Origin of the sequence: Acidovorax sp. M14, from assembly GCF_049331375.1 — a bacterium.
Lineage (GTDB): Bacteria > Pseudomonadota > Gammaproteobacteria > Burkholderiales > Burkholderiaceae_C > Acidovorax.
The window spans coordinates 448,110-504,986 of record NZ_CP186263.1 but is presented as its reverse complement, the minus strand read 5'-3'; the positions used below and the strand labels follow the sequence as shown (position 1 = coordinate 504,986).

Sequence of the window (56,877 nt, the reverse complement as noted above, 5' to 3'; positions counted from 1 at the left end):
CACGCCGCTCAAGCGCATCGGCCCCAAAGGCAGCGGCCAGTTTGCCCCCGTGACCTGGGACGAAGCCCTGGCTGACATTGCCCAGCGCCTGCAATCCATCGCTGCGCGCGCGCCCGAGGCTGTCCTGCCCTACAGCTACGCGGGCACCATGGGCATGGTGCAGGGCGAGAGCATGGACCGGCGCTTCTTCCACAAGCTGGGCGCCTCGCAGCTCGACCGCACCATCTGCGCATCCGCCGGTGCCGAGGCACTGACGCAGACCCTCGGCGGCAAGGTGGGCATGAAGGTGGAGTTTTTTGCCGAATCGCAGCTCATCCTGATCTGGGGCAGCAACTCCATCGGCAGCAACCTGCACTTCTGGCGCTATGCGCAGCAGGCCAAGCGCAGTGGCGCCAAGCTGGTGTGCATCGACCCGCGCAAGAGCGAGACGGCTGACAAATGCCACGAGCACATTCAGCTACGCCCCGGCACCGACGCCGCGCTGGCCCTGGCGCTGATGCACGAGCTGATCCAGAACGACTGGCTGGACCACGACTACATCGCCCGCCACACGCTGGGCTGGGACCAGCTGCGCGAACGCGCTCTGCAATGGCCGCCCGAGCGCGCGGCCGAGGTCTGCGGCATTCCGGTGGAGCAGATCCGCCAGCTGGCCAAGGACTACGGCACGACGAAGCCCGCCGCCATCCGCCTGAACTACGGCATGCAGCGCGTGCGCGGCGGCGGCAATGCGGTGCGCGCCGTGGCCTGCCTGCCTGCGCTCACAGGCGCCTGGCGCCACCGCGCGGGCGGCGTGCTGCTGTCCAGCTCGGGACAGTTCCCGGCGCAGCGCGCCGTGCTGCAGCGGCCCGACCTGATGCCCGCCAAGACGCCGCGCACCATCAACATGTCCACCATTGGCGACGACCTGCTGCGCGAGGCCTCGCCCACGTTCGGCCCGAAGGTCGAGGCCATCGTGGTCTACAACAGCAACCCCGTGGCCGTGGCGCCGGACTCCAGCAAGGTGGTGCAGGGCTTTGCGCGCGAGGATTTGTTCACCGTGGTGCTGGAGCATTTCAAAACCGACACGGCCGACTACGCAGACTACATCCTGCCCGCCACCACGCAGCTGGAGCATTGGGACATCCACCTGAGCTACGGCCACACCGACGTGCTGCTCAACCGCCCCGCCATTGCACCGCAGGGCCAGGCGCGCAGCAATGCGCAGATCTTCCGCGACCTGGCGACGCGCATGGGCTTTGCCGAGCCCTGTTTTGCCGACAGCGACGAGACCCTGTGCCGCCAGGCCTTTGGCGACGCCGTGGACTACGCACTGCTCGAAAGCCAAGGCTTTGCCACGCTGGCGCTGCCCGACGCGCCGTTCGCCGAAGGCAACTTCCCATCACCCTCTGGAAAGTGCGAGTTCTACAGCACCCGCCTGGCCGCGCAGGGCCTGGACGGCCTGCCCGACCACCTGCCCAACTACGAGCTGCAGGGCACCAACACCCGCTACCCGCTGGCGATGATCTCGCCGCCCGCGCGCAACTTTTTGAACTCCACCTTCGTCAACGTGACAAGCTTGCGCAATATTGAGGGTCGGCCCATCCTGGAAATCCACCCCGACGACGCCGAAGCACGTGGCATTGCCAACGACACGGTGGTGCGCGTGTTCAACGACCGGGGCAGCTACCTGTGCCACGCCACCGTGTCGCGCCGCGCGCGGCCTGGCGTGGTCAACGGCCTGGGCATCTGGTGGCGCAAGCTGGGGCTGAACGGCACCAACGTGAACGAGGTGACCAGCCAGGCCCTCACCGACCTGGGGCGGGCGCCCACGTTTTATGACTGCCTGGTGGAGGTGGAGGCCGCAGGCGCCGCCGCTGCCGGCATGGATGCCGGGGCCCGCGCCAGCACCACGGCCTGAGGGTGGCTTGAGATGCTCGGTTTGCTATCCATTCAATAGCTACTTGCGCAATATCCACTAGCGCTTGCAGCCATTTTGACCCTTATCCTGCGCAAACACCCGTTCTGAGCAGGATCTGCGGAGGTGCAGGGTTCCTTCTCGGCCCCTTACCCCAACAGCTTCAGCAACGCGTGTGCGCCCTGCTCGGAGGATGCCGGGTTCTGCCCCGTGATCAGCGTGCCGTCGGTCAGCACATAGGGCGCCCAGTCGGGCCCTTTGGAATACACGCCGCCATTGGCCTTGAGGATGTCTTCCACCAGGAAGGGCACGATCTGGGTCAACTGCACCGCGTCCTCTTCGCTGTTGGTAAACCCCGTGACCTTCTTGCCCTTGACCAGCGGCGAGCCGTCGGGCGCCTTGGTGTGGCGCAGCACGCCCGGTGCGTGGCACACCAGCGCCAGCGGCTTGCCTGCGGCAAAGGTCTTTTCGATGAGGGCGATGGACTGCGCATCTTCCGCCAGGTCCCACAGCGGGCCGTGGCCGCCGGGATAGAACACGGCATCAAAGTCCCCGGCCTTCACGCTGGACAAAGGCACGGTGCTGGCCAGTTGCTTTTGCGCTTCGGCATCGGCCTTGAAGCGGCGCGTGGCGTCGGTCTGGGCGTTTTCGTCGTTGCTCTTGGGGTCCAGCGGCGGCTGGCCGCCGTGGGGCGATGCGAGCGTGATCTGCGCGCCGGCGTCCTTGAACACGTAGTACGGGGCCGCAAACTCTTCCAGCCAGAAGCCCGTCTTTTTGCCGGTATCGCCCAGTTGGTCGTGGGACGTGAGAACCATGAGGATGTGTGCCATGGAGGTCGCTTTCTGTAGGGGGTGGATCAGAAAAACCAAACCACCACCGTAGCAGCCATCGGGCATCTTGTCCCGCGATACGGGCAGGTTTGCGGTATTGGCTTACAGCACGGCGCGGCCGTGCATGCTACGCCTTCGCCCTTCAACGCAGCTGCCGGTCCAGAAACTCCGCCACCTCGTTCTCCAGCGTGGCGTGGTAGGCCACGCGGTCAAAGCCCTCGGGGTTGGCTGCAGCGTCTCCCGCCTCGGACGCCAGCGGCCAGACGGACTGGGCCATGAAGGCAAAGTGGCCTGCGCCCGGCACCGTGCTGGCCTGTGCAGCAGGCAAATTCGCCGCCACGTAGCCGCCGTGGTACTTGCCGGTGAGCACGGCATCGCGCTCGGCCACCATGAGCCGCACGGGCACGCTGATGGCCTTCAGGCTGCCCGGCGTGAACACCACGGCCATGGGTGCCATGGCCACCACGGCACGGATGCGGGGGTCTGCCACGGAGACCAGCGGACCATCCTGCGCGGCGGCGGGGACCTGCGCGGACGCTGCAGCAGCCGGTGCGGCCTGAACAGACTGGGCACGGCTCGGGAGCTTGCCCAGGCTGCAAAAGCCGGGGTCGTCCGACACGCTGCGGCAGTGCTGCGCCGCACGGGCGGGCTCGGCCTGGGCACCGGCCAGTGCCAGCACGGTGTAGCCACCCGCCGAGTGGCCCACGGCGCCAATGCGCCCGGCCGGTATACGGGGGCCCCATTCAGGGCTGGCCAGCAGGGCATCCAACACGCGGCTCGCCTGGCGGGGGCGTTCGCTGAAGTACCGGCCGGAGGTGATCATCGACCGGTCTTCCCAGTTGTCGCCCGGGTGGCGCAGCGCCGCCACCAGATAGCCGTCGGCCGCTAGGCGCGTGGCCAGGTTGTGGTGGCCCAGCTCATGGCCGCCGGTGCCGTGCGAGATGAGGATCAGGCCCTTGAGGGGCGTGGTTGCCACCGGCGCCCCCGGCGTAACCACGGGCCGCCATGGGCCCATGGGCTGGGTGCGCGCCACGGCAGGCGTGGGGTAGAACAGGGCCACGGTCACCGGCTCGGCGCCCGGGACCACCAGGGTGCGCAGCCCGGCGTACTGGGCCGATGCCGGCGTGGCCCAGGCCAGCAGCGTCATGAAAGCCGCCAACAGCGGGGCACGGGCGTTGCGCCATGCAGAGCGGAGTGCCAGGAGGAGGATGAGGGTCACGGTGCGCCTTTCGTCAAATGCCACCCTGAGGGGCGGCTTGACGGCACTTTAGGTGGCGCCACCGGCGGGCTCCAGCGCCCTGCGACGAAACGCGGCTGTGTGGCGCGAAATGCGCTGTGGAAGGGGCGAGCGCATGTGCGCCCCGCCCCTCGCCCCGACAGCCCGCAGCCGATTACAGAGCGGCTTCGAGGATGCGGCGGCTCACGGCGGGTGTGATCTCGCGCTGTTCGCCCAGGGTCACCATGCCATGCGCTTCGAGCTGCGCCACCACGGCGGTCACCGTGTCGCCGCCCAGGCCGTAGCCCGACAGGCGCGTGGCGATGCCCATGCTTTCAAAGAAATCGCGCGTGCGCTCGATGGCGGCGGTGATGCGCTCGTCGTCGGTACCGGTGGTGATGCCCCACACGCGCTCGCCGTACTGCAGCAGCTTGGCGCGCTTGGCCACCCGGCGCTCGTTCAGCAGCGCGGGCAGCACGATGGCCAGGGTGCGCGCGTGGTCGATGCCGTGCAGGGCCGTCAGCTCGTGGCCGATCATGTGCGTGGCCCAGTCCTGCGGCACGCCCGCGCCAATCAGGCCGTTGAGCGCCATGGTGGCGGCCCACATGAGGTTGGCACGGTCGTCATACACGGGCTCTTGCGCTGTCAGCAGGCGCGGGCCCACCTCGATCAGCGTCTGCAGGATGCCTTCGGCAAAGCGGTCCTGCACGGGCGCGTTGACCGGGTAGGTGAGGTACTGCTCCACCGTGTGCACAAACGCATCCACCACGCCGTTAGCCAGTTGCTGGGGCGGCAGGGTGTAGGTCTTGGTGGGGTCGAGCACCGAGAACACCGGGTAGGTGTGCACGCTGCCAAACGACAGCTTGGCGCCCTTGCCGCGGTGGGTGATGACGCCGCCGTTGTTCATCTCCGAGCCCGTGGCGGGCAGCGTGAGCACCGAGCCAAACGGCATGGCGCCCTGGATGTTGCGGCCGTGCTTTTCAAGGATGGCCCAGGGGTCGGCGCCCTCAAAGCGGACGGCGGCGGCGATGAACTTGGTGGCGTCGATCACCGAGCCGCCGCCCACGGCCAGCAAAAAGTCAAAACCGCCTTCGCGGATCTGCGCCACGGCCTTCATGGAGGTTTCGTAGCTGGGGTTCGGCTCGATGCCGCTGAAGGTGGCGTGCTGGCGATCACCCAGCGCGGCGCGCACCTCGGCCAGCGTGCCGGTCTTTTCGGCGCTGGCGCCACCCACCAGGATCAGCACCTTGGCGGCAGCGGGCACCAGCTTGGCCAGGTCGGCAATCCGCCCCTGGCCGAAGGCGATGTGGGTGGGGTTGTGGAAGTCGAAATTCAGCATGGGTGTCTTTCTCCGTCAATGGCGTTGCCGCAGCACCGGGCACTTGGCTGCGCAGAGGGTGCGCCGCGCTCGGTGGCGGCAGCAAGGGCGCGATTGTGCGGCGCACGGGTGGGCGGCGCCGGTCGCGTGTGCGATAGCCCTGCTGCTGGCAGAGCCTCGTGCGGCAGGTCGGCGCAGCGCATGCGGTTGCTGCTAGCGCTCAGCGTGGCGCCCGATCCATGAGCGCCTTCAGGCGCCCGGCCACGAAGTCGCGCAGCGCCCGCACCAGCGGCGTGAACTGGCGGCGGCTGGGGGCAACCAGAAAGAGCGGCACGGCCTCGGTGGTCCAGCCAGGGCACAGCGCCACCAGCCGCCCGGCGGCCAGATCATCAGCCACATCAAAGTACGACTTGTACGCAATGCCCCGGCCCAGCACGGCCCAGCGGCGCACGACATCGCCATCGTTGGCCACGTTACGGCTGCGCACGCGCACCACCACCTCCTGGCCTGCGGCATCCCAGAAGCGCCAGCGGTCGTGCACGTCCTCGCCCAGCATGAAGCACAGGCCCTCGTGTGCGGCCAGTGCGTGGGGCGTGTCGGGCATGCCGTGCGCTGCCAGGTAGGCGGGCGCCGCGCAGAGCACACGCCGGTGGTCGGCGGCCAGCGGCAGTGCGACCAGGCTCGAATCCTGCGGCTTGCCGTAGCGGAAGGCGGCGTCCACCGGCTCGCTGTAGACGTTGGCCACGCGGTCGGCCAGCTGCAGGCGGATGTCGATGCCCGGGTGCTCGGCCTGGAAGGCATCGAGCCAGGGCAGCAGCACATTGCGCCCCAGGTCCGACGGCGCGGCCAGCTGCAGCGTGCCGCGCAAGCCACCGGCGCGCCCGCCCGCCAGCTGGCCTTGCACCTGCTGCAGCGCCGCCAGCGCGGGGCGGCAATGCTCCAGGAACAGCGCGCCCTCCTGCGTAAGCCGCAGGCTGCGCGTGGATCGCACGAACAGCGCCACGCCCAGCTCGGCCTCCAGCCGCTTGAGCGCGGCGCTCGCAGCGGCGGGTGTGAGGTCCAGCGCACGCGCCGTGGCAGAGAGGCTGCCGCTGTCCACGGTGCGCACAAAGATGTCGAGGTCTTGCAGGCTTTTCATGGCGTGCCTTGGGTGCGGAGGGGTTTATTTACAAACAACGATTGAAGATGGATTCAATCAGCACCCCATTTAAAAACAATTTCGCAAAACCCATCATCGGGGCACCCTTTGTTCACCTCCAGGACCTCCCCATGAAAGCCGTTGGCTACCAAACCGCTCACCCCATCGACCACCCCGAGTCGCTGCTCGACATCACCCTGCCCGACCCGGTGGCCACGGGCCACGATCTGTTGGTGGAAGTGCATGCCGTCTCAGTGAACCCCGTAGACACCAAGGTGCGAAAAAGCAGTTCGCGCACCGGCGACGACCCCGACTACAAGGTGCTGGGCTGGGACGCGAGCGGCATCGTGCGCGCCGTGGGGCTCGAGGTGACGCTGTTCCAGCCCGGCGACCGCGTCTGGTACGCAGGCTCCATCGCCCGCCCCGGCACCAACAGCGAACTGCACTTGGTGGACGAGCGCATCGTGGGCCACGCGCCGAAGTCGCTGGACTTTGCCGAGGCCGCCGCGTTGCCGCTGACCACCATCACCGCATGGGAGCTGCTGTTTGACCGCCTGGGCGTGGCCCCCGGCAAGCGGCCCACCCACAAGACCCTGCTCATCATCGGCGCGAGCGGCGGTGTGGGCTCCATCCTCACGCAGCTGGCAGCGCGGCTGACCAGCCTCACGATCATCGGCACCGCATCGCGCCCCGAAACGCAGCAATGGGTGCGCGACCTGGGCGCTCACCACGTCATCGACCACAGCAAGCCACTGACCGAGGAGCTGGCGCGCATCGGTCACCCCACGGTGGACATCGTCGTGAGCCTCACGCAGACCGAAGCGCACTTCGACCAGATCGTGGAGGCCATCGCGCCCCAGGGCCAGTTCGCACTGATCGACGACCCGGTGTCGCTCGACGTGACGAAATTCAAACGCAAGTCGGTGTCGGTGCACTGGGAGCTGATGTTCACGCGTGCGCTGTTCGGCACCGCCGACATGATCGGCCAGCACCGCCTGCTGACCGAGGTGGCAAAACTGGTGGACGCCGGGCTGATCCGCACCACGCTGGACCAGCGCTTTGGCACCATCAATGCCGAGAACCTGAAGCGCGCACATGCGCTCATCGAGAGCGGCAAGGCGCGGGGCAAGCTGGTGCTGGAGGGGTGGGCCTGAAGCATTGCGGGCCCCGCAGGGTGCGCCGCATGATCAGCGCGATGGGTTGTGTATCGGGTTGAAAAATACTGTATTTATAAACAGTTATTAAGGTATAAAACTGGGCTCACAACCCGAGGAGACCTCCCATGCTGGACCACATGACCTTCCGCGTCACCGACATCGCCCGGACCAAGGCGTTCTACACCGCCGCCCTTGCGCCTTTGGGCTACAGCCTGTGTTTTGAGGGCAACTACGGCTCGAACATGCTGGGCTTTGCCTACCCGGCGCCGTCCGAGCCCGACGGTAAGAAGGCGGATGTGTGGTTCATTGACGGCCCCTCGCCCTACGGCGGCCCGCCCGCCACCACGGGCTGCCACCTGGCGTGGCGGACCACCACGCGGGCCCAGGTCGATGCCTTCTACCGCGCCGCCATGGAAGCCGGGGGCAAAGACAACGGAGCCCCCGGCCTGCGGCCCGACTACCACGCGCACTACTACGGCGCGTTTGTCATCGACCCCGAGGGCAACAACATCGAAGCGGTGTGCCACCTGCCAGAGTAAGAAACACCGCTGCACCCTCCGCAGAGGGCGCGTCGCCAGGCGAGTGCACCCTTGGAACTGGCTTTGCCAGGCCGCCGGGTGCGTCCCCCTGGGGGGAAGCGGCGCAGCCGCTCAGGGGGGGTCAGTCGAGTTTCACGCCCGCCGCCTTGATGATCTCGCCCCAGCGCTTGGACTCGGCGCGTGCCATGGCGCGGAACTGCTCGGGCGTGCCGGGCAGGGCTTCCATGCCAAAGTCGGCCATGCGCTTGACCACGGCGGGGTTGAGCAGCGCCTTGTTCAGGTCGGTGTTCAAACGCGTGGTGATGGCAGCGGGCAGACCGGCGGGCGCCAGGATGCCCTGGAACGCGAACACCTCGGTGTTCGGCACACCGGCTTCGGCCAGCGTGGGCACGTCGGGCAACGCGGCCACGCGTTTGGCCGAGCCGATGGCCAGCGCGCGCACCTTGCCCGAGGTGATCACGGGCAGGCCAGCGGCCAAGTCGAGGAACATGCAGGGCACCTGGCCGCCCATCACATCCTGCAGCGCAGGCGCGGCGCCGCGGTAGGGGATGTGGGTGAGGAAGGTCTTGGTGCGGTTCTTGAACATCTCCATCGCCAGATGGTGTGGCGAACCATTACCGGGCGAGGCGTAGTTGAGCTTGCCGGGGTTGGCGCGCGCGTAGGCCAGAAACTCTTTCACCGTCTTGACTTCGAATGCCGGGTGCACCACCAGCGCCAGCGGAAAGCGGCTGATGCCGCCCACGTAGGTGAAGTCCTTTTCGGGGTTGAACGGCAGCTTGGTGAACAGGTGTTCGTTGTAGGCCAGGATGGCGTTGTCGGCCGACATGAAGGTGTTGCCGTCGGGCTTGGCGGTGGCCACCATCTGGCCGCCGATGTTGGTGGACGCGCCGGGGCGGTTGTCCACCACGATCTGCTGACCCAGCGTCTGGCGCATGGCCTCGGCCACGGTGCGGGCCAGCACGTCGGTGCCGCCACCGGCGGGGTACGGCACCACCCAGCGCAGAGGCTGGTCGGGCCAGGCGGATTGGGCGGCGGCCCAGGGCGCGGCGGTGGTGGCGCCTGCGGCGGCCAGGGCGGACAAGAGGGTACGGCGTTGCATGGGGTTGTCTCCTTGATACTATGAATTTGATAGCTACTAGCGCATATTCAACTAGCGCATGCAGCCGGTTTTATTCAAATTTTGCGCGGCAGGGCCTCAGGCGGCCGGTGCGGCAATCGTCTGGTCGATGGCACCGAAGATGCTGGCGCCGTCCTTGCCCTTCACCTCGATGCGAATGGTGTCGCCGAACTTCATGAACTCGGTGCTGGGCTTGCCGTCCTGGATGGTTTCGATGCAGCGTTTTTCGGCGATGCAGCTGTAGCCCTTGGGCCATTCCATGCGGCCGTTCTGCTCCACGCCCTTGTTGCTGACGGTGCCGCTGCCCACGATGGAGCCGGCGCGCACGTTGCGTGTCTTGGCGATGTGGGCAATCAGCTGACCGAAGTGGAAGGTCATTTCGGGGCCCGCATCGCACATGCCGACCTTGCGGCCGTTCCAGGTGGACTGCACCGTCAGGTTCACGCGGCCGTGGTCCCAGGCGTCGCCCAGTTCGTCCAGCGTCACAGCCACAGGGCCGAAGGCGGTGGCGGGCTTGCTCTGGAAGAAACCAAAGCCCTTCGCCAACTCGGCCGGGATCAGGTTGCGCAGGCTCACGTCGTTGGCAATCATCACCAGGCGGATGCCGTCCAGCGCCTGGTCGGCATTGGTGCCCATCTTCACGTCGCCGGTGATGACGGCAATCTCGGCCTCGAAATCGATGCCCATCGCCTCGCTGGGCACTACCACGTCGTCGCAGGGGCCGATGAAGTCGTCGCTGCCGCCCTGGTACATCAGCGGGTCGGTATAGAAGCTTTCGGGCACTTCGGAGTTGCGCGCTTTTCGCACCAGTTCGACGTGGTTGATGTACGCAGACCCGTCAGCCCACTGGTAGGCGCGGGGCAGCGGGGCCATGCACTGGGCCGGGTCGAAGGGGAAGGCGTGGCGTGCGCGGCCGCTGTTGAGCTGGTCGTACAGGTCCTGCAGTTGGGGCGACAGGAAGCCCCAGTCGTCCAGCACCTGCTGCATCTTGCTGGCAATGCCGGTCGCATAATGGGCCGTGCCCAGGTCGCGGGAGACGACAACCAGTTGGCCGTCGCGCGAGCCGTCTTTGTAGGTAGCGAGTTTCATGGTGGCAGGACCTTTGTCTCAGAAGGGTTGATGGGCACCCTATGGGTGGCCTGCGTAACTCCCTGCGGTCGGTGATAGCGAGGCTCGGGCGGTCCGCTGCGTTGCTTTTCTTGCAAATAGCCGGGCTATTGGCTGCAAAAAGACGCCTTGCGGCCCATCCCGATCCACACTACCACCAACCCGCGAGGGTTATGCAGGCCACCCCTAGCGATAATTACGCTTGGGTAAATTGATTTAACTAAACAAAACTCGCAAATTTTAGTGCACATGGACAAAGAACGTGCAGGAATTCAATCGGTCGAGGTGGGTTTTGCCCTGCTGGAGGGGCTGACACGCTCGCGCGGACCGCTAATGCTCAAGGACGTGGCCGCCTCGGCGGGCATGAGCGCGGCCAAGGCGCACCGGTATCTGGTGAGCTTTCAGCGTCTGGGCCTGGTCACGCAAGACCCGCGCACCGCGCGCTATGACCTGGGCCCGGCCGCTCTCAAGCTGGGGCTGGCCTCGCTGACGCGGCTCGATGGCGTGCGCCTGGCCCGCGAACGCATGCCCGCGCTCATGGAAACCATCGGCCACACGCTGGCGCTGGCCGTGTGGGGCAACCACGGCCCCACCATCGTGCATTGGGAGGAATCGCCCCAGGCCGTCACCGCCAACCTGCGCCTGGGCGACGTGATGCCGCTGCTGTCGTCGGCCACGGGCCGGTGTTTTGCGGCCTTCATGTCGCCCGAGGTGGTGGCGCCGCTGCTCAAAGAGGAGCTGGCCCGCGCCGTGAAGATGCGCCGCACCGACCTGCCTGCGACCATGGCCGAAGTGAACGCACTGCTGGCCGAGGTGCGCGAGCGCGGCGCCGCCCGCGTGGTGGACACGCTGCTGCCGGGCATCGTCGCCTTCTGCGCGCCGGTGTTCGATGCCGACGGTCACCTGGAGCTGGGCATCACCACGCTGGGATCCATCGCCACCTTCGACCCCGAGTGGGGCGGCGCCATTGATGCACCGCTGCGCGCGGCGGCGGCCCAGCTGTCCAGCGACCTGGGCGCAGGCAGCGCCTGACGGCCCCGCCACACACGGACAAGATGCCACGGCGCGCGCTGGTTTTCATCACAGCCCTGGTGCTGGCCCTGCACTGGCTGGTGCTCAGCGGCGTGCCCCTGGCCTGGGACAGCCCCGCGCAGCCGTCCCGCCAAGTGTTCAGCACACGCAGCATCGCCCCCGCGCCGCCCCCACCAACCGTTGCACCTCCCGGCGTGACTGCCGTGCCGGTTGCCGCACCGCAACCTCCGCCCCGCAAAAAGGCGCCCGCCCCCAAGCGCCCCCCAGCCCCTGCGGCCCTGGACCGTCCCGAACCCGCACCGACAGCGGCTCCCGTCGCGGAGGCCGAGGCGCCTTCAGACACTGGTGCCGCAACCACCGTGGCCAGCGCAACCCCTGAGGCGCCTGCCAACGACACCGCTCCGGCGCCCGCACCTGCAGCCTCGGCTCCAGCCGCCCCTGCAGAGCCCGCCACCGAAGACGCCCAAACCGGCACGGGCGTGGACATCCGCCCGCCCGGAGGCACCGGTCGCAGTGCCGGCGCCCCACCGCCGCCCGTACGCATGCCCGCCCCCACGCGGCTCGCGTTTGATGTGAACGGCCAGGCCAAAAAATTCGCCTACAGTGCCCGGGCCGAGCTGCTGTGGCAGCACGACGGCAACCGCTACGAGGCGCGCCAGGAGATCAGCGCCTTTCTGGTCGGCACCCGCACGCAGCGCAGCGTCGGCACGGTCACGGAGCAAGGACTGCTGCCCGAGAAGTTCTCCGACAAATCCCGCAGCGAGCAGGCCGCGCATTTTGACTACGCCAAGGGCCGCGTCACCTTCAGCGCCAACACGCCCGACGCGGCGGCAGGCCCCGGCGTGCAGGACCGGCTGAGCCTGTTCATCCAGTTGGGCGCGATGCTGGCCGCAGACCCGGGCCGATTTGTGCCCGGCACCCAGATCACGCTGACCACGGTGAGCGCCCGCAGTGCCGACCGCTGGACCTTCACCGTGGAAGGCCCCGAAACCCTGGACCTGCCCGCCGGGCCCACGCCCGCCCTCAAGCTGCTGCGCCTGCCCCGCAAGGACTACGACCAGAAGGCCGAACTCTGGGTGGCCCCGGGGCTGGGCTACCTGCCCGTGCGCATCAAGCTCACCCAGGCCAACGGCGATTTCGCCGACCTGCTGCTGCGTGCCAGCGGCCCGCCCTGAGCATTGCCTGCGATCGCTTGCGCTGCACGGAGTGTTGCGCCCAAGCGCCATCCGGGCAAAAAAGCCCCACGAACCCGGCGTGCTCCGTTTTTCATGAAATACTGCAACGCAGCAGGGGACAAAAGCCGTGGCTTACCTAAGAACCTGTTCAAAGCCCTTGAACTCTGCGCACCCGCTGTCATCTGACATCTATATCGACAAGGGGAACACGATGCACATGCTCTACGACTCAGAATCCTTCGTGGTGGTCCATATGCTGCCCGACGCCGTGGAGAAAAAGAGCACCCAGGTGCTCAACGACACTGCCCCTGCCGTTCCCCAGCTTGCACGCCACGGCTTCGAGATCGTGGACAAGCGCTCCGGCAAGGAGGTGTACCTGGACGGCTCCTGGGCCGAGATGTTCCAGGAACAGATTCTGGCCTGGCAGCGCGAAACCCCGACCCAAGAAGAAGTGGAAGACGCGCTGGACCGTTACGCGGGCCTGGCACAACACCCGGTGGTGGTGCACTGACGCCACGACCGAGACCCGTGCCTTAGGTCAGCCCACCGCGCCTTCGGGCGCGCTGGGCGGATAGATTCGCCGGTACAGCGGGTCCACCAGCATCAGCACCGCAATCAGCCGGCACACCTGGAACGCCGTAACTACCGGTACGCCCAGTTGAAGCACCTTGGCCGTGATGGCCATCTCGGTGATGCCGCCGGGCGAGGTGCCCAGCAGCAAGGTGACCCAGGGCAGCCCCGTGGCCCAGGCCAGGGCACCGGCGAACAGGGCGCACACGCCCATCAGCCCCACAGTGCCCAGCGCCACCGACGCCAGCCAACGCGGCGCAGTGTGCAAGAACTCCGCGCGAAACCGCACACCCAGGCTCACTCCGATCACGAGCTGCGCGGCGTTGACCATGCCCTGGGGCACGGCTGACAGGCTCTGGCCGGCCATGGTCAGGCCCATGGACACGAGCATCGCCCCCATGAACCACGGGTTGGCGCGGCCCAGCCGGTCCATCAGCAGCGCCCCGGCCCCGGTCAGCAGCGCCATCAGCGCCAGCCCCGGCCAGTTCACCACCCGCAGCGTGGGCGGCAGGATATCGAGGCCGTGCAGGCCGCTGAACTGCAGCGCAAACGGAATGGTCACCGTGACGATGAGCAGCCGCAGGCTGTGGCTGGCGGCCACCAGGTCGGTGCGCGCGTTTTCGCGCTCGGACAACAAGGTCATCTCGGACGCCGCACCAATCGCGCCGGCAAAGTAGCTGGTGGCGCGCAGCATCGGTGCCGGAACACCGTGCATGCGGGGCGCGTGCACACGGTAGAGCCAGGCGCCAAACAGCCAGCCCAGGAACAGCGCCCACACAATGCCCAGCACGATGGCCCACCACAGCCCCCCGATGAGCGCCACCACCTGGGGCGTGAAATACAGGCCCAGGGCAGCACCAATGGTCCATTGCCCGGCGTTGCGCAGCGGGCCCCAGCTTTCGGTGGGGCCGCCGGCCATCGACACGACGGAGGTGGCCAACAGCGGGCCGATCATCCAGGGCAGCGGGGTGTGCAGGGCCACACAGGCAGCAGCAGCGGCCCATGCCAGGGCCAGGGTGGCCACGGTGCGAACAATGAAAAGGGGGCGCATACGGAGAACGACAGGCAGGCAGGCGGACAGACGGGCGCGGCGGGAGGCGCGCCCAACCCCGCAGTATCGCGCGACCTACCGTCCTGGCCGCCGTGCAGGCGCTGCCCAGACGGAACGGCTGGCATCGCCACCGGGCAACGGCCAGCTTGCACCGGGTGCTCAGGCGCCCTGACGGGTGGCAAACAGCAAAATTTCAGCCCCAGCGGCCTGATGCGCTAGTCGAATATGCCCAAGCAGCTATATTTTTGATAGCAATCAGGCAGCGCCCCGCCGCGCTGCCATCTCACGCCCCATCACCTCCAGGGCGGCAGGCGGCAGCAAAGCGGCAGCGGCGGGGTAGGCCACGCCTTCTTCGGCCGCGATGTGGGCGCCATACCGCCTGGCAAAACGGTCCAGCGCAGCCTCGTCCAGGGGCGTGAAGCCGGTCGCGTTTTCGTGCAGCAAGGCTTGCAGCCCGGCGCGGGCCGCCGCCCAGTCGGCGGTCATGGCCACGTGGTCCTGCTGAAGGCGGGTGACCAGCGCCTGGACCTCGGGCGTGGCCTGGGCCAACAACAGGGGGAACACATGCAGCTCTTCGTCCTGGTGGTGCAGCGGCGCCGCGATATCGAAGTAGCGGAGCACATCGCGCGCGGCCTGGCGGGCGTCGTGGTCCACGCCCTGCTGCCGCACATGCTCCCGCAAGCGGCCCAGCAACCCCAGCGTGCGCTGCACGCGCTCGTGGCAAGCCTCCAACATGGCAAAGGGCTGCTCAAAGCCCACGGCGGGCGCGCTGAAGCCGGGCAGATGCCGTGGCGCTGCAGCAGATGCAGGTGCGGGCGCCGGGACGGAAGCCGGTGTCATGGCGCGTTTCATGGCCCGATTCAGCCAAACCGCACAGGGTGGCCCTGGCGGTCGAACGGAATGAACGCCCCATGCGCACCACCCTTGATGGCATCCACCATGCGCTGCAAGGGCGCCTCGGCTTCGGCACTGGTGGGCGGCTTGTTCAGCGTGCCGGACATCGCCGCCGCAAACACGATGGCCCAGTCGTGGCCTGGGGCGGTGAACTGGCGGGCCTCGGCCACCAGCGCGTCAAACGATGCCAGCTCCTGCGGCGTCTTGTCCACGCACATCAGCGGCACCAGGGCACCGCCCTGCCCGGCCTCGTAGCGCGCACGCTGCGCCGGGGTGGCGTCGTCGGGGAGCTCCACCGCCGCGAAGACGAATAGCAGGCGCTGTGGCTCGGGCTGCATGCGTGCAGCCTGCAGCAGGTCGTCAAAACTGGAAATATCCATGCAAAGGTCTCGCAATCAATGAAAGGTTGGGGCCCACCAGCGCGCCTCAAAAACCGGGCACCACGCCCCGCTCAGCGTCCAGCGTGCTCACATAGGCACCGGCCGCCGGGCGTGAACGCACCGCCTTGCGCGACAGCACGGTGCCAATGCTGATGAAGCACAGGGCCTGCTCGGAGGCCGCCAGCTGGAACAAGGCCCGCAAGCTGGGCGCCTTCAGCGCCTTGCCGCTGGTCAGTGCGGAGCCGTAGCCCTGCGCTGTCGCCATCAGCAGCATGTTCTGCACAGCGCAGCCCGCAGAGACGGTGCGCTCGGCCAGGTCGATCTCGGCGTCGCCTCGCTCCGCATCCACCACGGCCAGCAGTAACACCGGAGAGCGGTAGGCCTTTTCGCGCGCCTGCTCGGCCTGCTCGGCGGTCGCAGCAGGGTCGCGCTCCAGCAGGGCTTGCGCAAACACATCGGCCAATGGCGCACGTGCGGTCTGCGGCACGAGGATGAAGCGCCAGGGCAACAGCTGTCCATGGTCTGGCGCATGGGCTGCGGCCTGGAGGATCTGCGCCAGCTCGGACGCGCTGGGGCCAGGGCCGCCCAGGCGCTTGGGCAGGATGGTCTGGCGCGACTGGATCAGCGCTGCCGCCAGCCCGGCCACATCGTCCGGCGCACTGGCCCGCGCCGCAGCAGGCTGCGCACGGGACGAAGGGTTCAACGGCCAGGGGATCACAGACATGGGGAATCCTCGGAATGCTTACCGCGTCAACAAGAAGGCCAAGAAGGCGCACCGGGACAGGCCGCGTGGGGCGCCCGGTTCATCCGCAGCTCCCCAGGTGACCACACTGCGTGCAGTAATCGCAGCCGTCCTTGCGGATGACCGCATGGGCACCGCACTCGCTGCACTTCTTGCCCGCCATGGCCTGGGGCACGGCCACGGGCGGCGGGGTGGGCTCGTCCAGCGGCAATTGCTGCTGCACCGGGTCGGCCACGCGGCGCGCCAGGATGTTCTGGATGGCGTAGGCCATGGCCGCCACCTCGGAGTCGTGCCACATGGGCACCAGCGTGCCGTCGTCCTTGCGGTGGGTGCCTAGGCGCACGGGCCCCCGGTCCCAGGCGACCTTGCGCATGTCGCTCAAGGCCCGCTCCAAAAAGCCGCCCCGCGCGGCCAGCGACAGCAAGCGCATGCTGGACGTGATCCACTGCTGCGACTCGCCGCTCTGCCCCACGGGCATGAAGAACTCGATGGCACGGTCCACGGTGCGGTTGCCCACACCCGTGGGTACGGGCAGAAAGGACACGATGAGGTACAGCGTCTTGTGGCCTTCCTGCGTCCAGTATTCGAGCTTTTCGGCCACAGCCGAGAGACCGCCTTGCGGGCGGCTCTCGATCACGGTGCGCATCGGGTCCACGGGCGGCGCGGCGGGCGCAGGCGCTGCCACGGCGGCAGGCGCTGGTGCAGGTTCTGCATGCGTTTCGAGCACCGAGCCCAGGATGCTGTTGGGCCGGTAGGTGGCCAAGCCCTTGAGCCGCGCACGCCAGGCCTGCAGGTACAGGTCCTTGAAGTCCTCGTACGGGTAGTCGGCCGGGATGTTCACGGTCTTGGAGATGGCCGTGTCCACAAAGGGCTGCACGGCCTCCATCATGGCGATGTGGTCCTGCGCGGACATGGCCAGGGCCGAGACAAAGTAGTCGGGCAGCGCGTTCACATCGCCGCCCAGCTCGCGGTACAGGCGCCAGGCGTGGTCTTCCACCGCGTATTCGGTGGTGCTGCCGTCCGACTCGCGCTTCTTGCGCTTGTACATCCAAGAGAACGGTGGCTCGATGCCGTTGGAGGCGTTGTCGGCAAAGGCCAGGCTCACCGTGCCCGTGGGGGCAATCGACAGCAGGTGGCTGTTGCGGATGCCGTGCGCGCGGATAGCCGACTGCAGCGACTCTGGCAAGCGGCTGGCGAAGGTGCCCTCTGCCAGATAGCCGGTGGCGTCGAACTTGGGGAACACGCCCTTCTCGCGCGCCAGGTCCACCGACGCAGCGTAGGCAGCATCGCGCATGCACTCGGCAATGCGCGCGGCCATGGTGCGGCCCTCGGGCAGGTCGTAGCGCAGGCACAACATGGCCAGCGTGTTGCCCATGCCGGTAAAGCCCACGCCAATGCGGCGTTTGGCCATGGCCTCGTCGCGCTGCTGCGGCAGCGGCCAGTAGGTCACATCCAGCACGTTGTCGAGTGCCCGCACCTGCAGCGCCACGGCCTGGGTGAAGGCGTCAAAATCAAACGCGGCCACGCCGCCAAACCCGAAGGGGTGGCGCACAAAGCGGGTAAGGATGATGGGTCCCAGGTCACAGCAGCCATACGACGGCAGCGGCTGTTCGCCGCACGGGTTGGTCGCAGCAATGTCTTCGCAGTAATGCAGGTTGTTGTCTTCGTTGATGCGGCCCAGGAACAGGATGCCCGGCTCGGCAAAGTCGTAGGCCGACTTCATGATCGTGTCCCACAACTCGCGCGCCTGCACGGTGGCATAGACCCACAGGCCATCGGCGCGCTGGTGGGCGCCCTGGGCCAGCAGGGCGGCGCCGGGGCGGGCCTTGTGCACCAGCTCCCACGGTGCGTTGTTCTGCACGGCCTGGATGAACGCGTCCGACACGCCGACCGACACGTTGAAGTTGTTCCAGCGGCCCGGCGTGCGTTTGGCGGTGATGAACTCGTGCACATCCGGGTGGTCGATGCGCAGCACGCCCATCTGCGCGCCCCGGCGTGCGCCCGCGCTCTCCACCGTGGAGCAGGACTGGTCGAACACGTTCATGTAGCTGCACGGCCCCGACGCCATGGAGGCCGTGGCCTTGACCTGCGCGCCCTTGGGGCGGATGCGCGAGAAGTCGTAGCCCACGCCACCGCCGCGCCGCATGGTCTCGGCCGCCTCGCGCAGGGCTTCGTAGATGCCCGGAAAGCCTTCGTCGTCCACGCCCTGGATGCAGTCACCCACGGGCTGCACAAAGCAGTTGATGAGGGTGGCCTGGATGTCGGTACCCGCCGCGCTCATGATGCGGCCCGCGCCGATGGCGCCCGCCTTCAGGTTGGCGAGGAATAAGGACTCGTACTTTGCGCGCAGCTCCGGCTTTTCGACCGAAGCCAGGGCCCGCGCCACGCGCTGGTACAGCTCGTCGGCCGTGGTTTCGCCGGGTTTGAGGTATTTCTCGCTCAGCACATCCAGGCTGATGGGCTGCAGGGAAGCGGTGGGGTGGAGAGGGGGCTGGGGTTCGCGTTTCATGGGGGCCGATGATTTGGGTTGCGGGCTGAAACGGGGTTGCGTTCGGTCAAGGAGCGCTCATTCCACTCCGAATGCCGGCTCCTGGCAAGCAGGGACCGATCACTCGTCCACCAGCACTTGGCCGTCATGCTCCACATAGGGCTGGTAGGGGCCGGTACCGCTGTGGTCCGACTGCGAGGCGGGCACGAACCCGCCGGTCTGCACATCAAACACATGCACCTCGCCATCCTCGATCACATAGTGCCATCCGTGCAGGCTGATCTGGCCCGACTGCACCCGGCTGCGCACCATGGGGTACTCCATGAGGCGCTCCAGCTGCAGCACCACCGCGCGCTGCTCGGTGCGGCGCAACACCTCGGGGCCCGGCTGCATGGGCAGCAGGGCCTCGCGCCCCAGGTCCAGCCAGCGGTTGAGGTTGGGGGCCTCGGGCGAGACCTCACCATACATCGCCTTGATAGCCCCACAGTGACTGTGGCCGCACACCACGATGCGGCGCACCTTCAGGTTGAGCACCGCGAACTCGATGGCCGCCGTGGTGCCATGGTGGCCGTGCGATCCGTCGTAGGGCGGGATGAAGGCCCCCACATTGCGCACCAGAAACAGCTCGCCCGGCCCCGCGCCGGTCAGCAGGTAGGGCACCAGGCGGGAGTCGGAGCACCCGATGAACAGCGTCGTGGGATGCTGCCCCTCGTCCACCAGCGCCTGGAACTGCTGGCGGTACTGGGGAAAGGCGTCGTCATGGAAGCGGCGCAAACGGTCCAGCAACTCGTCGGGCATGGGCGGGCAATGAGGGGATGAGGCAACAGGGTTCAACAGGTGTGCTGCGCAGTTACTGCACCAGCGGCGATTCGGCTGCGTCCAGCGCCACCCCTTCGACCACCGCAGCACCTGCCAGCAGTTGCAGATACTGGCGCAGCGCGTTCACCCAGGCCTGCTGGCGCAGGGTAAGCGCGATGGCCTGGCGCACGTCCTCGAACGCGGGCTGTTGTCCCGCTTCACGCGCTACCACTTCCACCACATGCAGGCCAAAGCGGCTGTGCACCAGGCGGGCCAGCACACCGATCTCGGCACTGCCAAACACATCGCGGGCGAACTCGGGCGCACAGTCGGCGCGGGTGAGCCATCCCAGCTCACCGCCTTGCTGGCCGCTGGGGCAGTTGGACCACTGGGCCGCGGCCTCGGAAAACTTTGCACCACCGTCATCGGCGCAGCGCAAGTCGATCAACAGCGCCTCGGCGCGCAGGCGCAACTGCTTCACATCCACACCCGGTGTAACGGCAAAGAGCACGTGGCGCAATTGCGCGCGCTCGCCCTGGGCGTGCGCTGCAGGGTGCGCCTCGTGGTAGCGGCGGCAGGCTTCTTCCGACGGATCGGGGATCGGCAGCTCCCGGTCCAGCAGCTGCTCGATGGCGTCGGAGGCCTCGGTGCTGATAGCACCCAGGGCGCCCGGCACATCGTCGGCCGATAGCAACCCCGCCTGCTGGGCCGCCTGGCGCAGCAGCTCGGTGCAGGCGCGTTGGCGCAGGGCCTCTTTGTCCAGCAACTCGTGTGGTGCGTTGAGGGCCACGCCGTTGATGCGTGCGATGCCAGCCACTGCGCCTGGCCCGCTTGCTGCGGGCGCGGACATCGCCTGCACGGGTGCATCGGCCATCGTCGCCACCAGGGCCTCGTAGGCCGCAGTCTGCGTGGGGGTCAGCGTGCTGGCAGGGGCTGCTGCCGCGCTGCTGTCGGTGGAGCCGCATCCGCAGCTCCCGGTTCCACATCCGCTCATGGTGTGCTCCTGGATGGTCGGTGGGTTTCAGGCGCGGCGGTCTTGCGACTGCAGGTGGCCAGCGGGCAGGTTCAGGCGGCGCGCACGCACCACCTGGTAAGGGCGCAGCACATAGGCCAGCGTGCCAAAGCCGCTCCACACATGCACCAGGCGGGTGAACGGGAAGATCAGGAAGATGCTCATGCCCAGGAACATGTGGGCCTTGAAGATCCAGCCCGCCTCAGCCAGCAGCTCCACACCGCCGCTGCGGAAGGTGACCACGCGCTGGCCCCACTCGGCCAGCTTCATCATCATGGAGCCGTCCAGGTGCTGGGCCGACAGCGGAATGGTGGCCAGGCCCAGTGCCAGCTGCAGCCAGAGCAGGATCAGCAGCACGATGTCGCTGGTCTTGGACGTGGCGCGGATGCGCGCGTCCGACAGGCGGCGGTGCAGCAGGATGGAGATGCCCACGAAGGCCAGCAGGCCCGCAATGCCCCCGGTCACCATGGCCATCAGCTGCTTGTTGCCCGCGCTGATGAAATGCTCATACACAAAGTGCGGCGTCAGCATGCCAAAGGTGTGCCCGAAGAACAGGAACAGCACGCCCACGTGGAACAGGTTGCTGCCCCAGCGCAGGCTGCCGGTGCGCAGCAGCTGCGACGAGTCGCTTTTCCAGGTGTACTGGTCGCGGTCAAACCGCGCCCAGCTGCCGATGAAGAACACGGCCAGACAGATGTAGGGATAGATGCCAAACAACAGGGTATCGAGCCAGGGGGTAGTCATGCTGAGACTCCTTCGGGGGCCCGCTCGGCGCGGGGGGTACGGACAAAATGCAAGGGTTGCGGCTGGTCAGGCTTGGACTGGCCCTGGGTGCTGCAACCGCCGAACGCTTCGGGCTCGGCCCAGACCTCGTCCATGGGCGGCTCGGGTGTGAGCGCCACCGACTGCACGCGCTGGCCCGAGACTTCGAGCACCGCAGCGATCACGCTGGCGTAAGGGCTGTTGCGCGACACCAGGGCGCTGAACAAGGCGTTGAGGATGTGGGCCATTTCGCCCAAAAACTCCTTGGCCACGGCGGGTGGCTGGGTGGAGGCAAACTCCAGCACCACCGGCAGGTGGTCGGGCAGCTCGTCGGCCTCAAACCGCAGGCCCGCCTTTTCGTAGGTCTGCAGCAGGTCGATAAGCGCCGGGCCCCGGTCGCGCGAGTCGCCGTGCACATGCTCAAACAGGTGCAGCGAAGTCTGGCGGCCCCGGTCAAAGTTGTCCACGTAGCGGGCCTCGGCTTCCAGTGGGTCCAGCGCGGCGAGGTGCTGGCACACGGCCTTCAGCTCGTCCATGCGCTCGGCCGTGAGGGCCTGCTCGGCCTGCAGCGCATCGATGAGCTGCGGCATCACACTGCGCAGCTGCGCGTCGGGATAGCTCAGCAGGTAGCCCAGGGCGCGCAGGGTCAGGCGCACGGAGGTCGGGTTCTTCTTGAACATGGTGATTCCTTCCTGTGTGCGATCAGACCGTGGCCTTGATCGGGATGGTCCGCGGCTTCTTGCCGCCGAACATGCTGACTTCCGTCGCGCCATCCGAGCAGCCGTTGCCAAACGAGAAGCCACAGCCGCCCCGGATGTCGAAGGCGTTCTCGGCATACTCGCGGTGGGCCGACGGAATCACGAAGCGGTCTTCGTAATTGGCAATGGCCATCACCTGGTACATCTCTTCGACCTCGGCCATCGACAGGCCCGCCTGCTTGAGCACCGACAGGTTCTGGCGCTGCTCCACATGCTTGTCGCGCTGGTAGGTGCGCATGGCCAGCATGCGTTCCAGCGCGCGCACCACAGGGCCGGTGTCGCCTGCGGTGAGCAAGTTGGCCAGGTACTGCACGGGGATGCGCAGTTGCGACACGTCGGGGATCTCGCCATTCACGCCCACATGGCCCGCGTTGGCGGCGGCCGTGATGGGCGAGAGCGGCGGCACATACCAAACCATGGGCAGCGTGCGGTACTCGGGGTGCAGCGGCAGGGCCACCTTCCAGTCTACGGCCATCTTGTAGACGGGGCTGTTGCGGGCGGCTTCCATCCAGCTGTCGGGGATACCGTCGATGCGCGCCTGCTTGATGACGTCCGGATCGTTCGGGTCCAGGAAGATGTCGAGCTGGGCCTGGTACAGGTCGCGGTCGCGCTCCACGCTGGCGGCTTCCTGGATGCGGTCCGCGTCGTACAGCAGCACGCCAAGGTAACGGATGCGGCCCACGCAGGTTTCGGAGCACACGGTCGGCTGGCCCGCCTCGATGCGGGGGTAGCAGAAGATGCACTTCTCGGCCTTGCCCGACTGCCAGTTGTAGTAAATCTTCTTGTAGGGGCAACCGCTCACGCACATGCGCCAGCCACGGCACTTGTCCTGGTCGATCAGCACAATGCCGTCTTCCTCGCGCTTGTAGATAGAGCCGCTGGGGCACGATGCCACGCAGGCAGGGTTCAGGCAGTGCTCGCACAGGCGCGGCAGGTACATCATGAAGGTGTTTTCGAACTGGCCGTAGATGTCCTTCTGGACATCGTCGAAGTTCTTGTCCTGGCTGCGCTTGCTGAACTCGCCGCCCAGGATTTCCTCCCAGTTCGGGCCCCACTCGATCTTCTCCATGCGCTTGCCGGTGATCAGGCTGCGTGGGCGGGCCGTGGGTGCGGCCTTGCTTTCAGGCGCAGCCTGCAGATGGTCGTAGTCGAACGTGAAGGGCTCGTAGTAGTCGTCGATCTGCGGCAGGTTGGGGTTGGCGAAGATGCGCATGAGCAGCTTCCACTTGCCGCCCTGGCGGGGCGCGATGGAGCCGTCGGGGCTGCGCACCCAGCCGCCATTCCAGCGGTCCTGGTTCTCCCATTCCTTGGGGTAGCCAATGCCGGGCTTGGTTTCGACGTTGTTGAACCAGGCGTATTCCACGCCGGGGCGGCTGGTCCATACGTTCTTGCAGGTGACCGAGCAGGTGTGGCAGCCGATGCACTTGTCCAGGTTGAGCACCATGCCGATTTGTGCGCGAATTTTCATCGTGTTTCTCCTTGTCTTCGGCTTCAGGCGTGGTCGGATGCAGCGGCTTCGCCATCCATCCAGTCGATGCGGTCCATCTTGCGCACCAGCACGAACTCGTCGCGGTTGGTGCCGATGGTTCCGTAGTAGTTGAAGCCGTAGCTGTACTGCGCGTAGCCACCGATCATGTGGGTGGGCTTGAGCACGATGCGCGTGACCGAGTTGTGGATGCCGCCACGGGTGCCCGTGATCTCGGAGCCGGGGGTGTTGATGATCTTCTCTTGCGAGTGGTACATCATCACCATGCCGGGGTTCACACGCTGGCTCACCACCGCGCGGGCCGCAATGGCACCGTTGGCGTTGAACAGCTCGACCCAGTCGTTGTCCACGATGCCGGCGCTCTTGGCGTCATCTTCGCTCAGCCACACCACCGAGCCACCCCGGTTCAGCGTGAGCATCATCAGGTTGTCGCTGTACGTGCTGTGGATGCCCCACTTCTGGTGCGGCGTGATGAAGTTCAGCGCAATCTCGCGGTGGCCGTTGGGCTTCTTGCCTTCGACTTCTTCCAGCGTCTTCAGGTGCACCGGGGGGCGGTAGCTCACAAAGCCTTCGCCGAAGTCGCGCATCCAGGGGTGGTCCTGGTAGAACTGCTGGCGGCCCGTGAGGGTGCGCCATGGGATCAGCTCATGCACGTTGGTGTAGCCCGCGTTGTAGCTGACCTTCTCGCTTTCCAGGCCCGACCAGGTGGGCGAGCTGATGATCTTGCGCGGCTGCGCCTGGATGTCGCGGAAGCGGATCTTCTCGTCCTCGCGGTGCAGTGCCAGGTGCACGTGGTCGCGGCCCGTTTGCTTGCCCAGGGCTTCCCAGGCCTTGCAGGCCACGTGGCCGTTGGTTTCGGGGGCCAGCATCATCACCACTTCGGTGGCGTCGATGTCGCTCACGATGCGGGGCATGCCTTGCGTCACGCCCTCTTCCTTCACGCGGCCGTTCAGGTCGCCCAGCTGACCCACTTCGGTCTGCGTGTTCCAGCCGATGCCCTTGCCGCCGTTACCGACCTTGTCCATCAGCGGGCCCAGGGCCGTGAAGCGCTTGTACAGGTTGGGGTAGTCACGCTCCACCACCGTGACCTGCGGTGCGGTCTTTCCGGGAATGAGATCGCAGTCGCCGTGCTTCCAGTCGCGCACGCCGTAAGGCTGGGCCATTTCGCCCGCTGTGTCGTGCATGATGGGCGTGAGCACCACGTCCTTCTCCACGCCCAGGTGGCCCACGCTGACCTCGCTCACGGCCTTGGCGAAGCCCTTGTAGATCTCCCAGTCGCTCTTGGCCTGCCAGGCAGGGTCCACGGCGGTGGACAGCGGGTGGATGAAGGGGTGCATGTCGCTGGTGTTGAGGTCGTTCTTCTCGTACCAGGTGGCGGTGGGCAGCACGATGTCCGAATACAAACAGGTCGTGCTCATGCGGAAGTCGAGCGTGACCAGCAGGTCCAGCTTGCCTTCCGGGGCCTTGGCGTGCCACTGCACTTCCTCGGGCTTGGCTTCGTCCTGGCCCAGGTCCTTGCCCTGCACGCCGTGGGTGGTGCCCAGCAGGTGCTTGAGGAAGTACTCATGCCCTTTGCCCGACGAGCCCAGGATGTTGGAGCGCCACACGAACATGTTGCGCGGCCAGTTGGAAGGGTGGTCCGGGTCCTCGCAGCTCATTTGCAGGTTGCCGTTCTTGAGCGACTGCACCACGTAGTCCTTGGCGTCCATGCCCTTAGCAGCAGCGTCCTTGGCCACCTGCAGCGGGCTGGTCTTCAGCTGGGGTGCAGATGGCAGCCAGCCCATGCGTTCGGCGCGCACGTTGTAGTCGATCTGTGCGCCGTGATAGGCCTTCTTGTCGGCCAGGGGCGAGAGGATTTCTTCCATGCCCAGCTTCTCGTAGCGCCACTGGTCGGTGTGGGCGTAGAAGAAGCTGGTGCTGTTCATCTGGCGGGGTGGGCGGATCCAGTCAAGGGCAAAGGCCAGCGCCGTCCAGCCAGTTTGGGGCCGCAGCTTTTCCTGGCCCACATAGTGCGCCCAGCCGCCACCGCTTTGGCCGATGCAGCCGCAGAGCATCAGCATGTTGATGATGCCCCGGTAGTTCATGTCACTGTGGTACCAGTGGTTCATGGCCGCGCCGATGATGACCATGGATTTGCCGTGGGTCTTGTGCGCGTTGTCGGCAAACTGGCGGGCCACGGTGATGACCTGGTCGCGTGGCACGCCGGTGATCTTTTCTTGCCATGCGGGGGTGTAGGGGCGGTCGCTGTCGTAGGTAACGCCCTGCTCTTCGCCAGGCAGGCCCCGGTCAATGCCATAGTTGGCGGCCAGCAGGTCGAACACCGTGGCCACCATCACACGGCCTTGGGCCTCGTGGCCGGACAGCTCCAGATGGGACACCGGTACGCGGCGCACCATCACGTCACTGCCCTGTTCATTGGCCGTGAAGTTCGGCGCATGTACGCCGCCAAAGTACGGGAAGGCGACATCGGCCACGTCGTGGGCCTGCGCGCCATCCTCGATCACCGACAGCTTGAGCTTGACGGTATTGGCGGTACGCGCGTCCTTGTTCTCCAGATTCCACAGGCCCTGGTCGGTGCGACCGTCGGCCCCCCAGCGGAAGCCGATGGAGCCGTTGGGCAGCGTGACCTGGCCCAGCTCGTCGTAGCCCACGGTCTTCCAGTCGGGGTTGTTGGACTGGTCGAGCTGATGGGGGAAGTCGCTGGCGCGCACATAGCGGTCGGGCACCATCACCGTGCGGCCATCGGGCAGCGTCTTTTCCTTGAGCACCACCAGCAGCGGCAGGTCGGTGTAGCGGCGGGCGTAGTCATCAAAGTACGCGCTGCGGCCCTTGCCGCCGTCCTTGAAGTAGAACTCTTTCAGGATCACATGGCCCATGGCCATCGCCACGGCGGCGTCGGTGCCCTGCTTGGGGTGCATCCACAAGTCACCCAGCTTGGCCACTTCGGAATAGTCGGGCGTGATGGACACGACCTTGGTGCCCTTGTAGCGCACCTCGGTCAGGAAGTGCGCGTCGGGCGTGCGGGTCTGGGGCACGTTGGAGCCCCAGGCAATGATGTACGAGCTGTTGTACCAGTCGGCCGACTCGGGCACGTCGGTCTGCTCGCCCCAGGTCTGCGGGCTGCTGGGAGGCAGGTCGCAGTACCAGTCGTAGAAGCTCATGCACACGCCGCCGATCAGGCTCAGGTAGCGCGAACCGGCGGCGTACGAAATCATCGACATGGCCGGGATGGGCGAGAAGCCGATGATGCGGTCCGGCCCGTGTTTCTTGATGGTGTAGACGTTGGCCGCAGCGATCATCTGGTTGACTTCGTCCCAGGTGCTGCGCACGAAGCCGCCCAGGCCGCGCTGCTTTTGCCATTCGCTGCGCGAGGCATCGTTCTCGACGATGCTGGCCCAGGCATCGACCGGGCTCTTGGCCAGCGCGATGGCGGCGCGCCAGTGCTTGAGCAGGCGGCCGCGCACCATGGGGTACTTCACGCGGTTGGCGCTGTACAGGTACCAGCTGTAGCTGGCGCCGCGTGCGCAGCCACGGGGTTCGTGGTTGGGCAGGTCGGGGCGGGTGCGGGGGTAGTCGGTCTGCTGGGTTTCCCAGGTGACGATGCCGCCCTTGACGTAGATCTTCCAGCTGCAGCTGCCAGTGCAGTTCACGCCGTGGGTGCTGCGCACGATCTTGTCGTGCGCCCAGCGGTCGCGGTAGGCGTCTTCCCAGGTGCGGTCTTCACCGTTGGTCTGGCCATGGCCCTGGGCAAAGGTCTCGCGGGGCTGCGAGAAGTACGAAAGGCGATCGAGGAAATGGCTCATCGGGGGCTCCTTGTTCTGTTCTGTTCAGGGGTCATCAGCAAGGCATGGCGGCGTTCTTGCGCGCGTAGTGCCACCAGGTGATCACGATGCACACGAGGTAGAAGGCGAAGAACGTCCACAGCGCGGCGTGGGGGCTGCCGGTCAGCGCGATGGAGCTGCCGTAGCTCTTGGGAATGAAGAACCCGCCGTAGGCCGCCATGGCGGCGGTGAAACCCAGCGTGGCAGCACCCAGGGTGTTGCCTTCTTTGTTGGCCTGGGCCACAGCCGCCACGTTGCGGGGGTCCACACCGCGCATGGCTTCGGTCAGGAAGATCACGGGGATCATGCGGAAGGTGGAGCCGTTACCGATGCCGGTGGTGAGAAACAACACCAGGAAGCACACAAAGAAGCCGGCGAACTGGCCCTCGTTACCGCCCGATGGCAGGAACACCGTCACACCGACCACGGCGATGGCCATGACGATGAAGTTCCACAGCGTGACGCGGGCACCGCCGAGCTTGTCGGCCAGCCAGCCCCCAAAGGGCCGTACCACCGCACCCACCAGCGGTCCCAGCCAGGCGTAGGCCAGGGGGTTGATGCTGGGAAACTGGCTCTTGATAAGCAGCGGAAAGCCTGCGGCATAGCCGATGAACGAGCCGAAGGTGCCGAGGTACAGCACACACATCAGCCAGTTGTGCTTGCGCTTGAAAATTGCGGCCTGCGCAGCGAACGAAGCGCGCGCGTCGGCAATGTCGTTCATGCCAAACCAGGCCGCCAGCGCGGTCAGCGCAATCCAAGGCACCCAGATGAAGGCGGCGTTCTGCGTCCAGACCTGTGCGGTCTGGCCGTTCTTGACGATGGTCTGGGCATCACCCCCAAAAACTCCAAAAATGCCGGCCGTGACGACCAGAGGGCTCAGGAACTGCACCACCGACACGCCCAGGTTGCCCAGGCCCGCGTTCACACCCAGCGCCGATCCCTTGCGCTCCTTCGGAAAGAAGAAACTGATGTTGGCCATGCTGGAGCTGAAATTGCCGCCACCCAGGCCGCACAGCAGCGCCAGGATGAGCATGGTGGGGTAGGCTGTGGTGTTGTCCTGCACCGCAAAGCCGATGCCCAGCGCCGGAATCAGCAGCGAGGCGGTGGAGATCGCCGTCCAGCGGCGGCCACCGACCAGCGGCACCATGAACGAATAGAAGATGCGCAGTGTGGCACCCGAGAGCGCGGGCGCCGCCGCCAGCCAGAACAGCTGGTTGGTCGAGTACTTGAAGCCGAGGCCGGGCAGGCTCACGGCCACAACGCTCCAGACCTGCCAGATGGCAAAGGCCAGGAACAACGCGGGCACCGAGATCCAGAGGTTGAGCTTGGCGATGGCCTCGCCTTCGCGCTCCCAGAACGATTTGTCCTCCGGGGCCCAGAGGGTGAGCAGACGCCCCTGGCGCCCGCTGGTGGTGGTGGCAGACATGGTGAGAGTCCTTGGAAAAAATCAGCGGGCGGCCGTCTGTGCGGCGGCGCTTTGCGAACCCATGAGACGGGTGTTGCGCACTTCGGTGAAGTACATCCAGATGAGCGAGACCCACACCACGCCATACATCAGCATGAAAGCGCTGGAACGGATGCCGGTCAGGTCCATCAGCGCACCGAACAGGATGGGCAAGACGAAGCCGCCCATGCCACCGGCCAGACCCACGATGCCGCTGATGGCGCCGATGTTGTGGGGGTAATCGTCGCTGATGTACTTGAAGACACTGGCCTTGCCAAAGGCCCAGCAGATGCCCAGCAGGAACATGAGGCCAGTGAACAGGTACACGTTCAGGCCGATGTGGAAGGTCTGCGGGCCGTTAACCGTGAGGATGGTGAAGTCGGTCTGCGGGTAGCTCAGCAGGAACAGGCAGATCCAGCTCACCCACATCACCCACCAGGTCACACTGTGGGCGCCGTACTTGTCACTCAACATGCCGCCAATGGCGCGCAGCACGCCGCCAGGCAGCGAGAAGCAGGCGGCCAACAATGCGGCCACACGGATGTCCAGGCCGTATTCGCCCACGTAGTACTGCACCATCCACAGCGACAGCGCCACGTAGCCGCCAAACACAATGCTGTAGTACTGGCAGTACTTGAGCACCTTGGGGTCCTTGAGCGCCTTGAGCTGGTCGGTGAACTTGACGTTGCTGGGCACCAGATGGGCCGGGTCGCTGTAGCTGAACAGCCAGAACAGCACCAGCGTGCCGAGCATGATGGCGGCGTACACCTGCGGCACCATAGTCCAGCCGAAGGCCACCAGGATCACGGGCGCCACGAACTTGTTGACGGCTGCGCCCGAGTTGCCCGCGCCGTACACGCCCATGGCCGTGCCCTGGCGCTCCTTGGGGAACCAACGGGCCACGTAGGGCGTGCCCACCGAGAACGAGCCCCCCGCCAAACCCACGAACAGACCGATGGTGAGGAAGTGCCAGTACTCGGTGGCGTAGCCCATCATCCAGATGGCGGGCACCGTGGCGGCCATGACGGCCGCCATCACGATGCGGCCGCCGAACTTGTCCGTCCAGATGCCCAGCGGCACCCGCACCAGCGAGCCGGTGAGCACGGGCATGGACATGAGCAGCCCGAACTGCGTGGAGTTCAGGTTGAGCATCTTCTTGATGGGGATGCCGATGACGCTGAACATCATCCAGACCATGAAGCAGACGGTGAAGGCGAAGGTGCTGACGATGAGCACCGACCACGCCTGACGGGTGCGCTGCGGGCTGTCGCCCGGGGGCAAAGTTGCGTTGGCCATTGCGCGATTCCTCTCTTTTTGCATGAGAGGAATGGTCGCGTGCGCAGAGGCTTTTGCACATCCTTCGCTAGAGGGTGTGCAGCGCGGCAGAGGGACTAGTCACCCGGTACAGGGCATCGTCCGAAAGAACTATGGAGTATGTGTTGCACGGCAGCAGCGCCTGCACGCCGCGCGCAGGAGCCCGCGCTATTCCCCGCGCTGCCGGTCCGACGCGTACACCGCTGCCTGCACGCGCGAGCTGAGGCCCAGCTTGCGCAGGATGTGCTGCACGTGGATCTTCACCGTGGTCTCGGCGATGTCGAGCGTGCGGGCGATCTCCTTGTTGCTCGCACCCCGGGCGATCTCGCGCAGCACGTCTTCCTCGCGCGGCGACAGGGGGGTGAAACCGTTGGGGGCAGTCGCCGCTGCGTCGGCCGGTGCCATCGGCGCGGGGGGCGCCTCGGGTGCGCCCTGCGACTGGAACGCCGCCACCAGCTTGCCCATCAGCTCAGGGCTGACCACGGGCTCGCCCCGGGCGGCGCGGTGAATGGCCTGGGCCAGCAGCTCGCCGTCGATGGTCTTGAGCAGGTAGCCTTGGGCACCATTGCGCAGCGCGGTCGCCAGGTCCTGCGCGTCCTCGCTCACGGTGAGCATGAGCACGCGCGAGGTGGGCGACACCTCGCGCAGCCCCTGGATCGCATCCACGCCCATCACGCCGGGAAGGTGGTTGTCGAGCAGGATGACCTGGGGCTGCAGCTGGGGCGCAAGCCGCAGGGCCTGCGCGGCATCCCCCGCCTCACCCACCACGGACAGGCCCTCGTACTGGCTCAGCAGCGCGATCAAACCGCGCCGGAACAGCGTGTGATCGTCCACCACCAGCAGCGTGACCAGGGGAGAGGATGCGGTGGCGGAGGCAGCTTGGTTCGTCATGGAGTGGTGGCGGTGTGGGGAATGTCGACCTGGGCAGCGTGGGCTGCTTGAGCCAATGGCCCTTCAGGAGCAACGGCCACGGTCTGGGCAGGCACGACCGAAGGCAGCTCGATGCACACCCGGGTGCCCTGCCCTGGCGCGGACTCCACCTGGACCACGGCGCCAATGCGCTGGGCCCGCTCGCGCATGATGCCCATGCCCACGTGCAGCGAATCGGGCGGCACGGCGGTCACGTCAAAACCCGTGCCGTTGTCCTGCACCTCAAAGCGCCAGCGGGGGTGGCGGTGCACCAGCACATCGACCCGCGTGGCGCCCGAGTGCTTGCGCACGTTCGACAGCGCCTCCTGCACCATGTGCAGCACCTGGATCTGCACGTCCTGCGCCAGTGGCAGGCCATGGCCCACCATGCCCAGCGTAGTGACCATGCCGGTCTGGTGCTCGAACTTGGACAAGGTGGCGCGCAGCGCCGATTCAATGTCTTCCTCGCTGGTGCGGGTGCGAAAGTGCACCAGCAGTTCGCGCACATCCGAATAGCACTCGCGCACGCCCACATCCAGCTCGCCGATGCTGCGGTCGCGCTTGGCATCGTCGCCACGCGCCACGGCGTCGCGCAGCAGCTGGGTCTGGATCTTGAGGAAGGCCAGCGACTGGGCGATGGAGTCGTGCAGCTCGCGGGCGAGCAGGCCGCGCTCCTCGGCCACGGCGGCCTCGCGCTCCAGCGCGGTGGCACGCAGGCCCTCCATGGCGCTGGCCAGGTGGCGGGTCATGGCTTCGAGCAGATCGCGCAGCTCGTCGGTCATCTCGACGGGCGAGCGGAAGAACAGGTTGACCTCGCCCAGCATGCGCATCTGCATCTTGACGGGGATGGTGACCATGGTTTCAAACCCTGCATCGCGGCAGTGGGGCAAGGCGACCTCGGTGGATGGCGTGATGGGGATGACCCGGGTGCGCGCCTGCTCCTGCGGCTGGCCGCACAGGCAGCTGCCGGTGTGCAGGCAATGTTCGCCCTCGGCCATGGCCACGGGCAGGCCATCGCCAGCCAGTAACACATAGCGCTCGTTGGCCTCGTTGGACCAGCGCACGGCGGCGGCATCGGCGCCCGCCACGCGGCGGATCTGCTGCACAAAACCCTGGGCCAGCAGCTCCAGGCTGCTGGCGGTGCTGGCCAGCGCACTGACCTCGTACAGGGCGGCCAGGCGCTGGTTCTGCACGGCGATGCTGGCGGTCTTTTCGCGCACCTTGTGCTCCAGCTCGTCGTGCGAGGCCTGCAGCGCGTGCGCCATCAGGTTGAAGCCGGCCGAGAGCTGGCCGAACTCATCGTCGGTGTCCACCGGGAGCCGGGTGCCCAGCTCGCCCTGGCGCAGCCGGGCCTGGGCCTGCTGCAGGCGCGCCACGGGGTTGATCACCAGCAGGTAGCTCACGGCCATGAAGGTGACGGCTGCTACGATGGCCAGCGCCATCATGAACAGCTGGAACAGGTGCAGCGCGGCGGTCCAGCCTGCGATCTGGATTTCGATGGCATCCACAAAGCCGTCCACCTGCTGCACAAAGGCATCGGCCTCGGCCAGGTTCCGGGCCCGGTCGGGGGGCAAGGCGCTGACCCACCCGGTGCGGGCCTCCGCCCACCGGGCGCGGATGCCGTCGAACCGCGTGCGCGTCTCGTCGCTCCACGGCACAAACAGCGGGCGCGACGGATCGCCCGTGCGCAGCAACTCCAGGCTGGCGTCGAACTGGCGGGCGCGCTCCTGCACGGCCTCGGGAGGTTCGGTCTGCAGCACCAGCACCATGCGCAGCATGTTCATGCGCAGGCGGCCCGCCTCGTTGACGGCGGCCGCGCCGCCTTCGAGCTTCCAGGTCACCCACAAGGTGAGCCCGATGGAAGCCAGGGCCACCAGCAAAAATCCGGCGCCCATGGCCAGGAGCTTGGTGGAAAGGGTGGGCCGCGAGCGCATGGCGCAGTGTAGGCAAGGGGTTTTGTGCGGTTCTTGACCTGCGTCAAGTGCGCGCCCGCTAGCATGGCCGGATGCACACGCCGAGCCGCCCTGTTCTCCAGTCCGCCCACCGCACCCGCCATGCACCCCTCTGGCACCCCGTCTCCACCGTCCTGGCCGTGGTCTGCCTGGCTACCCTGGCAGGCTGCGCGGGCCCTGCCCTCCAGGCCACGCAATCCCCGTCCACGCAGTCTGCCACTGTGGTGCCCGCGGCAGCCTGGCCGGAGCGCCTGCAGCAATTGCTGCCCGCCGACGTGCTGCTATTGGGCGAGCAGCACGACGCCCCGGACCACCAGCGCCTGCAGCGCGAGACGGTGGCCTGGCTCGCCAGCCGGGGCCAGCTGGCAGCCCTGGTGATGGAAATGGCCGAGCGCGGGCACAGCACCCAGGGCTTGCCCCGCGATGCCAGCGAGGCCCAGGCGCGTGCCGCCCTGCAGTGGGACGACGCGGCCTGGCCCTGGAAGGCCTATGGCCCGGTGGTCATGGCTGCCGTGGGCGCAGGAGTGCCGGTGCTGGGCGGCAACCTGCCCCGCACGCGCATGCGCGCCGCCATGGCCGACACCACCCTCGACCAGCACCTGCCCGCCCCGGCGCTGGCCGAGCAGCAGCAGGCCATGCGGGACGGCCATTGCGGCCTGCTGCCCGAGTCGCAAATCGCGCCCATGGCCCGCATCCAGATCGCCCGCGACGCCAGCCTGGCCCAGACGGCCCAGGAGGCGTTGCGATCGGGCCAGACGGTGCTGCTGGTGGCCGGCGGCGGCCATGTGCTGCGCCACCTGGGCGTGCCCACACATTGGCCCGCCAGCTTGGTGTCAAAAGTGGTGGTAGCGCAGGTGGAACATGCGTCTGTAGCTATCAAATCAGGTGCACAAGCCGATGCCGTGGTCCAGACCCCGGCGCTGCCCCCACGCGATGTGTGCGCCGAGTTGCGCGAGCAATGGCGCCCTGCGCCGCCGGGCCAGAAGGTCTAAGAGACTGATCTAAGTCCGCCCCGTCAGCCCTGCTCGGTGGGGGCGGACTCGGCCTGTGCCCGCAGCAGCGCCACGAACGCGTCCGCAGGCACAGGGCGGCTGCACAGGTAGCCCTGGTAGGCGTCGCAGCCCCGCTCGCGCAGGAAGGCCAGCTGGCCCTCGGTCTCCACGCCCTCGGCCAGTACCGACAGGCCCATGCTGTGCCCCATGGCGATGATGGCGGCGCTGATGGCCATGTCGTCCTCGCTTTGCGGAATATCGCGGATGAATCCCTGGTCGATCTTGAGCACGTCGATGGGAAACCGCTTGAGCTGCGCCAGCGACGAATAGCCGGTACCGAAGTCGTCCACCGCGATGCGCACCCCCAGCTCGCGCAGGCGCACCAGCACCTGGCGGGCCTCTTCGGTGCGCTCGGCCAGTGCGCTTTCGGTGATCTCCAGCTCGAGCAGGGCCGCCGGGAACCCGCTGGCCTGCAGCGCAGCCGCCGTGCACCCGGCCAGGTCGGTCAGGTGGAACTGGCGCGGCGACACGTTCAGCGCCAAGTTCAGCGGGGGTAGCCCCGCCTCGCGCCATTGCTGGCCCTGGCGGCAGACCTCGCGCACCAACCATTCGCCCAGCGGGCCAATCACGCCCGAGGTCTCGGCCACGGGGATGAAGCGTGCGGGCGAAATCAGCCCCTCCTGAGGGTCGTTCCAGCGCACCAGGGCTTCGGCGCCCTGGATGCGGCCGGTGGCGATATCAATCTGCGGCTGGTAGTACATCTGCAGGTGGCCCTGGGCCAGTGCCAGACGCAGGCGCGACTCCAGCTCCAGCCGCTCGCGGGCCGCCTGGGTCATGGCTTCGTGGAAGAAACACCAGGCCCCCCGGCCGCGCGCCTTGGCACCGTACACCGCCGCGTGGGCGCCCTGCAGCAGCAGCTCGGTGGTGCCGGCATGCTCTGGGAACATGCAGATGCCCACGCTCACGCCCGCCACCACCTCCAGCCCGTCGGGCGAACGCCAGGGCTCGGCCACCGCGCGGATCAGGTGGCGCGCCACGGCAGCCGCACCGTCGGCATGGCGCAGGTTGCGCGCCACCACGGCCAGCTCGTCGCCCGCCATGCGCCCCAGCACATCCCCAGGCCGCAGGGCAGACTGCACCTGCCGCGCAATGTGCTTGAGCACCTCGTCGCCCGTGGCATGGCCATAGCTGTCGTTCACATCCTTGAAGCGGTCCAGGTTGAGCAGCAGCACCGCAATGTGCTCGCCGCTGCCCTGGGCCTCCTGCACCGCCAGCTCCAGCTGGTGCCCGAACCAGGTGCGGTTGGACAGGCCGGTGAGCGGGTCGTTGTGCGCCAGGTATTCCAGCTGCCGCTGCTGGGCCTTTTCTTCGGAGATGTCGGTGAACATGCACACGTAATGCGTGATCTCGCCCGCCGGGTCGCGCACGGCCGACAGCGACATGTGCTCCGGGAAAATTTCGCCGTTCTTGCGGCGGTTCCAGATCTCGCCCTGCCAGTACCCGGTCTCGGTCAGGGCCGACCACATCGCCTCATAAAACGCCTTGTCGTGGCGGCCGGACTTGAAGACGCGCGGGGTCTTGCCCAGCAGCTCTTCTTCGGTATAGCCCAGCAGCCGGGTGAACGCGGCGTTGACCGACAGGATGCGGCTGTGGGCATCGGTCACCACCACGCCCTCCATGGTGTTGTCCACCACCGTGGCGGCCAGGCGCTGGCGGGCCTCGCTGCGCTGCAGCGCGGCACGCGCGGCCTTGATCTCGTCGAGGTCCTGCACCACACACACCAGGTGCGCGGGCTCATCGCCCACTTCGGGCGCCAGCGTCACGGTGCACAGCACGGGCACCCGGCGTCCGTTGTCCAGCCGCAGGCAGTGGCGCTCGCCCACATAGTGGTCGATCTCGCCGGCCAGCAGGCGCTCCAGCTGCGACGCGGCCCAGTCAGGGTCCTGGGCAATCATCACATCGCGGAAATTGAGGCTCAGCGTCTGCACGGGCTCAGCGCCCAGCAGGTCACACAGGCGGGTGTTGGCCCATAAGAATCTGCCATCCAGCGCCACCCGCGCAAAACCGGCGGGCGCGTGGCGCACGATCTGCGTCAGCTCCTGCGCCATGGCCATGCGCACCTTCTCGGCGCGGCGCATGCGCCGCAGCAGCCACCAGGCCAGGCCGCTGGTCAGCGCCACATAGCCCCAGCCCTTCCAGGTCTGAAAACGGGTCAGCAGGGCCGGATCGGTCACCCAGTGGGCCAGCAACACATCGCCCGCAAACACCCAGGCCACCCCCAGCACCAGGTACAGCAGCATGCCCCGCCAGGGGACCAGTGATGAGGCATAGCCCTCGTTGCCCATTGCGCTTCTTGCGCTCCTTGTTGATTTCACGGTTTCACGGCCTTTGGCCCTTGCTGCGACAATTGCACAGCTATGACCAACGCCTACATCCTTACCCTGTCCTGCCCCGACCGCCTGGGGCTGGTGCACGCCGTCTCGGGCTTCTTGCTGGAGCACGGCGGCAACATCGAAGAAGCCGCGCAGTACAACGACCACGCCACGGGCCTGTTCTTCATGCGGGTGCAGTTTGCCTGCGACCAGCACGACCATCCCACCCTCAAAGCGCGTCTGGCCAGCTTTGCCGAGCCCTACAACATGCACTGGAGCCTGCACGCCACGGCAGCCCCCATGAAAACCGTGCTCATGGTCAGCAAGGAAGGCCATTGCCTCAACGACCTGCTGTTCCGCTGGAAGAGTGGCCTGCTGCCCATCGACATCCGCGCCATTATCAGCAACCACCGCGACTTCTACCAGCTGGCGGCCAGCTACAACGTGCCCTTCCACCATATCCCGGTGACCGGCAGCACTAAAGCCCAGGCCGAAGCCAAACAGTTTGAGATTATCGAGGGCGAAGGGGCCGAGTTGGTGGTATTGGCCCGTTACATGCAGATACTTTCTCTTGACCTATGTCAAAAGTTGGCCGGTCGGGCGATCAACATCCACCACAGCTTCCTGCCCAGCTTCAAGGGCGCCAAGCCTTACTACCAGGCGCATGACCGGGGCGTGAAGCTGATCGGCGCCACGGCCCACTACGTGACGGCCGACCTGGACGAAGGTCCGATCATCGAACAGGACGTGGCCCGCGCGGACCATACCGACACGGTGGAAGACCTCACCGCCCGTGGCCGCGACACCGAAAGCCAGGTGCTGGCCCGCGCCGTGAAGTGGCACAGCGAGCACCGCGTGATCCTGAACGGTCACAAGACGGTGATCTTCCGCTAGATCGCTTCGTCCCATGGCCACGGCAGCTCCGTCCTCTTTCCTCAGCAGCGCCGCACGGCGCATTCCGCCCATCCAGTGCCTGCTGACGTTCGAGGCCCTGGCCCGCCTGCGCAGCGTGACGCAGACGGCCGACGAGCTGTGCGTGACGCCCAGCGCCGTGAGCCACCGGGTCAAGCAACTGGAGCAGATCCTGGGCGTGCGGCTGTTTGGCCGGGCCGACTTTTCGCTGACCACCGAGGGCAGCGCCTACCTGGCCCATGTGCGTGAGGGGCTGGGCGCGCTGCAGCGCTTTCCGGGCCAGGCGGCTGCGCCCGGGCGGCGGCGGCTCAAGCTGGCCGTCACGCCCACGTTTGCGCGCACCATCCTCATCCCGCGCCTGCGGCAGTTCACCGAGGCGTACCCCGAGATCGACCTGGCGCTGCAAGTCTCCATCCCGCTGCTGGACGTGGTGGCCGAGGACGCCGACCTGATGGTGCGCTTTGGCCCCGGCCACTATGCCGATGTGGAGCATGTGGAGCTGGCCCGCGACGTGGTCACGCCCCTGGCCTCACCCGCCTTCGTGCGCGAACACGGCCCCTTTGATCGCCCCGAGGACCTGGAGGGCGTGCCGCTGCTGCGCAGCCCGCTGGAGCCCTGGCGCACCTGGTTTGCCGCCACGGGTCTTGACTGGGCGGAGCCCAGCGAGGGCTCGCAGTTCAACGACATCGGCCTGATGTGCGACGGCGCCGCTGCCGGCATGGGCGTGGCGCTGGTGCGCCTGAAGCTGGGCGCGCCCTGGCTGGAGAACGGCACGCTGGTGCGCCTGTTTGCCACCGACACCGCCAGCCCCCACGCCCACTACCTGTGCTGGCGCACCGGCACCATGGACCGGTGGGAATGCGCGGCCTTTGCCGAGTGGCTGCGCAAAACGATGGCGTAGCAGAGGCATCCCCCTGAGTCGCCTTGGGCGCCTTCCCCCTTCTCTCGGCTGCGCCGGGAAGGGGGACGCAGCCCTCGCTGCGGGGCGACCCTTGTTCGGCTGCCATCGACCGAGCCGCGCCCTCCACCACCAGGTTCAGCCGAAATTTGCCTGCAGCGCCTGTCCAATAAGCGCCAGCAGCTATCAATTCATGAGCATCCAGGTGTTTTTCACAATCCCCTGCAGAAAAGCTCAAGTCCAGGCACCCAGCCATCCCCTACAGTGACAGCCATGAACACTGCCGCCGACCCCACCGTAGCCCTGTCCGAACGCGTCGCGCGCCAGGCCGAGGTTGTCCAGGCCCTGGGCCGCGTGCTGCCCCCCCACGCACTGCTCTGGCACAACGAGGACACCACGCCCTACGAATGCGACGGCCTCACCGCCTACCGCCAGCGCCCGCTGGTGGTGTGCCTGCCCGAGACCTACGACGAGGTGCAGGCCGTGCTGCAGGTGTGCCACCGACTGCAGGTTCCGGTGGTGGCGCGCGGTGCGGGCACAGGCCTGTCGGGCGGTGCCATGCCGCACGCCCTGGGCGTGACACTGTCACTGGCCAAGTTCAACCGCATCCTCGACATCAACCCCGAAAGCCGCACGGCCTTAGTGCAGTGTGGCGTGCGCAACCTCGCCATCAGCGAGGCGGCGGCGCCCTACAACCTCTACTACGCGCCCGACCCCAGCAGCCAGATCGCCTGCACCATCGGCGGCAACGTGGCCGAGAACTCGGGCGGCGTGCACTGCCTGAAATACGGGCTGACGGTGCACAACGTGCTCAAGGTGAAAGGCTTCACGGTCGAAGGCGAGCCCGTCGAATTCGGCAGCGAGGCACTGGACGCCCCCGGCTACGACCTGCTGGCCGCTGTGATCGGCAGCGAGGGCATGCTGGCCGTGACCACCGAGGTGACGGTGCGCCTGATCCCCAAGCCCCAGCTGGCGCGCTGCATCATGGCCAGCTTTGACGACGTGCGCAAAGCGGGCGATGCGGTGGCCGCCGTCATCGCCGCCGGCATCATCCCCGCCGGCCTGGAGATGATGGACAAGCCCATGACCGCCGCCGTCGAAGACTTTGTGCACGCAGGCTACGACCTCACAGCCGAAGCCATCCTGCTGTGCGAAAGCGACGGCACGCCCGAAGAGGTGGAAGAAGAAATCGGCCGCATGAGCGAAGTGCTGCGCGCCGCAGGCGCCACCGCCATCAGCGTGAGCCGTGACGAGGCCGAACGCCTGCGCTTCTGGAGTGGCCGCAAGAACGCCTTCCCCGCCAGCGGCCGCATCAGCCCCGACTACATGTGCATGGACTCGACCATCCCGCGCAAGCGCCTGGCCGACATCTTGCTCGCCATCCAGGAGATGGAAAAGAAATACCAGCTGCGCTGCGCCAACGTGTTCCACGCGGGCGACGGCAACCTGCACCCTCTCATCCTGTTCGATGCGAACGATGCCGACCAGCTGCACCGCTGCGAGCTGTTTGGTGCCGACATCCTGGAAACCAGCGTGGCCATGGGCGGCACGGTGACGGGCGAACATGGCGTGGGCGTGGAGAAGCTCAACAGCATGTGCGTGCAGTTTTCTGCGGCGGAGAACGCGCAGATGTTCGGGCTCAAGCACGCGTTTGATCCTGCAGGGTTGCTGAACCCCGGCAAGGTGATTCCCACGCTGAACCGGTGTGCGGAGTACGGGAAGATGCTGGTGCGCGGGGGGCAGATCAAGCACCCCGATCTGCCACGTTTCTGACCGCCATGAAGGCGCTGCAAGGACTGGCTTTTCTTCTGCTCATGCAGTCGGGGGGCGAGGCACTGTCCCACTTTTTAAAGCTCCCGGTGCCCGGACCGGTCGTCGGCATGGTGCTGCTCTTGCTCGCGCTGCGCTGGCAGCCGGTGCAGGATGCCGTCGCCCCAGCGGCGGGCTTCTTGCTCCAGCACCTTTCGCTGCTGTTTGTGCCAGTGGGCGTGGGGGTGATGACCCACCTCGCGTTGCTGAGTACCTATGGCCTGCAGCTGGTGGCGGTGATCGTACTGTCCACCTGGATTGGCATGGCGGTGACGGCGCAGGTGTTGCGTCTTCTACAGCCCAAGGAGAACCATGGCGAACTTCGTTGAGCTGTGGGTGTACCTGGCCTCGGCCCCGCTGTTCGGGCTGACGGCCACGCTGGCGGTGTATGTGCTGGCGCAGGCACTGTCGGTGCGCTCCGGGCACGCACCCTGGGCCAATCCGGTGATGGTGTCGGTGGCCATTCTGGCCAGTGTGATGCTGGCCACGGGAACGGCCTACCCCACGTACTTTGCGGGTGCGCAGTTCATCCACTTCTTGCTGGGCCCTGCGGTGGTGGCACTGGGCTGGCCCCTGTGGCAGCGCCGTGCGGCCCTGCGCTCACGCTGGGGCCGGCTGGTGCTGGCCTCGCTGGCGGGTGGCAGCGCGGCGGCCGCCAGTGCTGTGGGCCTGGGCTGGGCACTGGGCCTGCCCGGCGATGTGCTGATGTCGCTGGCCCCCAAATCTGTCACCGCCCCGGTCGCCATGGGCATTGCCGCACAGGTTGGCGGCGTGCCCGCCCTGGCCGCCGTGTTCGCGGCCTTGACGGGCATGGTGGGGGCGCTGTCTGCACGCTGGTTGTTCGGCTTGATGCGCCTGCCCACCGACGCACAAGGCATGGCGCTGCGAGGCTTTGCGCTGGGCACTGCGTCGCACGGCATCGGGGCGGCACATGCGCTGCAGGTGCATGCCGAGGCCGGGGCGTATGCAGGGCTGGCGCTGGGGCTGCAGGTGGTGTTGGCGGCGGTGCTGATGCCGTTGGTGTTCCGGTTGTTGTGAGGGGTGTGGCGGGGGCATCGCCTCTCGTCCCGCGCTACGCAGCGCAGCGCTCAGCGGCTCTCACCCGCCCCACAAAGCCCGCCCCATGGCCCCCACGTGCGACACGCCGAACAGCAGCAGCCCGATGAGCCCACCCACCACGGTGCCGTTGATGCGGATGTACTGCAGGTCCTTGCCGATGTTCAGCTCGATCAGCTGCGTCATCTGCTCCGCATCCCAGCGCCGCACCGTATCCTCAATATGCTGCGCAATGAACGCCGACACATCCGGCGCCAGCCCCTCCACCCAACGCTCAAGCCGGTCATTGAACGACTGCCTGAGCGCCGCATCCCCCGCTAAAGACTCCCCCAGCCACAGCCCCAGCTTGCTCACCTGCCGCGCCAGCACGGAGTCAGCGTCGGCCAGATCGCGCTGCAACGCGCCACGCAGGTCCAGCCACAAGGTCTGCACATAGCCGCCCACGGCGGCATCGGTCTGCAGCCAGGTGCGGATCTCCTCGCCCTTGCGCGCCCATTCCGGGTCGCTGCGCAGACGCTCGATGAAACGCTGCACAGCGGTATCAAACTGCGCGCGCAAGGCGTGCTGCGGGTTGGCAGCCACATCGGCCATCAGGCTCTCCAGCGCGCGGGCCAGCAGGGCTGAGCCCTTGTCACCCAGCCAGTCGCTGGGCAGCAATTTCTCGGTGCGCGGGTTGTCCTTCTTGAGCCAGGCCACGATGGACTGAGCGACCCAGGTGCGGGTCTGCTCGTTCTGCAGCAGTTCGATGAGCTTGGCCAGCACGTCGTCCAGCAGCGCCTGGTGGCGGCCTTTGTGCGTCAGGGTGTCGAGCACCGCCGCGAGCGCTCGCGACATGTCCACCTGCCCGATCAAGGCACGCGCGGCCTTCTGGATGAAACGCTCCACCTGCGCATCCTGCACCGTCTCCAGTGCAGCCGATGCCAGGCGCGTGGCCTGGTGCCCCAGCAGCGCGGCGTTGCCGGGCGCCGTGAGCCACTGCGCCAACCGCTCGGCCGGGTCGTGCCTGCGGATCAGCGACACGAGCGAGGGCACGTCCAGGAACTTGTCGCGCACAAAGGTGGCGAGGTTGCGGCCGATGCGCGCCTGGTTGCGCGCGATGACCGCCGTGTGCGGAATGGGCAGGCCGAGCGGTCGGCGGAACAACGCCACCACCGCAAACCAGTCGGCCAGTGCGCCCACCATGGCGGCCTCGGCCATGGCTTTCACGGCGTTGAGCCACAGGCCGCGCTCCACCACGCTGGTGGCAATGAACACAGCCGTGACCAGCAACAGCAGGCCCAGCGCCTGCCGTTTGGCACGCCGCAGGGCGAGGGTTGCGCTGTCAGCCTCTGGCTTCATCCGGGCCCGCCCACTGCCCTAGCGTGCACCCCGTCAGGCAGCCGCCGCAATCTGGTCCAGCGCCTTCGACAGGTGGCCCACCGTGCGGTCCACGTTGTGCCACTTCTCCAGGCCGAACAGGCCGATACGGAAGGTCTTGAAGTCCGGCCCTTCATCGCACTGCAGCGGCACGCCTGCAGCGGTCTGCAAACCGACTTCGAGGAACTTCTTGCCGTTCTGGATGCCGGGGTCGGTGGTGTAGCTCACCACCACACCGGGCGCCTTGAAGCCCTCGGCCGCCACGCTGGGGAAGCCGCGCGACTCCAGCAGCGCACGCACCTTGGCGCCCAGTTCGATCTGCTCCTCGCGCACCTTGGCAAAGCCATAGGCACGTGTCTCGGCCATCACGTTGCGCAGGCGCACCAGTGCATCCGTGGGCATGGTGGTGTGGTATGCGTGCTGGCCCTTTTCGTAGCCCTCGGCGATCTGCATCCACTTCTTGAGGTCGCACGAGAAGCTGCTGCTTGTCGTGCCCTCAATGGCCTGGTGTGCGCGTTCGCTCAGCATCACCATGGCGCAGCAAGGCGATCCGCTCCAGCCCTTTTGCGGTGCGCTGATGAGCACATCCACGCCCGTGGCCTGCATGTCCACCCACATGGCGCCCGACGCCACGCAGTCCAGCACAAACAGCGCGCCCACCTCATGCGCAGCCGCCGTCAGGGTGCGGAGGTAGTCGTCGGACAGGATGATGCCGCTGGCCGTTTCCACATGGGGCGCGAACACCACCTTGGGCTTTTCTGCGCGGATGGTAGCGGCGACTTCCTCAGCCGGGCATGGTGCCCAGGGCGCCTGCGGGCCGCTGCCCTGCTGGCGCGCCTTGCACACCACGGAACCGCCGCCCAGGCCCTTGTCGGCATCAAAGATCTGCGTCCAGCGGTAGCTGAACCAACCGTTGCGCACGATGAGCACCTTTTCCTTGTTGGCAAACTGGCGCGCCACGGCCTCCATGCCGAAGGTGCCGCTGCCGGGCACCAGCACGGCGGTGTGGGCATGGTAGACCTCTTTGAGAGTGCCCAGAATGTCCTGCATCACGCCGGTAAAGCGCTTGGACATGTGGTTGAGCGCGCGGTCGGTGTAGACCACCGAAAATTCGAGCAGACCATCGGGGTCGATATCGGGCAAAAGGCCGGGCATGGTGGGTCTCCGCGTGTGAAACTGGGGGAAGAAACAAGGCGATCGGACCAGCTTATCATGGCCCCGCACCTCCATTGGTCGCTGCGCCATGCCGCCAAAACCCTTCCAGTTTCTGCCCACTGCACTGCCTGGCATCGACGCGATGCAAGCGGACTCGCACTTCGCCTTCGGCAGGCACATGCACCTGCAGTTCGGCCTGGGCGTGATCGACCGGGGGGCGCAGAAATCGTTCAGCGGCCGGGGCACGGTGGAGTCACTCCCCGGCGACACCATCACGGTCAACCCTGGCGAGGTCCACGACGGCAAGCCCCTGGGCGAAGGCGGCCGCGCCTGGCGCATGCTGTACCTGGAGCCCGCCCTGGTGGCCGGTCTGGCGGCCGAGGTGCGCCCCAGCGCGCCCGGCGCAGGCTTCGAATTCCACGCACCCAACCTGCGCGATGCGCGGCTTGCCGCGCAGGTCCGTGCGCTGTTTGCGGCCGCCACACGGCACCCTCGCCACGCGGCCGCGCCGCTGCAGGTGGAGGAATGCCTGCTCCAGATTCTGGCGGGCCTGCTGCGCCCGGTGGGCAACGGCAGGCACATCGCCGCGTCCGTTGCCAACGCCCGCGCCATGGTGGACGACGACCCGACCATGGCCTGGAGCCTTGCCGAGCTGGCCCGCGAAGCCGGGCTGAGCCGCTACCAGCTGGTGCGGCAGTTCGCACAGGCCACGGGTCTCACGCCGCACGCCTACCTGGTGCAGCGCCGGTTGCACCACGCGCGGCGGCTCATGCGCACCGGCACGCCCCTGGCCGAGGTGGCCGCCGCCAGCGGCTTTGCTGACCAGAGCCACCTCACGCGCCTGTTCGCACGCACCTTCGGCACCACGCCCCACGCCTACCTGCGCGCCCACCGCTGAGGGGCTGCAATTTTGTTCAAGACGCGGGCCCGCGCGTGCGGCGATGCTGCGGACCTCTCCACTCCACAGCATGCCGCCGCTGTGCGGCTCCAAAGCGCCATGGGCATTGAATTCCTCATCACTTCCCTCGTCGTCGTCATCTCGCCCGGGCCGGGCGCCCTGCTGACCGTGGCAGCCGGGCTGTCGGGCGGCGCGCGGGCTGCGGCCGTCACGGCCCTGGGCTGCACGCTGGGCATCGTGCCGCACCTGCTGGCCGCAGTCACCGGCCTGGCCGCGCTGCTCCATGCCAGCGCCACCGCCTTCGACATCCTGCGCTACGCGGGGGTGACCTACCTGCTGTACATGGGCTGGGCCACCTGGCGCTCCCCTGCCGCGCTGGAGGTGCGCGCCGACGCGCCCGCGCGCTCCACCGGGGGACGCATCGCCGAGGCGATGCTCGTCAACCTGCTCAACCCCAAGCTATCGCTGTTCTTCCTCACATTCCTGCCACAGTTCATCGCGCCGGGCGAGGCGCAGCCGGCAGAGCGCATGGCCCAGCTGTCACTGGTGTTCATGGCCATGACGCTGGTGGTGTTCCTGGGCTACGGCGTCTTTGCCGCGCGGTTTCGCGACCAGGTGCTGCAGCGCCCGAGCGTGCTGGTGTGGCTGCGGCGCGGCTTTGCCGCAGCGTTTGTGGCGCTTGGGGGAAAGCTGGCGCTGATGCAGCGCTAGCCAGGCGCCCCTCCCCTGCTCACCAGGTGTCGACGAACCGGTGCCCCAGCGGCGCCACCTGGGCCGACGCCAGCCCGCGCACCAGCCAGGCCCGCGTGTCGGCCGGGTCGATCACCGCGTCGATCTCCAGCGTGGCCGCCATGTGCATGGCCTCGCCGTTGGCGTAGGACTTGGCGAGCAGCTTGGCAAACAGCGCGTCGCGCTCGGCGCCCTCAGGCAGGGCCTCCAGCTCCTTGCGAAAGCCCAGGCGCACGGCGCCTTCGAGCCCCATGGCGCCGAACTCGCCCGTGGGCCAAGCGACAGTGAACACGGGCGCATGAAAGCCCCCGGCCGTCATGCCCATGGCGCCCAGGCCGTAGCCCTTGCGCAGCACCACGCTGAAGGTGGGCACGCGCAGGCTGGCGGCGGTGACGAACAGGCGGCTCACGTGGCGCACCTGGGCCGTGGCTTCGACCTCAGGGCCAACCATGAAGCCGGGCGTGTCCACCAGGCTCACGATGGGCAGGCCATGCGCGTTGCACAGCTGCATGAAGCGCGCGCCCTTGTCCGCCGCATCGGCATCGATGGCACCGCCCAGGTGTTGCGGGTTGTTAGCCAGCAGGCCCACAGGGCGGCCTTCGATGCGTGCCAGCGCGGTGTGGATGCCCGCGCCAAAGCCGGTGCGCAGCAGCAGCAGGCTGCCCTCGTCCACCAGGCCTGCCATCGCCGTGCGGGTGTCGTACACGCGCAGACGGTTCTCGGGCACCACGGCGCGCAGCAGGCGCTGGTCGGGCGCGGACCACTCTGATGTGCGGCCCTGGAAGAACGACAAGTAGTGGCGCGCGGCCTGCACCGCCCCGGCTTCGTCATCGACCAGCACGTCGATCACGCCGTTGGCATGCTGCACGCGGCTGGGGCCGATCTGCTCGGGCTTGAAGACGCCCAGGCCACCGCCTTCGATCATGGCCGGGCCGCCCATGCCGATGTTGCTGGCGCGCGTGGCAATGATCACATCGCTGCAGCCCAGCAGCGCCGCATTGCCCGCAAAGCAGCGCCCCGCCGCGATGCCGATCACCGGCACCTGGCCCGACAGCGCAGCGTAGCTGGCGAAGGTGTGCACATGCAGGCCGGCCACGATGGGCATGTCGGTGTCGCCCGGCCGGCCGCCGCCGCCCTCGGCGAACAGCACCACCGGCAGCTTCTGCGCCAGGGCGATGCCGAGCATGCGGTCGGTCTTGGCGTGGTTGCGGGCGCCCTGGGTGCCCGCGAGCACGGTGGCGTCGTAGGACATGACCACGGCGCGGGATTTCTCGTCGCCAAACAGTGCGCCGTTGATGCCGCCAATGCCCGTGACCATGCCGTCGGCGGGCGTGTTGGCAATCAGGTCTTCCTTGCTGCGGCGGCGGGCCTGCGCGGCGATGGCCAGGGCGCCGTATTCGATGAAGCTGCCGTCGTCGCACAGGTCGGCAATGTTCTCGCGCGCGGTGCGGCCGCCTTGCGCGTGGCGCTTGGCGATGGCTTCGGGCCGTGCGGCGTCGAGCGTGAAGGCGTGGCGGTCGATGACACGTTGCAGGTCGGCGCGGATGTGGTCGGGGTCGTGTGCAGCGCAGCCCTGCACGCCCACATCGGCCGCATCGTCCACGGCGTCCAGCACCAGCAGTGGCTGGCCCTGCACCACGTAGCCACCAGCCACAGCCAACAGTGCGCCCACGCGGCCCGCATGGGGCGCCAGCAGCACATGCTCCATCTTCATGGCTTCGAGCACGGCCAGCTCGGCGCCTGCGGCGACCACATCGCCCTCGGCCACGCTCAGCTGCACCAGGCGGGCTGGCATGGGGGCCAGCACGGCGCCTTCGGGTGCGTCAGAGGTGATCTGCGGGTCTTTTTGCCCTGTAGCGCTAGTCGAATATGCTTTATTAGCTATAATTGTAGTAGCAAACAGAAGCTCTGGCAGTACCGACTCCAGCCAGCGCGTGTGCACCTGCTGGCTCTCCATTTCTTGCCGCGCAGCCAGCGCCTGCAGCAGCGCCAGGTTGGTGGCCACGCCTTCGATGCGGCACTCGGCCAGGGCGCGCTGCGAGCGGCGCAGTGCGTCGGCAAAACGCGGGCTGCGCGTGTGCACGATGAGCTTGGCCAGCAGCGTGTCGTAGTGCGGCGAGGGCGTGGCGCCTGCAGCGCCGTGCGTGTCCACGCGCACGCCTGGGCCTGCGGGCAGATCGAAACGGTGCAGCGTGCCGCTGCCAGGGGTGGCGTTGCCCTGCGCGTCCAGAGTTTCGGCGTTGATGCGCCACTGAACCGCAAAGCCCAACACGGTGGGCGGTGCGGCAGGGTCGAGACCGATGTCCCGCAGCCTGCGGCCCGCCGCCAGCGCAATCTGCGCCTGCACCAGATCCACGCCCGTGACTTCTTCGGTGATGGTGTGTTCCACCTGCAGGCGCGGATTGCATTCGATGAACACAAAAGGCAGGTCGGCACTGGCCAGGTCCACCAAAAATTCGAAGGTGCCCAGGCCCTGGTAGTCCACGGCGCGCGCCATGGACAGCGCGGCATTCGTGATGCGCTCGCGCAATGCGCCGGGCAGCGAGGGGCTGGGCGCGATCTCCACCACTTTCTGAAAGCGCCGCTGCAGCGTGCATTCGCGCTCGCCCAGGGCGATCACCTCGCGCCCGTCGCCCAGCACCTGCACTTCGATGTGGCGGGCGTTGCTCATCAGGCGCTCGACGTACACACCGTCCACACCAAACGCGGCCTGCGCCTCGCTGCGGCAGCGCGCGTAGGCAGCGGGCAAATCATCGGCCGACGCCACCGCACGCATGCCGCGCCCGCCGCCGCCCCCGATGGCCTTGATCACGATGCCGGCATGGGCGTGCTGCGCAAAGAAGGCCTGGGCCTCCTCCAGAGACACGGCCGCCTGCGTGCCGGGCATCAGCGGCACGCCCTGCTGCTGCGCCAGCGCGCGGGCCTGCGCCTTGTCGCCGAAAAGTGCCAGTTGCGCAGGCTTGGGGCCGATGAAGCGCAGCCCCGCTTCGTCGCAGGCACGGGCGAAGTCGGCCCGCTCGCTCAAGAAGCCGTAGCCCGGGTGCACGGCATCACAGCCCTGCGCCTGGGCGATGGCGATGAGGCGCGCGCCGTCCAGGTAGGCGGCCGGGCCGGTGGCACCCAGCGCCACGGCCGCACTGGCCGCCTGCACATGGGGGCTGGCGGCGTCGTCGTCGGCATACACGGCCACGCTGGCTATGCCGAGGTCGTGCAGTGCGCGCACGGTGCGCAGTGCGATTTCGCCCCGGTTGGCAACCAGCACTTTGGTGAACAGAACAGAAGATGGCATGGGGCAGTTGCTCTAATTCTTATAGCTGCTAACGCATATTCAACGAGCGCCAGCGGTCAATTTGTCATTCAATCAAGCAATATCACGGAGCAGGCGGCGCAGCACCTTGCCCGCGCCCGTGGCGGGCAGCGCGTCGATGAAGCGCACCTCACGCGGGGCCTTGTAGGGCGCCATGTTGTCGCGGCACCAGGCCACCAGGGCGGCGGCGTCCACGTCCTGGCCGGGCTTCTTGACGATGAAGGCGCGCACCACCTCGCCCTTTTCTGCATCGGGCACGCCGATCACAGCGGCCTGGGCAACAGCGGGGTGTTTGATGAGCAAGGTCTCGACCTCTTCCGGGAACACGCTGTAGCCCGAGACCTTGATCATTTCCTTGAAGCGGCCGATGAAGGTGAGGTAGCCGTCCGCGTCAATTTGGCCCATGTCGCCGGTGTAGACCCAGCCGTCGCGCAGCGTCTTGGCCGTGGCCTCGGGCTTGTTCCAGTAGCCCTTGAAGTTGCCAGGACCGTAGATGGTGATCTCGCCCACCTCGCCAGCGGCCAGCGGCGCGCCGGTGTCGGGGTTCACGATGCGGATCTGGTTGCCCGGCACGGGCTTGCCCTGCGTGCCCCAGCGGATCGCGTCCACCGGCATAGCGGTGTCCACGGTGTGGGTTTCGGACAGGCCATAGGCCGCCTCGTGCGAGATGCAATTGGGCGCGAACTGCTGCCACTGCTGGGCCAGTGCCTCGGTGAAGGTGATGCCAAAGCTGGTGACCGGGTTGCGGCGCAGCGCGCTCCAGTCCATGTCGCGCGCGCCCGGCACCTGCATCAGTGCGCCGTTCATGGGCGCGATGCTGTACCACCAAGTCACGCGGTGGCGCTCCAGCGCCTGGGCCACGCCCAACGGGTCAAAGCGGTACAGCAGCACGGCCGTGGCGCCGGTGTAGACCGGCAGGTTCACGCCCATCACCATGCCGGCGATGTGGTACAGCGGCGCCACGGCCAGCAGCGTTTCGTGCGGCGTCGTGCCGTTGCAGTCGGCGGAGGCAGCGGTCTTGAAGGTGGCGTTGCCATAGCTCAGCATCGCGCCCTTGGGCAAGCCGGTGGTGCCCGAGGTGTAGGTCATGAGCGAGACATCGTCCATCGCCAGCGCCACGGGAGCAGGCCGCGCGCCGGTGCGCGTGGCGGCCAGGAAGTCTTCGCAGCCCGCCGGCACCGGGCCCATGGCGGCGCGCATGTTCAGCAGCTCGGCGGGCACGTCAATGCTGGGCGCGCCCTCGGGCAGCAGCTCCGCATAGCGCACCACAAACACATGCTGCAGCGCCGTCTTGGCGCGCACCTTGTCCACCACAGGCAGCAGCACATCGGCCGCGACGATCACGCGCGCCTGCAGGTCGGTGAGCTGGTATTCCAGCTCATGCTCCTTGTTCAGCGGCCCGCAGGGGCAGACGATGGCGCCGATCTTCTGGATGCCGTAGTGCGCCATCACGTACTGGGGGCAGTTGTTCATAAACAGGGCCACGGGTTCGCCCTTCTGCACTCCCAGCGCCTGCAGGCGCGCGGCGAAGGCATCGCTGGCCGCGTCGAGCTGTGCCCAGGTGATGGGCTGGCCGTACCAGAGGTAGGCGATGCGGTCGGGTGTTTCGCGCGCGTGGCGGCGCAGGTGTTCGTGCAGCGGCAGGGGCGTTGCGGTGGAAGGCATGGCGTTGTTGTCTCCAAGGTGTCTGCAATCGCTGGTTCCCGGGGGCATCAGAACCCGTTCTAAGGGTTTGCGATAGGCGCCCTCACCCGCCAGCGCCTTGTCAATATATACCGCTTGGTAGAACAATGCTACCCATGGGTATAACCAAAGCGACACCGACCACCCCGCCCGCCACACTGGGCGCGCTGCCCTTGAAGGCGCGCGGCCGCCAGAAGGCCAGCACGCTCAGCACGGACGAGAAGCGCGAGCGCATCCTCCAGGCGGCCGAGGCGCTGTTCGACCGGCAGGGCTACGCGAACACGACGATGGAGCAGATCGTGCAGCAGCTGGGTGTGACCAAGCCCTACGTCTACTACTACTTCCACAACAAGCAGGAAATCTTCGAGACGCTGTGCTGGCGCCCGTCCGTGGCCTGCTTCACGGCCATGGACTTCCCCGAGGACGACCTGCGCCCCGCGCACACCAAGGTCGCCGAGGGCATGGAGCGGCTGATCCGCGCCACCATCGAGCACCACCCGGCCGCCTTCTTTCCGTACCGCGAACCGCAGGTCTTCCGCCCGGAATACCTGGCCATGCAGAAGAAGCTGGCCAGCCACTTCTATGACCGCATGTGCGCGCTGATGGAAGAGGCCCGCAGCGAGGGCACGCTGGACTTCAAAGAGACCCGCCTCACGGCCCTGGCCGCCTGCAGCCTGCCGGGTTTTCTCTACCACTGGTACCGGCCCGACGGGCGCCTGTCACCTGCCGAGGTGGTGCGCGAACTGTCTCAACTGGCCTGGCGTGTGCTGGGCCTGCGTGCTCAGGGCGAAGCAGCGGACCAGCCCGTCGTGCCCAAGGCGGCGGGCCGTGCCAGCGCGCGCCGCAAGCCTGCCGCCAGCGGTTGACCCCACGCCGCGAGACGGCGCGCTACCCCTTTTTTGCACCATCCCACCCATCGAGGAGATCCGAGCATGAGCCCCACCTTCCGCACCCTCACGGCCGCTGCCGCCTTGTGCGCCGTCAGCGCAGCCAGCGCGCAGGAGACCTTCAAGGTTGCCTACATCGACCCGCTGTCGGGCCCGTTCGCCAACGTGGGTGAGCTGATGCTCACCCACACGCAGTACGCCATCGAGGACATCAACGCCAAGGGCGGCGTGCTCAAGGGCACCAAGCTGCAGCTGCTGCAGTTCGACAGCAAGCTCTCGGCGCAAGAGAGCCAGAGCGCGCTGCAGGCCGCCATTGACCAGGGGGCCAAGGCCATCGTGACGGGCGGCTCGGGCTCCTCCGTGGTCACGGCGCTGGTGCAGGCGGCAGCGCGCCACAACCAGCGCAACCCGGGCAAGGAGATCCTGGTGCTGAACCACTCCTCCATCGACCCCGAGCTGACGGGCAAGGCCTGCAACTTCTGGCACTTCCAGTTCGAGGCCAACACGGCCATGAAGATGAAGGCCATTGCCAACTACATCAAGAAGCAGCCGGACATCAAGAAGGTGTACCTGCTGAACCAGGACTACGCGCATGGCAAACAGTGGGCGCACTACGGCCGCGAGATGGTGGGCCTGGCGCGGCCGGACATCCAGTTTGTGGGCGAGGCGCTGCACCCCATCGGCCGCGTGAAAGACTTTGCGCCCTACCTCGCCAAGGTCAAGAGCAGCGAGGCCGACTCGGTCATCACCGGCAACTGGGGTCAGGACATGACGCTGCTGCTGAAGGCCGCGGGCGATGCGGGCTACAACCTGCGCTACTTCAACCACAGCGCGGGCTCCATCCCGGGCACGGTGCTGGCCGTGTCACAGGCCAAGCAAGGCCAGTTGACCTGGGTGGCCGAATGGCACCCCGGCCAGGCCGACACTCCCAAGGTGGATGCGCTGGCCAAGGCCTACAAGGCCAAGACGGGCAAGGACTTCCTTGCGCCGCGCATTGAGATGACTCCGCGCTTCCTGGCGGCCGCCATCAACAAGGCCCAGTCCACCGACCCGGTGAAGGTGGCCCGCGCGCTGGAAGACCTGACGCTGGAATCGGTGGTGGGCCCCGTACGCATGCGGGGTGAGGACCACCAGCTGCTGCTGCCCCAGGTGGTCAACACCATTGCGCCGGTGGACGGCAAAGCCGTGAAGGTGGGCTGGGAAGGCACGAACTACGGCTTCCGCACCGATGCGGCCTACACCGGCAATGAGCTGGCACAGGGCACGGACTGCAAGATGGCGAGACCCTGACACCACGGCGCATCAGCGCGCGGTAGACCCCACGGCGGCAGCTGCCACGGGCCGCCGCTACCATGGCCGGTCATCGCATTCATTGACCCGACCCACAAGGACCGCGCCCATGCCCGACTTTCGCAGCGACACCGTCACCCAGCCCACGCCCGCCATGCGCGAGGCCATGTTCAAAGCCCCGCTGGGCGACGATGTGTTTGCCGACGACCCTTCGGTGAACGCACTGCAGGACCACGCGGCCGAGCTGTTGGGTTTTGAGGCGGCGTTGTTCGCCCCCTCGGGCACGCAGACCAACCTGATCGCGCTGTGGGGCCACTGCCAGCGCGGCGACGAGGCCATCGTGGGCCAGAGCTGGCACACCTACCGCTGGGAAGCAGGCGGCATGGCGGTGCTGGGCTCCATCCAGCCCCAGCCGGTGGAGACACAGCCGGACGGCACCCTGCGCCTGGCCGACATCGCCGCCGCCATCAAGCCCGACGACCCGCACTTTGCGCGCACCCGCCTGGTGGTGCTGGAGAACACCACCGGTGGCCAGGTGCTGCCGCCTGCCTACATCGCCGAGGTCGCACAGCTGGCACGCAGCCGGGGGCTGGCCATGCACCTGGACGGCGCACGTATGTTCAACGCGGCCACGGCCAATGCTGCACGCAACGGCACCGATGTGTACGAAGAAGCGCGCGCGCTGTGCAGCCACTTTGATTCCGCATCGCTGTGCCTGAGCAAGGGCCTGGGCGCGCCCGTGGGCTCGCTGGTGCTGGGCTCGCGCGACTTCATCCGGCAGGCGCGCCGCACCCGCAAGATCTTGGGCGGTGGCATGCGGCAGGCGGGTGTGCTGGCGGCTGCCGGCCACTATGCGCTGCAGCACCATGTGCGGCGCCTGGTGGAAGACCACGCCCGCCTGGACCGTCTGGCCCAAGGCCTGGCCGAAGCCAACCGGAGCCACCCTGTGCTGCAGGGCAAGATCATCGTGCTGCCGTGGCAGACCAACATCCTCTTCACCGACCTGCATGCAGAGGTGGCGCCCGCCTTCACCGCGTGGCTGGCGCAGCACGGCGTGCGGGTGACCAGCAGCCTGTATGGCGGCGCGACCCGGCTGCGCTGGGTGACGCACCTGGACGTGAGCGAGGCGGATGTGACGACAGCGCTGGACTGCGTGGCGAGCTTCAGGCTGCCAGGCTGAGCCCGCTCAAGCGGCGGGGTAGGTCCGTCCACCAAACACCCCGGTGCCCACGCGCACCAGGGTGCTGCCTGCCTGGATGGCGGCCTCCAGGTCGGCCGTCATGCCCAAAGACAGGGTGTCGAAGTGTTCCAGGCCCGGCTCCCCCAGCGCAGCCATCTGATCAAAAAGTGCTCTGGCGCTCCGGTGGATTGCCAGTTGCGCTTCAAATTCAGGAGCATGGTCTGGAATGCTCATGAGCCCCCGCACCACCAGCCGTGGCAGTTTTGCGACAGCGCGCACCAGGTCCAGGGCTTCGGCCGGGGCCACCCCTGACTTGGTGGGGCCTCCGTCGATGTTGACCTGGATACATATCTGTAGCGGCGGCAGGTGATCGGGCCGCTGGGCCGACAAGCGCTCAGCGATCTTGAGCCGGTCCACCGTGTGCACCCAGTCGAAGTGCTCGGCCACGGGGCGCGTCTTGTTGCTCTGGATGGGGCCAATGCAGTGCCACTGCAGCGCTGCGCCGGGCAAGGCCGCCCGCACGGCAGCGATCTTGTCCACGCCCTCCTGGATGTAGTTCTCGCCAAAGGCGCGCTGACCTGCGGCCACCGCCTCCAGCACCGCATCGGCGCCAAAGGTTTTGGAAACAGCCAGCAGGCCCACTTGGGCCGGGTCGCGCCCGGCGGCCTGGCACGCCTGGGCGATCCTGCCCATAACCTGTTGGAGGTTGTTAGCAATCGTGGTCATAATGTTTGATAAGCGTACCAAACGATAGAGGGACTCCGTGGACATTACCCAATTGCTCGCGTTCAGCGTGAAGAACAAGGCCTCCGACCTGCACCTCTCCGCCGGTCTGCCGCCCATGATCCGGGTCCACGGCGACGTGCGGCGCATCAACGTCGATGCGCTGGACCACAAGACGGTGCACGCCATGGTGTACGACATCATGAGCGACGCGCAGCGCAAGACGTATGAAGAGTTCCTGGAGGTGGACTTTTCGTTCGAGATCGAAGGCCTGGCCCGTTTCCGCGTCAACGCCTTCAACCAGAACCGGGGCGCGGCCGCTGTGTTCCGGACGATTCCAAGCAAGATCCTCACGCTGGAACAGCTCAACGCCCCCAAGATCTTCGGCGACCTGGCCTTGAAGCCACGGGGCCTGGTGCTGGTGACCGGCCCCACGGGCTCGGGCAAGTCCACCACGCTGGCCGCCATGGTCAACTACCTCAACGAATCCGAATACGGCCACATCCTCACAGTGGAAGACCCGATCGAATTCGTGCACGAGTCCAAGAAGTGCCTGATCAACCAGCGTGAAGTCGGCCCGATGACGCTGTCGTTCGCGGCGGCCCTGAAGTCTGCACTGCGTGAAGACCCGGACGCCATCCTGGTGGGCGAAATGCGCGACCTGGAAACCATCCGCCTGGCCATGACAGCGGCGGAAACGGGCCACTTGGTGTTTGGCACGCTGCACACATCCAGCGCCGCCAAGACCATCGACCGGATCATCGACGTGTTCCCCGCCGAAGAAAAGGAAATGGTCCGTGCGATGTTGTCCGAATCGCTGCAGGCCGTGATCTCGCAGACGCTGTGCAAGACCAAGGACGGCTCCGGCCGCGTGGCCGCGCACGAGATCATGCTGGGCACCAGCGCCATCCGCAACCTGATCCGCGAGGCCAAGGTGGCGCAGATGTATTCGACCATCCAGACCAGCAACAGCGTGGGCATGCAGACGCTGGACCAGAACCTGACCGACCTGGTGCGCCGCAACATCATCAGCCCGGCCGAAGCACGCAGCAAGGCCAAGATCCCCGAGAACTTCCCCGGCTGAGCCCCCGACAGCACACACCCATGAACGACTTTGCGGCCCCTGCAGGCGCCGCATACCGGAGCGCGATATGAAAGGCATTTTGAGCCTTCTGAAAATGAAAGCCCGCAGCGGCAAGCCATCGGACGACCACACGGACTCCGTGCTGTTCTCCACCGCGTTTGCGGGCCAGGGGGTGGATGACTCCATGCTGGTGCCCTGGGAGGCCCGTGCTGTGGAAGTGGGTGCCAAGCGCCTGCCCACCAGCCGGGGCGGCAAGCTGCTGCAAGGCCTGTGGGCCAAGGACAAGTACATGGCGCACCTCGACAAGGACGCCGTGGAGCGCATGGAGCGCTTTTTTGAATTTGCGGCCGTCCCCTCCAACCGCGACGTGATCCGCCAGGACGAGTACGGCAACTTCATGGTGGTGCTGCTCACCGGCACCATCGCTGTGGACCGCGTGCAGCCCTGGGGCGAGCAGTTGCGCCTGGCCGAGACCCGTCCCGGCGACATCCTGGGCGAAATGTCGCTGCTGGACAGCGGCATCCGCTTTTCGGCCTGCACCACGCTGACCGACTGCGAGATCGCCGTGCTGTCGGCCGAGGCCATGGACGACATGATGACCAAGGACCCGCAACTGGCCGCCAGCCTGATTGCCCTGCTGGCGCGCAAACTGTCGCTGCGCCTGCGTGTGGTGAGCGCGCGCCTGAGCGACAACCAGAAATGATGCACCTATCCACGACACAAGATCGTCCGGCAGACGACCACCCCCGGGAGAACTTCTGATGGAACGCGATCAGGCCAGTAAATTCATCAATGACCTGCTCAAGCTGATGGTGAGCCGCAATGGCAGCGACTTGTTCATCACGGCAGAGTTTCCACCCGCCATCAAGGTCGATGGCAAGGTGACCAAGGTGTCGCCGCAGCCGCTCACACCCAACCACACGCTGACGCTGGCGCGCGCCATCATGAGCGACAAGCAGGTGGCCGACTTCGAGCGCACGAAAGAGTGCAACTTCGCCATCTCGCCCGCCGGCATCGGGCGCTTCCGCGTCAACGCCTTCATCCAGCAGGGCAAAGTGGGCATGGTGCTGCGGACCATTCCGCTCACACTGCCGACCATTGACGGCCTGGGCGTGCCACAGGTGCTCAAGGAGGTGACGATGACCAAACGCGGCCTGTGCATCCTGGTGGGTGCCACGGGCTCGGGCAAATCCACCACGCTGGCCGCCATGGTGGACTGGCGCAACGAGAACTCGTTCGGCCACATCATCACGGTGGAAGACCCTATCGAATTTGTGCACCCGCACAAGAACTGCGTGGTCACGCAGCGCGAAGTGGGCCTGGACACCGACAGCTGGGAAGCCGCCCTGAAGAACACGTTGCGGCAGGCGCCCGACGTGATCCTGATGGGCGAAATCCGCGACCGCGAGACCATGGAGCATGCGGTGGCGTTTGCCGAAACCGGGCACTTGTGCCTGGCCACGCTGCACGCTAACAGCGCCAACCAGGCGCTGGACCGGATCATCAACTTCTTCCCTGAAGAGCGCCGCGCCCAGTTGCTGATGGATCTCTCGCTCAACCTGCGCGCCATGATCTCGCAGCGCCTGATCCCCAAACAGGACGGCAAGGGCCGCGCCGCGGCGGTGGAGGTGATGCTCAACAC

Annotated in this window: 47 protein-coding genes (2 of these 47 running past the window's edge); 20 read left to right on the top strand and 27 right to left on the bottom strand. The window is 67.1% G+C overall.

Features of this window, described 5'->3' with window-relative positions; genetic code table 11:
• Positions 1-1,897: the 3' portion of a molybdopterin-containing oxidoreductase family protein gene (locus ACOYR4_RS02410; RefSeq protein WP_422848509.1), read on the top strand. 224 nt of this gene lie to the left of the window's left edge; the window shows 1,897 of its 2,121 coding nt (coding positions 225-2,121); the start codon falls outside the window, past its left edge; the stop codon is at positions 1,895-1,897.
• Positions 1,898-2,043: 146 nt separating this feature from the next.
• Here ACOYR4_RS02410 and ACOYR4_RS02405 read toward each other — a convergent pair whose 3' ends face one another.
• From ACOYR4_RS02405 to ACOYR4_RS02390, 4 genes are all read right to left on the bottom strand, one after another.
• Positions 2,044-2,724 (bottom strand): type 1 glutamine amidotransferase domain-containing protein, encoded by a 681-nt coding sequence (locus ACOYR4_RS02405; RefSeq protein WP_422848508.1) that lies wholly within the window; start codon positions 2,722-2,724, stop codon positions 2,044-2,046.
• Positions 2,725-2,866: 142 nt separating this feature from the next.
• Positions 2,867-3,943, bottom strand: coding sequence for an alpha/beta hydrolase family protein (locus tag ACOYR4_RS02400; protein ID WP_422848507.1), 1,077 nt, complete (start codon positions 3,941-3,943; stop codon positions 2,867-2,869).
• A 172-nt stretch (positions 3,944-4,115) separates the two neighbouring features.
• The gene (locus tag ACOYR4_RS02395; RefSeq protein ID WP_422848506.1) at positions 4,116-5,279 is read right to left on the bottom strand and encodes an iron-containing alcohol dehydrogenase; all 1,164 of its coding nucleotides are present in this window, start codon (positions 5,277-5,279) and stop codon (positions 4,116-4,118) included.
• Between the two features lie 199 nt (positions 5,280-5,478).
• The gene (locus tag ACOYR4_RS02390; RefSeq protein ID WP_422848505.1) at positions 5,479-6,396 is read right to left on the bottom strand and encodes a LysR family transcriptional regulator; all 918 of its coding nucleotides are present in this window, start codon (positions 6,394-6,396) and stop codon (positions 5,479-5,481) included.
• A gap of 131 nt (positions 6,397-6,527) precedes the next feature.
• Here ACOYR4_RS02390 and ACOYR4_RS02385 point away from each other — a divergent pair, with 131 nt between their 5' ends.
• Positions 6,528-7,550: a zinc-binding alcohol dehydrogenase family protein gene (locus ACOYR4_RS02385; protein WP_422848504.1), complete on the top strand. Its 1,023-nt coding sequence runs from the start codon at positions 6,528-6,530 to the stop codon at positions 7,548-7,550.
• A gap of 128 nt (positions 7,551-7,678) precedes the next feature.
• Positions 7,679-8,092, top strand: a complete 414-nt coding sequence (locus tag ACOYR4_RS02380; RefSeq protein ID WP_422848503.1) for a VOC family protein — start codon at positions 7,679-7,681, stop codon at positions 8,090-8,092.
• 121 nt (positions 8,093-8,213) lie between these two features.
• Here the strand turns inward: ACOYR4_RS02380 and ACOYR4_RS02375 are convergent, their stop codons facing one another.
• Entirely contained in the window at positions 8,214-9,191 is a 978-nt protein-coding gene (locus ACOYR4_RS02375; protein ID WP_422848502.1) for a Bug family tripartite tricarboxylate transporter substrate binding protein, read from the bottom strand.
• A gap of 96 nt (positions 9,192-9,287) precedes the next feature.
• Positions 9,288-10,298: a fumarylacetoacetate hydrolase family protein gene (locus ACOYR4_RS02370; RefSeq protein WP_015012293.1), complete on the bottom strand. Its 1,011-nt coding sequence runs from the start codon at positions 10,296-10,298 to the stop codon at positions 9,288-9,290.
• A gap of 267 nt (positions 10,299-10,565) precedes the next feature.
• Between ACOYR4_RS02370 and ACOYR4_RS02365 the strand changes: the two genes are divergently transcribed.
• From ACOYR4_RS02365 to ACOYR4_RS02355, 3 genes are all read left to right on the top strand, one after another.
• The gene (locus tag ACOYR4_RS02365; RefSeq protein WP_056059824.1) at positions 10,566-11,348 is read left to right on the top strand and encodes an IclR family transcriptional regulator; all 783 of its coding nucleotides are present in this window, start codon (positions 10,566-10,568) and stop codon (positions 11,346-11,348) included.
• Positions 11,349-11,371: 23 nt separating this feature from the next.
• Positions 11,372-12,523, top strand: a complete 1,152-nt coding sequence (locus tag ACOYR4_RS02360) for a DUF3108 domain-containing protein (RefSeq protein WP_422848501.1) — start codon at positions 11,372-11,374, stop codon at positions 12,521-12,523.
• Positions 12,524-12,734: 211 nt separating this feature from the next.
• Positions 12,735-13,034, top strand: coding sequence for a BTH_I0359 family protein (locus ACOYR4_RS02355; RefSeq protein ID WP_060984226.1), 300 nt, complete (start codon positions 12,735-12,737; stop codon positions 13,032-13,034).
• A gap of 27 nt (positions 13,035-13,061) precedes the next feature.
• On the opposite strand, the gene ACOYR4_RS02350 is transcribed toward ACOYR4_RS02355, so the two are convergent.
• From ACOYR4_RS02350 to ACOYR4_RS02280, 15 genes are all read right to left on the bottom strand, one after another.
• Positions 13,062-14,144 carry an AbrB family transcriptional regulator gene (locus ACOYR4_RS02350; RefSeq protein ID WP_422848500.1) on the bottom strand — a complete coding sequence of 361 codons (1,083 nt, stop codon included), beginning with the start codon at positions 14,142-14,144 and terminating at the stop codon, positions 13,062-13,064.
• Between the two features lie 255 nt (positions 14,145-14,399).
• Positions 14,400-14,984: a hemerythrin domain-containing protein gene (locus ACOYR4_RS02345; protein WP_422848499.1), complete on the bottom strand. Its 585-nt coding sequence runs from the start codon at positions 14,982-14,984 to the stop codon at positions 14,400-14,402.
• Positions 14,985-15,004: 20 nt separating this feature from the next.
• A complete protein-coding gene (locus ACOYR4_RS02340; protein ID WP_422848498.1) occupies positions 15,005-15,418 on the bottom strand; it encodes a ribonucleotide reductase subunit alpha in 414 nt (137 codons plus the stop codon).
• 46 nt (positions 15,419-15,464) lie between these two features.
• Positions 15,465-16,142 carry a nitroreductase family protein gene (locus ACOYR4_RS02335; protein WP_422848497.1) on the bottom strand — a complete coding sequence of 226 codons (678 nt, stop codon included), beginning with the start codon at positions 16,140-16,142 and terminating at the stop codon, positions 15,465-15,467.
• Between the two features lie 79 nt (positions 16,143-16,221).
• Positions 16,222-18,669, bottom strand: a complete 2,448-nt coding sequence (locus ACOYR4_RS02330; RefSeq protein WP_422848496.1) for an adenosylcobalamin-dependent ribonucleoside-diphosphate reductase — start codon at positions 18,667-18,669, stop codon at positions 16,222-16,224.
• A 99-nt stretch (positions 18,670-18,768) separates the two neighbouring features.
• Positions 18,769-19,446, bottom strand: coding sequence for a carbonic anhydrase (locus ACOYR4_RS02325; RefSeq protein ID WP_110961660.1), 678 nt, complete (start codon positions 19,444-19,446; stop codon positions 18,769-18,771).
• A 52-nt stretch (positions 19,447-19,498) separates the two neighbouring features.
• Positions 19,499-20,440, bottom strand: coding sequence for a peptidylprolyl isomerase (locus ACOYR4_RS02320; RefSeq protein WP_422848495.1), 942 nt, complete (start codon positions 20,438-20,440; stop codon positions 19,499-19,501).
• A 27-nt stretch (positions 20,441-20,467) separates the two neighbouring features.
• On the bottom strand, positions 20,468-21,202 hold the full coding sequence (gene narI / locus ACOYR4_RS02315; protein WP_209816440.1) for a respiratory nitrate reductase subunit gamma: 735 nt from the start codon (positions 21,200-21,202) through the stop codon (positions 20,468-20,470).
• Positions 21,199-21,900: a nitrate reductase molybdenum cofactor assembly chaperone gene (gene narJ, locus ACOYR4_RS02310; protein WP_422848494.1), complete on the bottom strand. Its 702-nt coding sequence runs from the start codon at positions 21,898-21,900 to the stop codon at positions 21,199-21,201. Before narJ ends, narI begins: the two co-directional genes overlap by 4 nt.
• Positions 21,901-21,922: 22 nt before the next feature.
• Positions 21,923-23,446 (bottom strand): nitrate reductase subunit beta, encoded by a 1,524-nt coding sequence (gene narH / locus ACOYR4_RS02305; RefSeq protein WP_422848493.1) that lies wholly within the window; start codon positions 23,444-23,446, stop codon positions 21,923-21,925.
• Between the two features lie 23 nt (positions 23,447-23,469).
• Positions 23,470-27,267, bottom strand: coding sequence for a nitrate reductase subunit alpha (locus ACOYR4_RS02300; RefSeq protein ID WP_422848492.1), 3,798 nt, complete (start codon positions 27,265-27,267; stop codon positions 23,470-23,472).
• 34 nt (positions 27,268-27,301) lie between these two features.
• A complete protein-coding gene (locus ACOYR4_RS02295) occupies positions 27,302-28,711 on the bottom strand; it encodes a NarK family nitrate/nitrite MFS transporter (protein WP_422848491.1) in 1,410 nt (469 codons plus the stop codon).
• A 21-nt stretch (positions 28,712-28,732) separates the two neighbouring features.
• Positions 28,733-30,025, bottom strand: coding sequence for an MFS transporter (locus ACOYR4_RS02290; RefSeq protein ID WP_422848490.1), 1,293 nt, complete (start codon positions 30,023-30,025; stop codon positions 28,733-28,735).
• A gap of 186 nt (positions 30,026-30,211) precedes the next feature.
• Positions 30,212-30,934, bottom strand: a complete 723-nt coding sequence (locus ACOYR4_RS02285) for a response regulator (protein WP_422848489.1) — start codon at positions 30,932-30,934, stop codon at positions 30,212-30,214.
• Positions 30,931-32,886, bottom strand: coding sequence for a type IV pili methyl-accepting chemotaxis transducer N-terminal domain-containing protein (locus tag ACOYR4_RS02280; protein ID WP_422848488.1), 1,956 nt, complete (start codon positions 32,884-32,886; stop codon positions 30,931-30,933). Before ACOYR4_RS02280 ends, ACOYR4_RS02285 begins: the two co-directional genes overlap by 4 nt.
• A gap of 71 nt (positions 32,887-32,957) precedes the next feature.
• Here ACOYR4_RS02280 and ACOYR4_RS02275 point away from each other — a divergent pair, with 71 nt between their 5' ends.
• Positions 32,958-33,896 carry a ChaN family lipoprotein gene (locus ACOYR4_RS02275; protein ID WP_422848487.1) on the top strand — a complete coding sequence of 313 codons (939 nt, stop codon included), beginning with the start codon at positions 32,958-32,960 and terminating at the stop codon, positions 33,894-33,896.
• 23 nt (positions 33,897-33,919) lie between these two features.
• Here ACOYR4_RS02275 and ACOYR4_RS02270 read toward each other — a convergent pair whose 3' ends face one another.
• The gene (locus tag ACOYR4_RS02270; protein ID WP_422848486.1) at positions 33,920-36,241 is read right to left on the bottom strand and encodes a putative bifunctional diguanylate cyclase/phosphodiesterase; all 2,322 of its coding nucleotides are present in this window, start codon (positions 36,239-36,241) and stop codon (positions 33,920-33,922) included.
• Between the two features lie 72 nt (positions 36,242-36,313).
• On the opposite strand from ACOYR4_RS02270, the gene purU reads away from it, so the two are divergent.
• The 5 genes from purU (at position 36,314) to ACOYR4_RS02245 (ending at position 40,925) form a co-directional block, all read left to right on the top strand.
• Entirely contained in the window at positions 36,314-37,162 is an 849-nt protein-coding gene (gene purU, locus ACOYR4_RS02265) for a formyltetrahydrofolate deformylase (RefSeq protein WP_015012272.1), read from the top strand.
• 13 nt (positions 37,163-37,175) lie between these two features.
• The gene (locus ACOYR4_RS02260; protein ID WP_060984772.1) at positions 37,176-38,081 is read left to right on the top strand and encodes a LysR substrate-binding domain-containing protein; all 906 of its coding nucleotides are present in this window, start codon (positions 37,176-37,178) and stop codon (positions 38,079-38,081) included.
• A gap of 270 nt (positions 38,082-38,351) precedes the next feature.
• Entirely contained in the window at positions 38,352-39,851 is a 1,500-nt protein-coding gene (locus tag ACOYR4_RS02255; protein WP_422848485.1) for an FAD-linked oxidase C-terminal domain-containing protein, read from the top strand.
• Between the two features lie 5 nt (positions 39,852-39,856).
• Positions 39,857-40,216 (top strand): CidA/LrgA family protein, encoded by a 360-nt coding sequence (locus ACOYR4_RS02250; RefSeq protein WP_137748851.1) that lies wholly within the window; start codon positions 39,857-39,859, stop codon positions 40,214-40,216.
• Complete coding sequence (locus ACOYR4_RS02245) at positions 40,200-40,925, top strand: LrgB family protein (protein WP_422848484.1); 726 nt, start codon at positions 40,200-40,202, stop codon at positions 40,923-40,925. The genes ACOYR4_RS02250 and ACOYR4_RS02245 overlap by 17 nt, the downstream gene beginning before the upstream one ends.
• Positions 40,926-40,985: 60 nt before the next feature.
• On the opposite strand, the gene ACOYR4_RS02240 is transcribed toward ACOYR4_RS02245, so the two are convergent.
• The gene (locus tag ACOYR4_RS02240) at positions 40,986-42,281 is read right to left on the bottom strand and encodes a DUF445 domain-containing protein (RefSeq protein ID WP_422848483.1); all 1,296 of its coding nucleotides are present in this window, start codon (positions 42,279-42,281) and stop codon (positions 40,986-40,988) included.
• Between the two features lie 33 nt (positions 42,282-42,314).
• Complete coding sequence (locus ACOYR4_RS02235) at positions 42,315-43,454, bottom strand: aminotransferase class V-fold PLP-dependent enzyme (RefSeq protein WP_422848482.1); 1,140 nt, start codon at positions 43,452-43,454, stop codon at positions 42,315-42,317.
• Positions 43,455-43,542: 88 nt separating this feature from the next.
• Here ACOYR4_RS02235 and ACOYR4_RS02230 point away from each other — a divergent pair, with 88 nt between their 5' ends.
• Together ACOYR4_RS02230 and ACOYR4_RS02225 are read left to right on the top strand one after the other, a co-directional pair.
• The gene (locus ACOYR4_RS02230; RefSeq protein ID WP_422848481.1) at positions 43,543-44,352 is read left to right on the top strand and encodes an AraC family transcriptional regulator; all 810 of its coding nucleotides are present in this window, start codon (positions 43,543-43,545) and stop codon (positions 44,350-44,352) included.
• A gap of 99 nt (positions 44,353-44,451) precedes the next feature.
• Positions 44,452-45,063 (top strand): LysE family translocator, encoded by a 612-nt coding sequence (locus tag ACOYR4_RS02225; protein ID WP_422848480.1) that lies wholly within the window; start codon positions 44,452-44,454, stop codon positions 45,061-45,063.
• Between the two features lie 19 nt (positions 45,064-45,082).
• Here ACOYR4_RS02225 and ACOYR4_RS02220 read toward each other — a convergent pair whose 3' ends face one another.
• Entirely contained in the window at positions 45,083-48,370 is a 3,288-nt protein-coding gene (locus ACOYR4_RS02220) for a carboxyl transferase domain-containing protein (RefSeq protein ID WP_422848479.1), read from the bottom strand.
• 72 nt (positions 48,371-48,442) lie between these two features.
• Positions 48,443-50,053 carry an AMP-binding protein gene (locus ACOYR4_RS02215; RefSeq protein ID WP_422848478.1) on the bottom strand — a complete coding sequence of 537 codons (1,611 nt, stop codon included), beginning with the start codon at positions 50,051-50,053 and terminating at the stop codon, positions 48,443-48,445.
• A 134-nt stretch (positions 50,054-50,187) separates the two neighbouring features.
• Here ACOYR4_RS02215 and ACOYR4_RS02210 point away from each other — a divergent pair, with 134 nt between their 5' ends.
• From ACOYR4_RS02210 to ltaE, 3 genes are all read left to right on the top strand, one after another.
• On the top strand, positions 50,188-50,937 hold the full coding sequence (locus tag ACOYR4_RS02210; RefSeq protein ID WP_422848477.1) for a TetR/AcrR family transcriptional regulator: 750 nt from the start codon (positions 50,188-50,190) through the stop codon (positions 50,935-50,937).
• Between the two features lie 66 nt (positions 50,938-51,003).
• Entirely contained in the window at positions 51,004-52,248 is a 1,245-nt protein-coding gene (locus ACOYR4_RS02205; RefSeq protein ID WP_422848476.1) for a branched-chain amino acid ABC transporter substrate-binding protein, read from the top strand.
• Positions 52,249-52,357: 109 nt separating this feature from the next.
• Positions 52,358-53,428 (top strand): low-specificity L-threonine aldolase, encoded by a 1,071-nt coding sequence (gene ltaE / locus ACOYR4_RS02200; RefSeq protein WP_422848475.1) that lies wholly within the window; start codon positions 52,358-52,360, stop codon positions 53,426-53,428.
• A 6-nt stretch (positions 53,429-53,434) separates the two neighbouring features.
• Here ltaE and ACOYR4_RS02195 read toward each other — a convergent pair whose 3' ends face one another.
• Entirely contained in the window at positions 53,435-54,154 is a 720-nt protein-coding gene (locus ACOYR4_RS02195) for a YggS family pyridoxal phosphate-dependent enzyme (RefSeq protein WP_422848474.1), read from the bottom strand.
• Positions 54,155-54,191: 37 nt separating this feature from the next.
• On the opposite strand from ACOYR4_RS02195, the gene ACOYR4_RS02190 reads away from it, so the two are divergent.
• From ACOYR4_RS02190 to ACOYR4_RS02180, 3 genes are all read left to right on the top strand, one after another.
• A complete protein-coding gene (locus ACOYR4_RS02190) occupies positions 54,192-55,235 on the top strand; it encodes a type IV pilus twitching motility protein PilT (RefSeq protein WP_015012257.1) in 1,044 nt (347 codons plus the stop codon).
• Positions 55,236-55,302: 67 nt separating this feature from the next.
• A complete protein-coding gene (locus ACOYR4_RS02185; protein WP_015012256.1) occupies positions 55,303-55,938 on the top strand; it encodes a Crp/Fnr family transcriptional regulator in 636 nt (211 codons plus the stop codon).
• Positions 55,939-55,996: 58 nt separating this feature from the next.
• Positions 55,997-56,877, top strand: partial view of a PilT/PilU family type 4a pilus ATPase gene (locus ACOYR4_RS02180; RefSeq protein ID WP_015012255.1) — the 5' portion only. 256 nt of this gene lie beyond the right edge of the window; only the first 881 of its 1,137 coding nucleotides appear in the window; the start codon lies at positions 55,997-55,999; the stop codon falls past the right edge of the window.

What these genes read in the sequence shown, in the direction of transcription:
- ACOYR4_RS02375 (WP_422848502.1), bottom strand. Translation starts at nt 9,191, where the DNA reads ATGCAACGCCGTACCCTCTTGTCCGCCCTGGCCGCCGCAGGCGCCACC.
- ACOYR4_RS02290 (WP_422848490.1), bottom strand. Translation starts at nt 30,025, where the DNA reads ATGGCCAACGCAACTTTGCCCCCGGGCGACAGCCCGCAGCGCACCCGT.
- ACOYR4_RS02365 (WP_056059824.1), top strand. Translation starts at nt 10,566, where the DNA reads ATGGACAAAGAACGTGCAGGAATTCAATCGGTCGAGGTGGGTTTTGCC.
- ACOYR4_RS02335 (WP_422848497.1), bottom strand. Translation starts at nt 16,142, where the DNA reads ATGTCTGTGATCCCCTGGCCGTTGAACCCTTCGTCCCGTGCGCAGCCT.
- ltaE (WP_422848475.1), top strand. Translation starts at nt 52,358, where the DNA reads ATGCCCGACTTTCGCAGCGACACCGTCACCCAGCCCACGCCCGCCATG.
- narH (WP_422848493.1), bottom strand. Translation starts at nt 23,446, where the DNA reads ATGAAAATTCGCGCACAAATCGGCATGGTGCTCAACCTGGACAAGTGC.
- ACOYR4_RS02255 (WP_422848485.1), top strand. Translation starts at nt 38,352, where the DNA reads ATGAACACTGCCGCCGACCCCACCGTAGCCCTGTCCGAACGCGTCGCG.
- ACOYR4_RS02345 (WP_422848499.1), bottom strand. Translation starts at nt 14,984, where the DNA reads ATGACACCGGCTTCCGTCCCGGCGCCCGCACCTGCATCTGCTGCAGCG.
- ACOYR4_RS02250 (WP_137748851.1), top strand. Translation starts at nt 39,857, where the DNA reads ATGAAGGCGCTGCAAGGACTGGCTTTTCTTCTGCTCATGCAGTCGGGG.
- ACOYR4_RS02235 (WP_422848482.1), bottom strand. Translation starts at nt 43,454, where the DNA reads ATGCCCGGCCTTTTGCCCGATATCGACCCCGATGGTCTGCTCGAATTT.
- ACOYR4_RS02325 (WP_110961660.1), bottom strand. Translation starts at nt 19,446, where the DNA reads ATGCCCGACGAGTTGCTGGACCGTTTGCGCCGCTTCCATGACGACGCC.
- ACOYR4_RS02260 (WP_060984772.1), top strand. Translation starts at nt 37,176, where the DNA reads ATGGCCACGGCAGCTCCGTCCTCTTTCCTCAGCAGCGCCGCACGGCGC.
- ACOYR4_RS02230 (WP_422848481.1), top strand. Translation starts at nt 43,543, where the DNA reads ATGCCGCCAAAACCCTTCCAGTTTCTGCCCACTGCACTGCCTGGCATC.
- ACOYR4_RS02340 (WP_422848498.1), bottom strand. Translation starts at nt 15,418, where the DNA reads ATGGATATTTCCAGTTTTGACGACCTGCTGCAGGCTGCACGCATGCAG.
- narI (WP_209816440.1), bottom strand. Translation starts at nt 21,202, where the DNA reads ATGACTACCCCCTGGCTCGATACCCTGTTGTTTGGCATCTATCCCTAC.
- ACOYR4_RS02350 (WP_422848500.1), bottom strand. Translation starts at nt 14,144, where the DNA reads ATGCGCCCCCTTTTCATTGTTCGCACCGTGGCCACCCTGGCCCTGGCA.
- ACOYR4_RS02300 (WP_422848492.1), bottom strand. Translation starts at nt 27,267, where the DNA reads ATGAGCCATTTCCTCGATCGCCTTTCGTACTTCTCGCAGCCCCGCGAG.
- ACOYR4_RS02240 (WP_422848483.1), bottom strand. Translation starts at nt 42,281, where the DNA reads ATGAAGCCAGAGGCTGACAGCGCAACCCTCGCCCTGCGGCGTGCCAAA.
- ACOYR4_RS02285 (WP_422848489.1), bottom strand. Translation starts at nt 30,934, where the DNA reads ATGACGAACCAAGCTGCCTCCGCCACCGCATCCTCTCCCCTGGTCACG.
- ACOYR4_RS02275 (WP_422848487.1), top strand. Translation starts at nt 32,958, where the DNA reads ATGCACACGCCGAGCCGCCCTGTTCTCCAGTCCGCCCACCGCACCCGC.
- ACOYR4_RS02295 (WP_422848491.1), bottom strand. Translation starts at nt 28,711, where the DNA reads ATGTCTGCCACCACCACCAGCGGGCGCCAGGGGCGTCTGCTCACCCTC.
- ACOYR4_RS02225 (WP_422848480.1), top strand. Translation starts at nt 44,452, where the DNA reads ATGGGCATTGAATTCCTCATCACTTCCCTCGTCGTCGTCATCTCGCCC.
- ACOYR4_RS02395 (WP_422848506.1), bottom strand. Translation starts at nt 5,279, where the DNA reads ATGCTGAATTTCGACTTCCACAACCCCACCCACATCGCCTTCGGCCAG.
- ACOYR4_RS02205 (WP_422848476.1), top strand. Translation starts at nt 51,004, where the DNA reads ATGAGCCCCACCTTCCGCACCCTCACGGCCGCTGCCGCCTTGTGCGCC.
- ACOYR4_RS02210 (WP_422848477.1), top strand. Translation starts at nt 50,188, where the DNA reads ATGGGTATAACCAAAGCGACACCGACCACCCCGCCCGCCACACTGGGC.
- ACOYR4_RS02330 (WP_422848496.1), bottom strand. Translation starts at nt 18,669, where the DNA reads ATGAAACGCGAACCCCAGCCCCCTCTCCACCCCACCGCTTCCCTGCAG.
- ACOYR4_RS02320 (WP_422848495.1), bottom strand. Translation starts at nt 20,440, where the DNA reads ATGAGCGGATGTGGAACCGGGAGCTGCGGATGCGGCTCCACCGACAGC.
- ACOYR4_RS02215 (WP_422848478.1), bottom strand. Translation starts at nt 50,053, where the DNA reads ATGCCTTCCACCGCAACGCCCCTGCCGCTGCACGAACACCTGCGCCGC.
- ACOYR4_RS02385 (WP_422848504.1), top strand. Translation starts at nt 6,528, where the DNA reads ATGAAAGCCGTTGGCTACCAAACCGCTCACCCCATCGACCACCCCGAG.
- ACOYR4_RS02220 (WP_422848479.1), bottom strand. Translation starts at nt 48,370, where the DNA reads ATGCCATCTTCTGTTCTGTTCACCAAAGTGCTGGTTGCCAACCGGGGC.
- ACOYR4_RS02270 (WP_422848486.1), bottom strand. Translation starts at nt 36,241, where the DNA reads ATGGGCAACGAGGGCTATGCCTCATCACTGGTCCCCTGGCGGGGCATG.
- narJ (WP_422848494.1), bottom strand. Translation starts at nt 21,900, where the DNA reads ATGTTCAAGAAGAACCCGACCTCCGTGCGCCTGACCCTGCGCGCCCTG.
- ACOYR4_RS02245 (WP_422848484.1), top strand. Translation starts at nt 40,200, where the DNA reads ATGGCGAACTTCGTTGAGCTGTGGGTGTACCTGGCCTCGGCCCCGCTG.
- ACOYR4_RS02370 (WP_015012293.1), bottom strand. Translation starts at nt 10,298, where the DNA reads ATGAAACTCGCTACCTACAAAGACGGCTCGCGCGACGGCCAACTGGTT.
- ACOYR4_RS02380 (WP_422848503.1), top strand. Translation starts at nt 7,679, where the DNA reads ATGCTGGACCACATGACCTTCCGCGTCACCGACATCGCCCGGACCAAG.
- ACOYR4_RS02390 (WP_422848505.1), bottom strand. Translation starts at nt 6,396, where the DNA reads ATGAAAAGCCTGCAAGACCTCGACATCTTTGTGCGCACCGTGGACAGC.
- ACOYR4_RS02185 (WP_015012256.1), top strand. Translation starts at nt 55,303, where the DNA reads ATGAAAGGCATTTTGAGCCTTCTGAAAATGAAAGCCCGCAGCGGCAAG.
- ACOYR4_RS02405 (WP_422848508.1), bottom strand. Translation starts at nt 2,724, where the DNA reads ATGGCACACATCCTCATGGTTCTCACGTCCCACGACCAACTGGGCGAT.
- ACOYR4_RS02195 (WP_422848474.1), bottom strand. Translation starts at nt 54,154, where the DNA reads ATGACCACGATTGCTAACAACCTCCAACAGGTTATGGGCAGGATCGCC.
- ACOYR4_RS02280 (WP_422848488.1), bottom strand. Translation starts at nt 32,886, where the DNA reads ATGCGCTCGCGGCCCACCCTTTCCACCAAGCTCCTGGCCATGGGCGCC.
- purU (WP_015012272.1), top strand. Translation starts at nt 36,314, where the DNA reads ATGACCAACGCCTACATCCTTACCCTGTCCTGCCCCGACCGCCTGGGG.
- ACOYR4_RS02360 (WP_422848501.1), top strand. Translation starts at nt 11,372, where the DNA reads ATGCCACGGCGCGCGCTGGTTTTCATCACAGCCCTGGTGCTGGCCCTG.
- ACOYR4_RS02355 (WP_060984226.1), top strand. Translation starts at nt 12,735, where the DNA reads ATGCACATGCTCTACGACTCAGAATCCTTCGTGGTGGTCCATATGCTG.